The 57,671-nt window shown below is 42.8% G+C and carries 52 protein-coding genes and 1 tRNA gene (1 of these 53 cut by a window edge); 15 read left to right on the forward strand and 38 right to left on the reverse strand.

All coding sequences use genetic code 11. The features are described from left to right. Window positions 1–437: 437 nt before the first annotated feature. From eno to rpoN, 6 genes are all read right to left on the reverse strand, one after another. Window positions 438–1,739, reverse strand: a complete 1,302-nt coding sequence (gene eno / locus A5867_RS14055) for a surface-displayed alpha-enolase (protein WP_005228686.1) — start codon at window positions 1,737–1,739, stop codon at window positions 438–440. Window positions 1,740–1,851: 112 nt separating this feature from the next. Then, window positions 1,852–2,607 (reverse strand): triose-phosphate isomerase, encoded by a 756-nt coding sequence (gene tpiA, locus A5867_RS14060; protein ID WP_010749804.1) that lies wholly within the window; start codon window positions 2,605–2,607, stop codon window positions 1,852–1,854. Window positions 2,608–2,670: 63 nt separating this feature from the next. After that, window positions 2,671–3,861, reverse strand: coding sequence for a phosphoglycerate kinase (locus A5867_RS14065; protein ID WP_005234355.1), 1,191 nt, complete (start codon window positions 3,859–3,861; stop codon window positions 2,671–2,673). A gap of 99 nt (window positions 3,862–3,960) precedes the next feature. Then, window positions 3,961–4,962, reverse strand: coding sequence for a type I glyceraldehyde-3-phosphate dehydrogenase (gene gap / locus A5867_RS14070; protein ID WP_005228677.1), 1,002 nt, complete (start codon window positions 4,960–4,962; stop codon window positions 3,961–3,963). A gap of 40 nt (window positions 4,963–5,002) precedes the next feature. Continuing rightward, a complete protein-coding gene (locus tag A5867_RS14075) occupies window positions 5,003–6,040 on the reverse strand; it encodes a sugar-binding domain-containing protein (RefSeq protein ID WP_005228675.1) in 1,038 nt (345 codons plus the stop codon). Between the two features lie 243 nt (window positions 6,041–6,283). Then, window positions 6,284–7,603: an RNA polymerase factor sigma-54 gene (gene rpoN, locus A5867_RS14080; protein WP_170927543.1), complete on the reverse strand. Its 1,320-nt coding sequence runs from the start codon at window positions 7,601–7,603 to the stop codon at window positions 6,284–6,286. A 51-nt stretch (window positions 7,604–7,654) separates the two neighbouring features. Between rpoN and A5867_RS14085 the strand changes: the two genes are divergently transcribed. After that, window positions 7,655–7,726, forward strand: a tRNA-Arg gene (locus A5867_RS14085). 164 nt (window positions 7,727–7,890) lie between these two features. Here A5867_RS14085 and rpoE read toward each other — a convergent pair. Next, window positions 7,891–8,499 carry a DNA-directed RNA polymerase subunit delta gene (gene rpoE / locus A5867_RS14090; RefSeq protein WP_005234347.1) on the reverse strand — a complete coding sequence of 203 codons (609 nt, stop codon included), beginning with the start codon at window positions 8,497–8,499 and terminating at the stop codon, window positions 7,891–7,893. An 84-nt stretch (window positions 8,500–8,583) separates the two neighbouring features. After that, window positions 8,584–9,021, reverse strand: a complete 438-nt coding sequence (locus A5867_RS14095; RefSeq protein WP_005228669.1) for a DUF1934 domain-containing protein — start codon at window positions 9,019–9,021, stop codon at window positions 8,584–8,586. Window positions 9,022–9,229: 208 nt separating this feature from the next. Here A5867_RS14095 and A5867_RS14100 point away from each other — a divergent pair, with 208 nt between their 5' ends. From A5867_RS14100 to yidA, 3 genes are read left to right on the forward strand one after another with little or no spacing between them, the layout of a single operon-like run. Then, window positions 9,230–10,066, forward strand: coding sequence for a lipoate--protein ligase family protein (locus A5867_RS14100; RefSeq protein ID WP_081357366.1), 837 nt, complete (start codon window positions 9,230–9,232; stop codon window positions 10,064–10,066). Next, window positions 10,050–11,420 carry an HD domain-containing protein gene (locus A5867_RS14105; protein ID WP_087627842.1) on the forward strand — a complete coding sequence of 457 codons (1,371 nt, stop codon included), beginning with the start codon at window positions 10,050–10,052 and terminating at the stop codon, window positions 11,418–11,420. The genes A5867_RS14100 and A5867_RS14105 overlap by 17 nt, the downstream gene beginning before the upstream one ends. 9 nt (window positions 11,421–11,429) lie before the next feature. Next, window positions 11,430–12,248 carry a sugar-phosphatase gene (gene yidA / locus A5867_RS14110; RefSeq protein WP_005228663.1) on the forward strand — a complete coding sequence of 273 codons (819 nt, stop codon included), beginning with the start codon at window positions 11,430–11,432 and terminating at the stop codon, window positions 12,246–12,248. A 44-nt stretch (window positions 12,249–12,292) separates the two neighbouring features. Here yidA and A5867_RS14115 read toward each other — a convergent pair whose 3' ends face one another. After that, on the reverse strand, window positions 12,293–12,736 hold the full coding sequence (locus A5867_RS14115; RefSeq protein ID WP_005228661.1) for an NUDIX hydrolase: 444 nt from the start codon (window positions 12,734–12,736) through the stop codon (window positions 12,293–12,295). A gap of 147 nt (window positions 12,737–12,883) precedes the next feature. On the opposite strand from A5867_RS14115, the gene A5867_RS14120 reads away from it, so the two are divergent. After that, on the forward strand, window positions 12,884–13,258 hold the full coding sequence (locus tag A5867_RS14120) for a VOC family protein (RefSeq protein WP_005228659.1): 375 nt from the start codon (window positions 12,884–12,886) through the stop codon (window positions 13,256–13,258). Between the two features lie 77 nt (window positions 13,259–13,335). Continuing rightward, on the forward strand, window positions 13,336–14,049 hold the full coding sequence (locus tag A5867_RS14125) for a gamma-glutamyl-gamma-aminobutyrate hydrolase family protein (protein ID WP_015510190.1): 714 nt from the start codon (window positions 13,336–13,338) through the stop codon (window positions 14,047–14,049). A gap of 72 nt (window positions 14,050–14,121) precedes the next feature. Here A5867_RS14125 and A5867_RS14130 read toward each other — a convergent pair whose 3' ends face one another. The 9 genes from A5867_RS14130 to zapA all read right to left on the reverse strand — a co-directional run bounded on the left by A5867_RS14130 (window position 14,122) and on the right by zapA (window position 23,685). Next, on the reverse strand, window positions 14,122–15,375 hold the full coding sequence (locus A5867_RS14130) for an ABC transporter permease (protein ID WP_005228656.1): 1,254 nt from the start codon (window positions 15,373–15,375) through the stop codon (window positions 14,122–14,124). Beyond that, window positions 15,368–16,267 (reverse strand): ABC transporter ATP-binding protein, encoded by a 900-nt coding sequence (locus tag A5867_RS14135; protein ID WP_005228654.1) that lies wholly within the window; start codon window positions 16,265–16,267, stop codon window positions 15,368–15,370. The genes A5867_RS14130 and A5867_RS14135 overlap by 8 nt, the downstream gene beginning before the upstream one ends. Window positions 16,268–16,284: 17 nt before the next feature. Next, window positions 16,285–16,965: a DUF2812 domain-containing protein gene (locus A5867_RS14140; protein ID WP_005228651.1), complete on the reverse strand. Its 681-nt coding sequence runs from the start codon at window positions 16,963–16,965 to the stop codon at window positions 16,285–16,287. Continuing rightward, window positions 16,952–17,278: a PadR family transcriptional regulator gene (locus A5867_RS14145; protein WP_087627843.1), complete on the reverse strand. Its 327-nt coding sequence runs from the start codon at window positions 17,276–17,278 to the stop codon at window positions 16,952–16,954. The genes A5867_RS14140 and A5867_RS14145 overlap by 14 nt, the downstream gene beginning before the upstream one ends. A gap of 121 nt (window positions 17,279–17,399) precedes the next feature. Next, window positions 17,400–19,634: a L,D-transpeptidase gene (locus tag A5867_RS14150; protein ID WP_087627844.1), complete on the reverse strand. Its 2,235-nt coding sequence runs from the start codon at window positions 19,632–19,634 to the stop codon at window positions 17,400–17,402. A gap of 179 nt (window positions 19,635–19,813) precedes the next feature. Next, entirely contained in the window at window positions 19,814–20,128 is a 315-nt protein-coding gene (gene trxA, locus A5867_RS14155) for a thioredoxin (protein ID WP_005228645.1), read from the reverse strand. A gap of 96 nt (window positions 20,129–20,224) precedes the next feature. Beyond that, on the reverse strand, window positions 20,225–22,588 hold the full coding sequence (locus A5867_RS14160; RefSeq protein ID WP_087627845.1) for an endonuclease MutS2: 2,364 nt from the start codon (window positions 22,586–22,588) through the stop codon (window positions 20,225–20,227). A gap of 78 nt (window positions 22,589–22,666) precedes the next feature. Continuing rightward, the gene (locus tag A5867_RS14165) at window positions 22,667–23,221 is read right to left on the reverse strand and encodes a CvpA family protein (protein ID WP_010749817.1); all 555 of its coding nucleotides are present in this window, start codon (window positions 23,219–23,221) and stop codon (window positions 22,667–22,669) included. A 23-nt stretch (window positions 23,222–23,244) separates the two neighbouring features. Further along, complete coding sequence (zapA, locus tag A5867_RS14170) at window positions 23,245–23,685, reverse strand: cell division protein ZapA (RefSeq protein ID WP_005228634.1); 441 nt, start codon at window positions 23,683–23,685, stop codon at window positions 23,245–23,247. Between the two features lie 216 nt (window positions 23,686–23,901). On the opposite strand from zapA, the gene rnhC reads away from it, so the two are divergent. After that, the gene (rnhC, locus tag A5867_RS14175) at window positions 23,902–24,828 is read left to right on the forward strand and encodes a ribonuclease HIII (RefSeq protein WP_087627846.1); all 927 of its coding nucleotides are present in this window, start codon (window positions 23,902–23,904) and stop codon (window positions 24,826–24,828) included. An 89-nt stretch (window positions 24,829–24,917) separates the two neighbouring features. Here rnhC and A5867_RS14180 read toward each other — a convergent pair whose 3' ends face one another. After that, window positions 24,918–25,898 carry an ROK family protein gene (locus tag A5867_RS14180; protein WP_016608796.1) on the reverse strand — a complete coding sequence of 327 codons (981 nt, stop codon included), beginning with the start codon at window positions 25,896–25,898 and terminating at the stop codon, window positions 24,918–24,920. Window positions 25,899–26,058: 160 nt separating this feature from the next. Here A5867_RS14180 and A5867_RS14185 point away from each other — a divergent pair, with 160 nt between their 5' ends. The 3 genes from A5867_RS14185 to A5867_RS14195 are packed head-to-tail and all read left to right on the forward strand — an operon-like array spanning window position 26,059 to window position 27,962. Then, entirely contained in the window at window positions 26,059–26,451 is a 393-nt protein-coding gene (locus A5867_RS14185) for a VOC family protein (protein WP_087627847.1), read from the forward strand. A 13-nt stretch (window positions 26,452–26,464) separates the two neighbouring features. Beyond that, window positions 26,465–27,106, forward strand: a complete 642-nt coding sequence (locus A5867_RS14190) for a sugar O-acetyltransferase (RefSeq protein WP_087627848.1) — start codon at window positions 26,465–26,467, stop codon at window positions 27,104–27,106. A gap of 19 nt (window positions 27,107–27,125) precedes the next feature. Further along, the gene (locus A5867_RS14195; RefSeq protein ID WP_087627849.1) at window positions 27,126–27,962 is read left to right on the forward strand and encodes a histidinol-phosphatase HisJ family protein; all 837 of its coding nucleotides are present in this window, start codon (window positions 27,126–27,128) and stop codon (window positions 27,960–27,962) included. Between the two features lie 102 nt (window positions 27,963–28,064). On the opposite strand, the gene A5867_RS14200 is transcribed toward A5867_RS14195, so the two are convergent. The 6 genes from A5867_RS14200 to A5867_RS14225 all read right to left on the reverse strand — a co-directional run bounded on the left by A5867_RS14200 (window position 28,065) and on the right by A5867_RS14225 (window position 35,889). Next, the gene (locus A5867_RS14200; RefSeq protein ID WP_087627850.1) at window positions 28,065–28,763 is read right to left on the reverse strand and encodes a DUF624 domain-containing protein; all 699 of its coding nucleotides are present in this window, start codon (window positions 28,761–28,763) and stop codon (window positions 28,065–28,067) included. A 65-nt stretch (window positions 28,764–28,828) separates the two neighbouring features. Continuing rightward, window positions 28,829–29,698, reverse strand: a complete 870-nt coding sequence (locus A5867_RS14205) for a carbohydrate ABC transporter permease (protein WP_087627851.1) — start codon at window positions 29,696–29,698, stop codon at window positions 28,829–28,831. Further along, window positions 29,699–30,616: a sugar ABC transporter permease gene (locus tag A5867_RS14210; protein ID WP_223597543.1), complete on the reverse strand. Its 918-nt coding sequence runs from the start codon at window positions 30,614–30,616 to the stop codon at window positions 29,699–29,701. Between the two features lie 70 nt (window positions 30,617–30,686). After that, the gene (locus tag A5867_RS14215; protein ID WP_223597542.1) at window positions 30,687–31,973 is read right to left on the reverse strand and encodes a sugar ABC transporter substrate-binding protein; all 1,287 of its coding nucleotides are present in this window, start codon (window positions 31,971–31,973) and stop codon (window positions 30,687–30,689) included. A gap of 17 nt (window positions 31,974–31,990) precedes the next feature. Beyond that, a complete protein-coding gene (locus A5867_RS14220; protein WP_087627853.1) occupies window positions 31,991–33,478 on the reverse strand; it encodes a glycoside hydrolase in 1,488 nt (495 codons plus the stop codon). Then, window positions 33,475–35,889 (reverse strand): glycoside hydrolase family 2 TIM barrel-domain containing protein, encoded by a 2,415-nt coding sequence (locus A5867_RS14225; RefSeq protein WP_087627854.1) that lies wholly within the window; start codon window positions 35,887–35,889, stop codon window positions 33,475–33,477. The genes A5867_RS14220 and A5867_RS14225 overlap by 4 nt, the downstream gene beginning before the upstream one ends. A 169-nt stretch (window positions 35,890–36,058) precedes the next feature. On the opposite strand from A5867_RS14225, the gene A5867_RS14230 reads away from it, so the two are divergent. Continuing rightward, window positions 36,059–36,889, forward strand: a complete 831-nt coding sequence (locus A5867_RS14230) for an AraC family transcriptional regulator (protein ID WP_087627855.1) — start codon at window positions 36,059–36,061, stop codon at window positions 36,887–36,889. 44 nt (window positions 36,890–36,933) lie between these two features. Here the strand turns inward: A5867_RS14230 and A5867_RS14235 are convergent, their stop codons facing one another. The 5 genes from A5867_RS14235 to A5867_RS14255 form a co-directional block, all read right to left on the reverse strand. Beyond that, on the reverse strand, window positions 36,934–38,694 hold the full coding sequence (locus A5867_RS14235) for a family 43 glycosylhydrolase (RefSeq protein ID WP_087627856.1): 1,761 nt from the start codon (window positions 38,692–38,694) through the stop codon (window positions 36,934–36,936). A gap of 327 nt (window positions 38,695–39,021) precedes the next feature. Further along, complete coding sequence (locus A5867_RS14240; protein WP_005228611.1) at window positions 39,022–40,746, reverse strand: ABC transporter permease/substrate binding protein; 1,725 nt, start codon at window positions 40,744–40,746, stop codon at window positions 39,022–39,024. After that, window positions 40,739–41,953 (reverse strand): glycine betaine/L-proline ABC transporter ATP-binding protein, encoded by a 1,215-nt coding sequence (locus A5867_RS14245; protein ID WP_087627857.1) that lies wholly within the window; start codon window positions 41,951–41,953, stop codon window positions 40,739–40,741. Before A5867_RS14245 ends, A5867_RS14240 begins: the two co-directional genes overlap by 8 nt. 135 nt (window positions 41,954–42,088) lie before the next feature. Further along, a complete protein-coding gene (locus tag A5867_RS14250; RefSeq protein ID WP_074535519.1) occupies window positions 42,089–42,742 on the reverse strand; it encodes a GntR family transcriptional regulator in 654 nt (217 codons plus the stop codon). A 54-nt stretch (window positions 42,743–42,796) separates the two neighbouring features. After that, complete coding sequence (locus A5867_RS14255) at window positions 42,797–43,990, reverse strand: NAD(P)-dependent oxidoreductase (RefSeq protein ID WP_087627858.1); 1,194 nt, start codon at window positions 43,988–43,990, stop codon at window positions 42,797–42,799. Window positions 43,991–44,084: 94 nt separating this feature from the next. Here A5867_RS14255 and A5867_RS14260 point away from each other — a divergent pair, with 94 nt between their 5' ends. Both A5867_RS14260 and A5867_RS14265 read left to right on the forward strand, forming a co-directional pair. Then, window positions 44,085–44,708 (forward strand): DapH/DapD/GlmU-related protein, encoded by a 624-nt coding sequence (locus A5867_RS14260; protein WP_005228606.1) that lies wholly within the window; start codon window positions 44,085–44,087, stop codon window positions 44,706–44,708. 194 nt (window positions 44,709–44,902) lie between these two features. Beyond that, window positions 44,903–46,441, forward strand: a complete 1,539-nt coding sequence (locus A5867_RS14265; protein WP_087627859.1) for an AMP-binding protein — start codon at window positions 44,903–44,905, stop codon at window positions 46,439–46,441. A 72-nt stretch (window positions 46,442–46,513) separates the two neighbouring features. On the opposite strand, the gene menC is transcribed toward A5867_RS14265, so the two are convergent. Genes menC through menB form a run of 6 tightly spaced genes read right to left on the reverse strand, consistent with a single transcriptional unit; the run spans window position 46,514 to window position 53,854 of the window. Further along, on the reverse strand, window positions 46,514–47,641 hold the full coding sequence (gene menC, locus A5867_RS14270; protein ID WP_087627860.1) for an o-succinylbenzoate synthase: 1,128 nt from the start codon (window positions 47,639–47,641) through the stop codon (window positions 46,514–46,516). 15 nt (window positions 47,642–47,656) lie between these two features. Further along, window positions 47,657–48,496 carry a 2-succinyl-6-hydroxy-2,4-cyclohexadiene-1-carboxylate synthase gene (gene menH, locus A5867_RS14275; protein WP_087627861.1) on the reverse strand — a complete coding sequence of 280 codons (840 nt, stop codon included), beginning with the start codon at window positions 48,494–48,496 and terminating at the stop codon, window positions 47,657–47,659. Then, window positions 48,493–50,205 (reverse strand): 2-succinyl-5-enolpyruvyl-6-hydroxy-3-cyclohexene-1-carboxylic-acid synthase, encoded by a 1,713-nt coding sequence (menD, locus tag A5867_RS14280; protein ID WP_087627862.1) that lies wholly within the window; start codon window positions 50,203–50,205, stop codon window positions 48,493–48,495. Before menD ends, menH begins: the two co-directional genes overlap by 4 nt. After that, entirely contained in the window at window positions 50,198–51,562 is a 1,365-nt protein-coding gene (locus A5867_RS14285; RefSeq protein ID WP_087627863.1) for an isochorismate synthase, read from the reverse strand. Before A5867_RS14285 ends, menD begins: the two co-directional genes overlap by 8 nt. Beyond that, window positions 51,540–53,039: an o-succinylbenzoate--CoA ligase gene (gene menE, locus A5867_RS14290; protein WP_087627864.1), complete on the reverse strand. Its 1,500-nt coding sequence runs from the start codon at window positions 53,037–53,039 to the stop codon at window positions 51,540–51,542. The genes A5867_RS14285 and menE overlap by 23 nt, the downstream gene beginning before the upstream one ends. Next, window positions 53,039–53,854, reverse strand: a complete 816-nt coding sequence (gene menB / locus A5867_RS14295; protein WP_005228595.1) for a 1,4-dihydroxy-2-naphthoyl-CoA synthase — start codon at window positions 53,852–53,854, stop codon at window positions 53,039–53,041. Before menB ends, menE begins: the two co-directional genes overlap by 1 nt. 188 nt (window positions 53,855–54,042) lie before the next feature. Here menB and A5867_RS14300 point away from each other — a divergent pair, with 188 nt between their 5' ends. Further along, window positions 54,043–54,411 (forward strand): PaaI family thioesterase, encoded by a 369-nt coding sequence (locus A5867_RS14300; protein ID WP_005228593.1) that lies wholly within the window; start codon window positions 54,043–54,045, stop codon window positions 54,409–54,411. Between the two features lie 202 nt (window positions 54,412–54,613). Continuing rightward, complete coding sequence (locus A5867_RS14305) at window positions 54,614–55,813, forward strand: AI-2E family transporter (protein ID WP_087627865.1); 1,200 nt, start codon at window positions 54,614–54,616, stop codon at window positions 55,811–55,813. A gap of 45 nt (window positions 55,814–55,858) precedes the next feature. Here A5867_RS14305 and A5867_RS14310 read toward each other — a convergent pair whose 3' ends face one another. Next, a complete protein-coding gene (locus tag A5867_RS14310; RefSeq protein WP_087627866.1) occupies window positions 55,859–56,803 on the reverse strand; it encodes an ROK family protein in 945 nt (314 codons plus the stop codon). 5 nt (window positions 56,804–56,808) lie between these two features. After that, on the reverse strand, window positions 56,809–57,671 hold the 3' portion of the coding sequence (locus A5867_RS14315) for a helix-turn-helix transcriptional regulator (RefSeq protein ID WP_087627867.1). It continues 292 nt past the right edge of the window; 863 of the gene's 1,155 nt are visible here — the last part of the coding sequence; its start codon lies beyond the right edge, outside the window — the gene reads right to left on this strand; it ends in the stop codon at window positions 56,809–56,811.

Raw genomic sequence — 57,671 nt, forward strand, 5'->3', positions numbered from 1 at the left:
GTATTAATATAAGTTTCCTTCTTCCCTTCTTCTTGCCAGCTTAAAAGGAATTTTTTTTATATGAACTTTCTTCACTGCTGTCACATCATTTAAACACAAATCATCCTTTAAATATCTACCAAACGCTGTCAGTTGAAATTTATATGATTCTATTGTTCTTTTTGACAAATTCCTAATTCTACAATCCAATGAATATTCTTCTAACAACTCTTTTAACAGCAGAAAAAACACTACCTCTCCTCTATGTTTATAGAGAAAAGATAGTGTTTTGTGTTTGTAGTTTACCATTCGTTATATAACCAGTATTGCTAACTTGAAACCCAAAACCAGCTAAAATCACCTTTACGTAATAATTGGTATAAGTGAGTTTCACAGTTAGCAGCCTGAATCATCGAATTGAATCAAACTATCAAAAACCATTTTTACCAAGTAATTACTTATTTATTTTTCAAGTTGTAGAATGCTTGCAAGCCTTTGTATTCAGCAACTTCACCAAGTTGGTCTTCGATACGTAGCAATTGGTTGTATTTTGCAATACGGTCAGTACGTGAAAGAGAACCAGTTTTGATTTGGCCAGCGTTTGTTGCAACTGCGATATCAGAGATTGTTGAATCTTCTGTTTCACCTGAACGGTGAGAAACGACTGCAGTGTAACCAGCTTCTTTCGCCATTTCGATAGCATTGAATGTTTCAGTCAATGTACCGATTTGGTTAACTTTGATCAGGATTGAGTTACCGATACCGTTTTTGATTCCTTTTTCAAGGATTTCAGTATTTGTAACGAACAAGTCATCCCCTACTAATTGAACTTTGTCGCCTAAGCGTTCAGTTAATAGTTTCCAACCATCCCAGTCGTTTTCATCCATACCGTCTTCGATAGTGATGATTGGGTATTTGTTAACTAATTCTTCTAAGTAGTCAACTTGTTCAGCAGCAGTACGTTTTACGCCGTTTTCGCCTTCAAATTTAGAGTAGTCGTAAACACCGTTTTCGTAGAATTCTGATGATGCACAGTCAAATCCTAGGTATACGTCTTTACCTGGTTCTAAACCAGCAGCTTTGATTGCTTCTAAGATTGTTTCAACACCGTCTTCAGTTCCTTCAAAACGAGGAGCGAAACCACCTTCGTCACCTACTGAAGTTTCTAAACCACGTTTAGACAAGATTGATTTCAAAGCGTGGAATACTTCAGTACCCCAACGTAAGCCTTCTTTGAATGTAGGTGCGCCTACAGGCAAGATCATGAATTCTTGGAAAGCGATTGGTGCGTCAGAGTGAGAACCACCGTTGACGATGTTCATCATAGGAGTTGGCAATACTTTTGTATTGAATCCGCCTAAGTAGTGGTATAAAGGTACTTCTAGGTAATCAGCAGCTGCACGAGCAACAGCGATAGAAACACCAAGAATCGCGTTTGCGCCTAATTTGCCTTTGTTAGGAGTTCCGTCTAAAGCGATCATTGCTTTATCGATAGCCATTTGGTCACGTACATCGTAGCCGATGATAGCTTCTGCAATGATGTTATTTACATTGTCAACTGCTTTCGTTACACCTTTACCGCCATAACGAGCTTTGTCGCCATCACGTAATTCAACTGCTTCGTGTTCACCTGTTGAAGCTCCTGAAGGAACCATTCCGCGGCCGAAAGCACCTGATTCTGTGTAGACTTCTACTTCGATAGTTGGGTTACCACGTGAGTCTAAGACTTCGCGTGCGTAAACATCAGTAATAATTGACATGTTTTGTCTCTCCTTTGAGTTTGTTTTATCTTAAGGGGAAAGCCCCTTGCGAACAACTTAATTGTAGTGAAAAAATCACGATTCTGCAAATGTTATTTTCATGAAAATGAAATTATTTTACAGCATCTAATAATGCTAGGAATGAATCAGCTTGCAAGCTTGCGCCGCCAACTAATGCTCCGTCAACATTTTCTTTTGCCATGTATTCAGCAATGTTTTCAGGTTTTACAGAACCGCCGTATTGGATACGCACGCTATCTGAAACTTCTTTGCCGTATAATTTTTCAACGGTTTTGCGGACAACGCCACAAATTTCGTCTGCGATGTTTGCATCCGCTGATTTACCAGTACCGATCGCCCAGATTGGTTCGTACGCAATCACAAGATTACTTACTTGACCGTCTGTTAAACCGTCTAAGCCAGCAGTGATTTGTCCTTCGATCCACTCCGCTGTTTTGCCAGCTTCATAGGTTTCTAAAGATTCACCACAGCATAGGATTGGGATCATGCCGTTTGAAAAGATTGCTTTGGCTTTTTTGTTGATGTCTTCATCTGTCTCATGGAAGTATTCACGACGTTCTGAATGACCAATGATGACATAGTCAACACCTAAATCTGCTAAAGCTGCTGGTGAAGTTTCACCAGTAAAGGCACCTTCATTTTCCCAGTAGCTGTTTTGAGCAGCAATTTTTAATTCTGTTCCTTCAGCAGCATTCACTAATGTTTCTAAGAATAGAGCTGGCGAACCGATCACAGAGTCAACTGTATCGTTGCTAGGAATTTTTGTTTTGACTGCTTCAGCAAATTCTTTTGCTTCTTTCGCAGTTTTGTTCATTTTCCAGTTTCCGGCAATAATTGGTTTGCGCATGTTCTGGCACTCCTTTTCGTTATCAAGCGTGCAAAGGAGATCCCTTGCACGGCTTGTCATTGATTATTTATCGTTGATCGCAGCTAGGCCAGGAAGTGTTTTTCCTTCTAGCAATTCAAGGCTGGCACCGCCACCTGTTGAGATGTGGGTAAATTTGTCAGCAAAACCTAATTGTTCTGCTGCAGCTGCAGAGTCACCGCCACCGATGATCGTTGTTGCATCTTCAAGGTTGGCAATTGCTTCACAAACACCGATCGTACCGTTTGCGAAGTTAGACATTTCAAACACACCCATAGGTCCGTTCCAAACGACTGTTTTTGCGCCTTTTAATGTTTCAGCAAACAAAGCGATAGTTTCAGGTCCGATATCTAAGCCCATTTGTCCTTCAGGAACATCACCAGTATGTTCTTCTGTTGGGACATCATTTGAAAATTCAGCAGCAGTGATTGAATCAACTGGTAATACTAATTTATCGCCAGCTTTTTCGATCAATTCTTTTGCTAATTCTACTTTGTCTGCTTCCACAAGAGAATTACCGATTTCCATACCTTTTGCTTTGTAGAACGTATACGTCATTCCGCCGCCGATCAAGATTTTGTCTGCTTTAGGGATCAAGTTTTCGATTACGCCGATTTTGTCAGATACTTTTGCTCCACCAAGAATCGCGATCATTGGACGTTTTGGTTCTTCGACTGCTTCACCGATGAATTTGATTTCTTTTTCCATTAAGAAACCAGCAACTGTTGGGATACCTGTTGAAGCGATCCCTACGTTTGACGCGTGTGCGCGGTGTGCGGTACCAAAGGCATCATTTACAAAAACATCGCCTAAAGAAGCCCAGTATTTACCTAGTTCAGGATCGTTTTTGCTTTCTTTTTTGCCATCGATGTCTTCGAAACGAGTGTTTTCAAAAACAACGACATCGCCATCTTGCATGTTGTTGATCGCTGCTTCTAATTTTTCGCCGCGGGTTTCATCCACGAAAGTTACTTCTTTGCCTAACAATTCGCCTAGACGTTTCGCAACTGGCGCTAAAGATTTTCCAGCTTTATCTGCTTCTTCTTTCACACGACCTAAGTGTGAGAAAAGAATTGCTTTTCCGCCGTTTTCGATCACATAATTGATTGTTGGTAATGCTGCTTTGATCCGTGTATCGTCTCCGATCACTCCATCTTTCAATGGAACGTTGAAGTCCACACGTACAAGAACTTTTTTATCTTTTAAATCGATATCTTGAACTGTCATTTTCGCCATGAACAGATTCCTCCTAGCATAATTGTTAAAAAAAGCGGAGAAGCGCGATGCTTCCCCGCTTTCTCTTGCGATGGTTTAAATTAAAGTCGTTCGCAACTCTTATAGGTTAGCGAAGTATTCTAAAGTACGTACTAATTGTGCAGTGTATGACATTTCATTGTCGTACCAAGCAACAGTTTTAACTAATTGTTTGTCGCCAACAGTCATAACTTTTGTTTGAGTTGCATCAAATAATGAACCGTAAGTCATACCAACGATATCAGAAGAAACGATTTCGTCTGTGTTGTAACCGTAAGATTCGTTTGAAGCTTCTTTCATTGCTGCATTGATTTCATCAACAGTTACTTCTTTGTCAAGAACAGTAACTAATTCAGTTAATGAACCAGTTGCAACAGGAACACGTTGAGCAGCACCATCTAATTTGCCGTTCAATTCTGGGATTACTAAGCCGATCGCTTTAGCAGCACCAGTTGAGTTAGGCACGATGTTTGCAGCAGCAGCACGGGCACGGCGGAAGTCACCTTTAGGGTGTGGTCCGTCTAGAGTCATTTGGTCACCTGTGTAAGCGTGGATTGTAGTCATTAATCCTTCAACTACACCAAATTTGTCGTTCAATGTTTTCGCCATAGGAGCTAAACAGTTTGTTGTACATGAAGCACCAGAGATAACTGTTTCTTCACCTGTTAAAGTTTCATGGTTTGTGTTGTAAACGATTGTTGGAACATCGTTTCCACCAGGAGCTGAGATAACTACACGTTTTGCACCAGCTGTTAAATGTTTTTCAGCAGCTGCTTTAGAAGTGAAGAATCCAGTACATTCTAACACGATTTCAACACCTAGTTCGCCCCAAGGCAATTCTTCAGGGTTGCGGTTAGCTAAAACTTTGATTTCGTTTCCGTTCACATTGAATGAACCTTCGTGAACTTCAACTGTACCGTTGAAACGTCCTTGTGTTGTATCATATTTTAACAAGTGAGCTAACATTTTAGCATCTGTTAAGTCATTGATAGCCACAACTTCGATTCCTTCTACTTCTTGGATACGACGAAATGCTAAGCGTCCGATACGTCCAAATCCATTAATACCTACTTTAACTGTCATTTAAGATTTCCTCCTTATGAAAATCATAAAAATATTTATTTTAAAGGGTTGCCCCTTTTAAAATCTCATTTGCGCAAGCTTCATCGGTGATGAGCCAGGTTTGTTTTGGTGCATTTTTCATGTATGCATTGACCGCTTTGGCTTTTGATTGTCCGCCAGCGACCGCAAAAATGATTGGGACTTTTTGCAAATCTTTTAATTGAAGTCCGATGCGAGGAACTTTGTAGACGACCTCGCCAGCTTCGTTAAAGAAATACCCAAAGGATTCTGCAACTGCATTTTTTTGTTTTAACATCAGAATTTCTTGTTCTGACATTTTTCGTCGAGCCGCCATATGCAACGCCCGTCCAATACTATGAATAACACAATTCGCTTGACTTATCAAGTTTAAGACATCAACGATGGCGGGTTCTTTCAAGAGAAACTCGTAGGTGTTCATGCTTAATTGTTCTGGTACAAACAAGGAGCGATAATCACCGTTTGTCTGCATCGCCATTACTGAGCTGACTGAGTTTGCTTGCACGTTGACTGATTCTCCGATACCGCCACGGGCTGGAACAAACAAGTTATGACGTTTGGCGGTTTCCAAATTGCCCAATTCCTCGGCAACTTTCGCCATTGTCGTCCCTCCCATCACTGCGATGGTGTTTTTGCCTTCTGGCAATAAGAGATCCAACGATTCATTCAGCAACTGGCCAAATTCAGCAATCACTTTCGGTTGTCGATCACCATCGCCGCTCGCAATCAAACAACGTTCGATGCCAAAGGTCTCTGATAATCGTTTTTCGATTTGGTGCATTCCGAACAGCTGATCCATCAGTGCACCGATCTTCGTGTACACTTCTTCTCCATAGGCGGTCAATTGCATGCCGCTTTTTGAAGAGTCGATCAGTTTTAGCTTTTTAAGGATATCTGTTTCCGTCCTCAACACGCGTTCCGTCATTGATAAACTTTCCGAAAGTGTCCGGCGGCCAACGGGCTGCATCCAATAAATATTTCTTAAGATACGGTAACGTTCCTGGAGTACAGCGAGAATATCCGGGGTGATTGCCTCAATCAATTTTAATTCATCGAGCATTTTATATCCTCCCGTTGGACAATTTTCGTCCTACAATGACTTAAAATGACCCATCGATTGCAAAAAAAATTTAAATCTGTTTCCTACACCAATAATAGTAGCACTTATCGCCTTGATACGCAACTATTTCAGTCACAAAATCTTGCTTTTCATAAAATCGTCATAAATTGAAAATGAGGAAAGGATCGATAAAAAAAGGAAAGGCTTTGCTGCCTTTCCTACTCGTTAATAGTACGTTTTGCTTTACTCGAATCGTTTCCGCTTGGAAGAACCTGGGATATTCATAGCTTCACGATACTTTGCCACCGTTCGTCTGGAAATATCGATGCCCTGGGCTTTGAGGGCATCTGTCAACTTCTGATCTGACAATGGTTTATTTTTGTTTTCTTCATCGATCAGTGCTTTTAGCTGCTGTTTGATCGATGCCGTCGTCAGGTCATCACCGCTTTCTTGTGTCGAAACTTTCTGTCCAAAAAATAGTTTTAATTCAAACACCCCAAAGGAGGTTTCCAAGTATTTCCCGTTGACCGCTCGGCTGACCGTTGATTCATGAATCCCTAATTCTTCGGCAACTTCTCTTAAAACCAATGGCTTTAATGGGCGATCTGGTTGAGTGAAAAACTCCTTTTGCCGTGCAACGATCTGCACCCCGACACGATAGATGGTATCCCCTCGTTGCAGCAAGGTCTTTTTCAGCCACTCGAACTCTTGGGCTTTATTGTCTAAATAACTTAATACCTCTGGATCACCGCTTTGCTTCAATTGATCAAAATATTGCTGCTGAAAGCGAACCTCTGGCAAGGCGCGTTTGTTTGATTTCACGATTGGCTGTCCTTTTTCAACCGTCACCCGCAGGTCAGGAACGATGTAAAGCCCATCGGTTGACCCAAACGCAGCCCCTGGTGTGGGGGTCAATGTTTGAACATAATCAAAGACCTTTTGGATCTCAGTTAATGGAATCTGCAGCGCTTTGCTGATTTTGTCCCACTTGCGCTCTGCCATTTCCGTAAAAAATTCTTCTAAAATGAGATAGGCCATTGGCGGCGCATAGTCATCTCTTTCCGTTTGCAGCATCAAACACTCTCTTAGATTACGAGCACCGACGCCTGCTGGATCTAGCTGCTGGATCAAGGTCAAGGCATCGAGCATTTGGATTGGAGTCCCACCAACAAGTTTTCCAGCTTCTTCCAGATCAATCGTCAAAAAGCCGTTTAAATCAATGTACTCGACTAAAAATAAAACGATCGTCCGCAAGAAGGTATCTCGGTAGTTTAAATGCACTTGATCAATGAGGTATTCGAATAAAGACGTATGCTGATCAGGGATCTGGCTTAAATAATCCATCAATTGTTCTGATGAGCCATTGCTTTTGTTTGGTGTGATGGGCGAATCATATTCCCCCAGATCAATCAATGGATTTTCTAATGCTTGGTTATCTATGAAGGACAATAATTCGTCTGCAGAAAATTGCAGCACTTGGATCGATTGCTGTAATTTCTGCGTCATAGCAAGCTTTTGCGTCTGTTTTTGTTGTTGTGAAAATTGCTGTTGAAATTTCATCATTCTACCTCTTGTTTTTTTCACTGAAATTGGTTAAACTAATATTTGTGCTTCGCGCCTTTAGTGTAGTGGATATCACGTAAGATTCCGGTTCTTGAGACGGGGGTTCGATTCCCTCAAGGCGCGTTTTTTCTTTTCGTTACAAGTATACTCGATTCAAATCAATAATTCAAAAGCACTTAGGGACCGCTGATGCGGTTCCTTTTTTATTTGTATCTATGTAAGAAGGCGAACTCGTCCTTCAACGATTAAAAGCTGCTTGCAGCCATAAGGCGAAAAAAAGAAGAGGATTACTCCTCTTCTTCCTCTTCATCCGCAAAATCATCTTCATCATCGTCATCGATAATGGTTAGATCTTCCTCAATGCTGTCAGGTAATTCTTCTTCATCATCGGTGCTATTGTCGGCGCCGATTTCTTGCAAGTCTGAATTGTATGCCGAGATTTCTTCATCCTCGTCATCATCATCATCAAAGAGATCATCTTCTTCGTCATCTGACAAATCAGTATCCTCAGGATCATCATCGTTATAATCGATTGCGTCTTCATCATCGTTGATAAAGGCATTGACTTTTTTACGTTTGCGACGACGTGGTGTATCTTCATCCTCGTCTTCGATGCCATGGTTGACTTCTTCATCGATCGAATCAATGGCGTACCATGAACGTAAGCCCCAACGATTGTCGCCTAAAGAAATAAAACTACCGTCGATATTCAAGTCTGTATAAAACTGCGCCAATGAATCACGAATCTCGCTGTCTGAAGTTTCAAGATAGTTTTGAATTTGGTTGACCAAATCAGAAAAATCCATCACGTCACCGCGCTGCTCTAAAATCGCATGGGCAACTTCAATCATCGACAATTCGTTTTTATTTACACCTTCAAATACATTAATTTCCAAACGGGACACGTCCTTTCACAGTCTACTCCTAATCATACAAAATTACGCCTCAAATTGCAATTTTTTCTTTCAATTTCCCTTTGATCAAGCGGTAAATTCTAAAGATAGTTTGTATTCGCCGACTTTGTCAGCAGCCATGAACAAGTCATAATCGATATCGATCTTTCCCGAATATGGACGGTCTTTCAAGCTAACGTGCAGGTGATTGGTGAAGGTGTGGAACATCATCAAGCCATACGGGGTTTGGTAGCTCGTCTCTAAACGTTCCTTATAAGAAAATTTCAAGCGCATGCGCATTTCCCCTGAGCGAATCAATTGAATCAATCCGTCTGGCATGATTTTCATCGTGACGGGAACGTCGGTACCGTCTGGCTGGATCTCTTTGTAACGGATATATAAGGTATCACCGATCTTGACTGCTTGTCCTTGCAGATCAAACAGAAAGTTCTCTGTTTCCCCTGCTTGACGTACATTGGTTGTTAAATGAATTGAGATTGGGATTCCTTTTGATAATTCTTGCATGTACGTGTGCCTCCTTTGAAGATTTCAGTTTCATTCTTGCTTTTTTTCATTCGTTTGTCAATCATTTCAGTTGATTCTCCTTGGTCTATTTCTTCATTGAAAATAAAAAAGCGAAAACAAAAGCAAGTTTTCATTCTTTTCTCCAAGTAATTTTCCAAGAATCGTATATAATAAGGATAACAGGTAATTTTAAAGGAGTTTAACCGATTTGACTATCTATATAATGGATCAAACCTTACCACGTATCCACAATCCTTATGAGCCGTTTGCTTTTACCGATGTTGCCACCGAAGCTGCTGGCAAACTGGAACAAGTTTATTGTCATTTTTGGCAGTTGTCCGATACGATGATTTTAGGAATGAAAGATACCCGGCTGCCTTTTTTGATAGATGGTCTGCAGGTTTTGAAAGAAGCTGGCTATGCCTCGATCATCCGCAACTCAGGCGGGCTTGGGGTCATCAATGATGCCGGTATTTTGAATGTCTCCCTCATTTTCCCTAAACATTTGGCTGCCACTACGGATGCAGCCTATGAAATGATGGCGACATTGCTACAAGCAGCCTTTCCTGAGCGGACAATTTTGGCTTATGAAATTGCTGACTCGTACTGCCCAGGCACCTATGACCTGAGTATTGACGGAAAAAAAATTGCTGGCACAGCACAACGACGGATCAAAGACGGCGTGGCTGTCATGATGTATCTGAGCATCAATGGCGACCAACCAGCCCGCGGCTCTCTCGTTCGTCGTTTTTACCAAGCAGGTTTAAAAGAGCGCTTTGGTACGGATGGCTATCCAGCCGTCAATCCTGCGAGCATGACCACTTTAGAAGCGGCTCTCGGCCGTAAGTTTACCACACAAGAGGTGATTGACCGCTTGCAAAAAGCCCTGCTTTTCTTGATCACAGACCAATCCCTATATCCGCTTGAGTCACTGGATCAATGGCTTTCAGAAAATGACCTTAGCGAACAAATGCAGCAACGCTTAGCTGGCATGGAAAAGCGAAATCACCCAATAAAGGAGTTTAGCGATGAGCCTACCATATAAATATCAAACCTTAGCGATAGAAAAAGTGTTTCGTGACCCTGTTCATAACTATGTCCATGTGCAGCACCAAGTGATTTTAGACTTGATCAATTCCAAAGAAGTGCAGCGTTTGCGACGAATCAAACAACTAGGGACTGCTTCTTTCACCTTTCACGGAGCAGAACACAGCCGCTTTTCTCACTCCTTGGGGGTTTATGAAATCAGCCGCCGCATTTGCGATATTTTCCAACGCAATTATTCGATTGAAAAAGTCGGACCGAACGGCTGGGATGATAAGGAGCGTTTAGTGACCTTGTGTGCAGCATTGCTTCATGATGTGGGCCATGGACCATACTCCCACACCTTTGAGCATATTTTCCATACAGACCATGAAGCCATCACAGTGGCGATCATCACTTCTCCTCAAACGGAAGTTCATCAGATATTGAACCGAGTGGAAGCTGGATTTCCTGAGAAAGTGGCAAGTGTTATCACTAAAACCTATCCAAATCCCCAAGTCGTTCAAATGATTTCCAGTCAAATCGATGCTGATCGGATGGACTACTTGCTGCGCGATGCTTATTTTACCGGCACTGAATATGGCACGTTTGATCTGACCAGAATTTTACGAGTGATTCGTCCGTACGAAGGCGGTATTGCTTTTTCTATGAATGGCATGCACGCTGTGGAGGACTACATCGTCAGTCGTTACCAAATGTATGTGCAAGTTTATTTCCATGCGAGTTCTCGAGGGATGGAAGTGATCTTAGCCCATTTGCTGGATCGTGCTGCAGAACTTTATCAAGTGGATCAGGAAATGTTTCAAAGCCATTCGCAACTGCTTCTCCCGTTTTTAAAACAAGAATTCACTTTAGATGAATACTTGAAACTCGACGATGGCGTGTTGAATACCTACTTTACCCAATGGACGGAAGAGAATGATCCGATCCTCAGCGATTTAGCCAAGCGGTTCTTAAATCGTAAACCGCTAAAATCCGCTCGTTTTGACGATGAGACACAGTTGCCGATGATTGAAGAAATGCAGGGACTGGTGGAAAAAGTCGGCTTCAATCCCCGCTACTATACTGCCATCAATTCAAGCTTCGATCTGCCTTATGATTTTTATCGACCAACTTCTGGTAAGCATCGGACACAGATCGAATTACAGGAAAAAGATGGTTCCCTTGTAGAATTATCCCAAGCCAGTCAACTTGTTGCAGCCTTAGCAGGACAAACCCAAGGTGACCAACGCTTTTATTTTCCAAAAGAAATGATTGACCCCAACATCCAAAATCACTATGATTTATTTGGAGAGACGTATCAAGAGTTTGCCAAGCACATTCGCAATGGTGCTTTGATCAAACCAAGCCACTAGGAGGAACTTATGAGTATCAAACTGATCGCCATCGATATCGATGGTACCCTGCTGAACAACGACCGCAAGATCACTCCAGCAGTTTACAAAGCATTAAAAGACGCAGAAGCACAAGGCGTGCGCATCGTTTTGTGTACGGGACGCCCCTTAACTGGTGTCCAAGATTTATTGAAGGAACTAGACTTATTTACGGACAATGATTTCGTGATTACCTACAATGGCTCTTTGGTTCAAAAAACCAAAAATCAAGAGATCATCTCTGAATTCGGCTTGTCCCAAGATGACTATCTCTTTGTTGAGATGACTGCGAGAAAATTAGGGGTTCACCTTCATGTAGAAACTGAGGATACCATGTATACCGCTAACCGCGATATCAGTCCTTACACGATTTATGAAGCCTTCTTAGTCAACATGCCATTGAAATATCGGACACCAGAAGAAATGACTGCTGACTTGAATATCATCAAAATGATGATGATCGATGATCCCGCAATACTGGATCAGATCATCCCACAATTGCCGAGCAGTTTGACCGACAACTACAATGTGGTTAAAAGTGCTCCATACTTCTTGGAAGTCCTAAATAAACAAGCCCATAAAGGAGCTGCTGTCAAAAAATTGGCGGAGCACTTAGGCATCAAACAAGAAGAAGTCATGGCGATCGGCGATAATGAAAATGATTTAACCATGGTGGAATATGCTGGTATCGGTGTGGCGATGGCCAATGCTACTGAAAACGTGAAAAATGCCGCAGATGTCCTAACCGCTTCAAATGAAGAAGACGGTGTAGCAGAAGTGATCAACAAGTATGTTTTAACAAATAACTAAGTGCAAAAAAGTCAGGTTTCCTTTTTATCGGAAACCTGACTTTTTTATTTTGCCAACCACTGTTCAACTGCCCATTTATGGCTGCCGCGTTTCAATCGTTGGATCGCTTCTTCTGGCGTGTGCCAAGACAATTGATTGGTTTCTTCTGTCGGTTCGCAAACTTTTTTCCACTGTGTCATTAAATAGAAATAGCCCGGGTGATGGTAAAATGTATCGCGATGGCGCGAATAGAAGTATTCAACTGCCTCCCCTAGATACTCAGCGATCTCCCCTTCAAATCCAAGTTCTTCAATCAATTCTCGTTGGATCGCTTCTTCTTTGCTCTCATTTGGCTCAATTTCACCACCGGGCAAAAAGTATGCGCCGTTGGGTGCTTGCACCAAGATCACTTCATTTTTTTCGTTTGGAAGAACGACATACGCCCCATATCTTGATTTGTATGGTTTCCCCGCTTCTTTTTCCCCGAACACAATTTCCTTTTCTGGCATGATTCCCTCCACCAACACTTTCTTTCCATTTTACCTTATGCCAATAGTCTGGACAAGCTGGAAATAACGCTCGGTTGTCTTTTATTCGTTACAAAAAGAGAAAATATGTTATCATACAACTATCAAGATCGAAAGGATGATTTACCCATGAAAATGGCTCACACATGTGTCCGTGTCAAAGACTTAACGGCTTCTCTAGATTTTTATCAAACTGCCTTTGGTTTTGAAGAATCTCGCCGTCGTGATTTTCCTGAACATAAATTTACTTTGGTTTACTTAACTTTGCCTGGTGATGATTACGAGCTAGAGTTGACGTATAACTATGACCATCCTGGCTATGAGTTAGGCGACGGCTATGGCCATATCGCCATCAGTACCGATGATCTAGAAGCGCTTCATGAGAAGCACCAAGCGGCTGGATTTGATGTCACTGACCTGAAAGGACTCCCAGGAACTTCTCCTTCTTACTATTTTGTGAAAGATCCTGATGGCTACAAAATCGAAGTTATTCGCGAAAAATAAAGCGAAGGTGATCGAAAAAAGGACCTCGTGTCCTTTTTTCTTTTTCGATTCATTTACTAGTAGAAAGGTTTGATCAAATGAAGCCCATTATCGGCATCGCTGCTAATGAACGACCAATGATTGAAGAAGCAGAACATTGGTTGTCCTATACACCCAAAAATTTTGTGACCCATATCCAACAAGCCCAAGGCATCCCCCTATTATTACCAATGGGTGTCGTGGAAGATGCTGCGACTTACATCAGCAAAATCGATAAACTCTTGTTAGCCGGTGGTCATGATGTCTCCCCTGTTCACTATGGCGAAGACCCTCATCCCTTGATTCAAGGCATTCATCCTGATCGTGATGTCTTTGAATTGGCATTGATCAAAGAAGCAGTGGCTCAAAACAAACCGATCTTTGGAATCTGCCGCGGCATGCAGTTACTCAATGTCGCATTTGGCGGGAGTTTGTACCAAGATCTCTCTTTGATCGATCACCCAACGATCAAACACGTGCAATTGCCGACGTTCTTTCAATTCCCTACACATCGGGTAAAAATCAAGGCAGACAGTCGTTTGGCTGCTCTTTTAGGCACAACCTATCACGTCAATTCTTTTCATCACCAAGCAGTCAAAACCGTTGCGGATGATTTCAACGTGATTGCCACCGCTCCTGATGGTGTCGTTGAAGCCATTGAATCCACTGCCTATGGCGCACCGATCTTAGGCATTCAGTGGCATCCTGAGCTAGCCGCTCACAAGCTGCCTTCTGAGCAATCGATCTTCAACTTTTTTGTGCAGGAATTCTAAAGTCTTGCCCCTTGTTTTCTAGATTTTAGCGAATAAAAAACGCCCGATCACGAAAAGGATCGGGCGTTTTGCTTATTTTTCGTTTTTCATTAACACTAATGATTGTTTCAACGTTGCTAAAATGCCATTGTCGTTATAGATCAAGACATTTGATTTGTACATTTTTGCAGAAACCAGCATCAGGACGATCGTGGTAACAGCAAGAATTCCTACTGAAATTAATGCACCGCCGATACCCACTGTATCATTAGCAAGCCGTACTGGCATAATGAAGGAAGATAAAAATGGTACATAGGAAGTTACTCGTAAGACCACGTTATGAGGATCCATACCGCCTAGCACGATTCCAAGCATATACCCGCCCAATGAAAGATACGTCACTGGAATGATGGCCTTCGCCGTATCTTCTGCTTTGTTCACTAACGACCCGCAAAGGGCTGATAAGACCGAGTAGATCAAAATTCCTAAGAAGACGAAAACGATAGCAAACACCAGGAAGGGACCAAAAATGCCATCTGTCGAAAAGTTTGCCAACAAGTCTTTTACCATTGGGTTATCCTTGATCCAGAAATAGCTCCCGCCAAAAATCGCAACATAAGCAACTAGCTGGGTCGCTGCAACCATGATTACACCAGTCAATTTGGCATAGTAATGGATTTGCGCCCGTGTACTAGACAAAATGACTTCCATGATGCGTGTGCCTTTTTCAGAGGCAATCTCTTGTGCAATGATCTGTGCGTAAGTAATGATAAAGAAAAAGAGGATGATTGTTGCGATCATACTTACTAGTGATTGCATCGCGGTATTGTCTTCCCCATAAGTCATTTCGCCATCTTCACCGAAGGAAACTTTTTGACGATCAAGCGGTGCGACTTCACTAAGGACTGCCACTTGCTCAGCAGTCAAGCCAAGCTCACTAGCTCTATAGGAAGACTGCAAACCCGTCAATAACTGTTGGATCGTCAGCTCTAAAGCTTGCCCCATCGAGGACTCGCTTAATAATTCCCCTTGCAGCGTATCCCCAGAAGCAGTAATAAGTAACAAAGCATCAGCATCTTTGTCTGCCATCTGTTGCTGCCCTTGTTCTTCGCTGTCAACAATTTCAAATTCAAAATCATCGCCGCTTTGGTCCACAAAGGTCTGCGCAATGGCTGGTTCATTCGCATAAACGGCAATTTTGTCGACACTGTTCATACCATCAGCAAAATAACCAATGAGATAAAATGCCCCCGTTGCAATAAATGGCACGAGAATCATAATCAAAAACGAAATTGATTTGATATTTTTTTTATAAACATCTAATGCGATTACCCAAAACTTACTCATTTATTTTTCCCGCCTTCCGCTTAAAGATTTCTTCTAACGTTGGCGGTTGTTGATTGAACATAGGGATATAACCATCCGCCGTTGCTAAATCAAATAAGGTTTTTCCTACTGCAGGATCAGCAATCGTAATATCATAGCTGCCATCTTCTCTGGCAAGAACTTCCTCGACACCTGCCACTGCCAAGAGCTGTTCTTTCGTCAAGTTGGATTCTAAATAGACTTTCGTCCGCCCAAAGGATTCACGAATTTCATGAACTTTTCCGTTTAAGACGGTTTGACCATCCCGCAGCATAATCAAGTGATCGCAGATTTTTTCCACATTATCCATATTATGACTGGAGAAAATGACACATGAGCCATTTTTTTTCAGTTCAATGATCCCATTTTTCAACAGTTCTGCATTGACGGGGTCTAACCCACTAAATGGCTCATCTAAAATCACCAATTTTGGTTCATGGATCAACGTTGAGATCAGCTGAACTTTTTGCTGATTTCCTTTTGATAGCGATTTGACTTTATCGGTTTTCTTGCCTTTGACTTTAAATTTGTCCATCCAATAGTCGATTTTTGGTACGATGTCTTCTTTCTTCTTGCCTCGTAACCGCGCGAAATAGATCAATTGATCTTCAATCGTTACTTTTGGAAACAAGCCGCGTTCTTCTGGCAGATAGCCGATAATATTGTATTCTTTTTCACTTATTTTATGGCCATCCCATAATACTTCCCCTTGATCAGCTTTCAAGAAATCCAAGATCAATCGGAATGTCGTCGTTTTACCAGCACCATTTTGACCAATCAAGCCCATGATCTGTCCATCATTGATGGTAAAGGACAATTGATCGACTGCTGTATAATCGCCAAATGTTTTTACTAATTGTTTTGCTTCTAACACATGCTCACCTTCCCTGTCTAATAAAATATATCACTAAAGAAAAAGCCGATAACGGCGCCAATGATCGCTCCGACAAACATCAAGATGACGGTATCGCGGATCACTCGTTGACGCTTCGCCAGTTTCTCTGGTTCATTGTAATAGCTTGCTCGATTTTTATATAAGAATTTCATCAGGATCGTGGTCAATCCTACCCCAATCGGGATAAACACCAGCCCCGTAATCAATCCTAGTCCAAAGGACCAAAATGGATTTGTGCGAATATTGAAATAACGGATCAAAAAGTAAATTGCTGCTAATATCACTAAACTGATCACCGAAAGTAGAATCGATTTTTTCATTAAATACCGTGTTTCATTATCGATCCGTTCTTGATAGCTTTCTTGGTCACTGAAAATCGCTGGTGTGTCAGGAGACGCTTTAAAATAAAAATAGCGATCTTTATAATTGCTGATATAAGTCCAGCCTCCTGCTTGATACATCGCTAAGTAATCAACGATCTCAGAGGGCTCTCCTTCGAAAAAGTCTACTGCATATTTGATCGTTTCTGGGTCTCCTTTGATAAACTTCAAAAACCCTAACCGATTCATCTTCACAAAGTGCCACCCTAACGACGCTTGTTTTTGCAGACGAACCATTTCCTTTTCTGGGTAATAGGCTACACCAAGTGAAAGAAGGTATTTCTTATTGATGCCCATCTTGCTCTCCCCCTAACGCTTTGAAAACCTGTTCTCCGATTTGATAAAATAATTTGCGCCGTTGAATATCTTTCTCCAGAACTTGTCTTCCTTCTGGTGTAATCTGATAGATTTTTTTTCGGTCAACGCTTTCCTCTAAATCGATCCACCCCTTTTTCGTCAGCTTCTTTAAAATCGTATACATCGTTGCGGGACCAATCTCAAACGTCCCTTGGCTTAGCTCATGGATCTGTTTCATGATGAGATATCCATGTTTCGGCTTTAAAAGCGCTAATAAAATCAAATAGGTTGAATCTGTCAATGCCTCATCCATTTGATTCCTCCGTCCCACTAGCTATATCACTTAATGATATATTATCGAATGATATAACCAGCGTCAATCTTTTTTTGAAAAATAAAAGCCGTCTCCACTAGGGGAAACGACTTTTTGAACATTAGTTAGCAATTTTGACAGGCGTATTATAAGGGATGTTATAGTAAAACCATTTGGCATCTGGGACTGCTAAACGAATGCAGCCATGAGAAGCCCGAGTGCCTAATTTTCGTCCTTCAACAGAACTAAAAGCATTAGTGGACCAAGCAATGCTCGTTGGGATCGTATGGAATAAATAGACGCCGTGATCTTTAAAGGAACGGTAGTAAGCGGCTCCTGAAAAAGCTAAGCCTTTTTCTGCTTGGATACGGAAATTCCCTAAAGGTGTTGGCGTATTGAAGGCACCGGTCGAGCAAAGCATCGTATAAATCACTTTATTTCCTGATTTGATGTAGACCCGCTGTTTGCTGATAGATACTTCAATGTTTAAGTTTTTAACGTTTAATGAAGGATATTTCCCTCCTGTAGTATACATCCAAAAGTTGCTATTTACATTTGTGGTTTGATTTTCCTTGACCCAACCGATTCGACCAGCTGGCGAAACGAGATACAAGTAATTGCCATCACTCGTTTTTGCTAGTTTGGTCGCTTGTGCCATATAGCCTTTGTAGGCACTCTTTTTCCCAAGTTTCGCACTATTTGGATCGGCTTTTTCAAAGAAATTGCCATCCCCATTCTTGATGACCACGTAGCGGCTAATGTTGCTTTGAGAAGTGATCGTATGGGCATTGGTCACCCCACTTGCATTGATGTAGCCTAACCATTTGTTGTTGAGATAGAGGGAGTAGTACGTGGAGCCGTTGAAATGTAAAAATTTTCCTTTAACTTGTATATTTTTATTCACATATTGTTCAGCAGTACCCAATTTTTTTGTGAAATTCAAATTTTGCCAAAGAGTATCTTTCTTGTTTTTTATACGCATAGTTTTCTTTTCGCTTTGCCAAACACCACCTTTATTATTAGCAACTGTCACAGCTTTTTCATCAATATAACCGATCCATTTATTGGATGAATCATAAAGAGTAAGGTAAGTTGTTCCGTTAAAATGAACATATTTACCCTTAGCTAAATATGTTTTATAGTATAACGCATTAGTATTATTCTTTTGGCTTTTTAAGTTAAAACTTCCCCATATAACAGTGTTTTTCTTTGTCAGAGAAATATATCTATTGAAGGTTGAATATGCACCATTGGCACCAGCGGTGATTTTTACACCAGTTTCTTTAATGTAACCTAGCCAATTATTCTTATTATCATATAATGAATAATATATAAAACCGTCAAAATGATGAAAACGTCCTTTAACTCTGTATGTTTTACCCTCTAACCCCGCTGTTGTACCTCTCTTTTTTAAAGTTAAAAAGTTATGCCATAATGTAGAGTTACTATTAGTAATAGTCGCATATTTTGACTCCGCACTCCATATCCCACCAGGTGATGTCGTTAATTCAAGCCCGGTGGCTTTTATCCAACCGATGAGAACATTTTTATTTGAATACAATGCGTAATAGATCACGTTATTATTCGTCGTGAATACTTCTTTGATTTCAAAGGTTTGACCAGCAATACTTGAAGAAGTGCTCGTTTTTTTATCTAAAAACACATCTTGCCAAAGCGGTTCTTTCGCACTTGTAACGGTTGCATATTTTTTCTCGGTTTTGAAGGTTCCGCTGGCAACTTTCACTGCTGCTTCTGCTACGACACCGACAACTTTTTGATCGTCACGAATTTCAAGATAGGTCCGCTTATCGACACCTTGATACCGTTTGACACTACGGTATACCTTGCCAGCTAATTCATTGATCGTTCCTTGCTCGATCAATTGATCCTTCTCTAAACGGTAAAGGATGTTTTGCGTTTCAGGATTGGCTGCTGCAACCGGATTGATTTTTATATATTGGTTATTATCTGCAACTGATTCAACATCAATGATCCCTAAGTCTGGTTCTTCAGAAGATTCTTCCGTCGATTGAGTAGATGAATCTTGTGTGGTCTCGGTCTGACTGGTCTCAGTCGCAGCCGTGCTAGTACTTGACGTTGTTTCTGATGAAGAGGTAGACGTTGATGAAGACTCAGTTGCCGTGCTTGACTCTGTACTCTCTGTACTTGCCTCTTGAGATGATGCTGCGCTCGCTTCTGAAAAACTTTCTGACGTCGTCTCTTGCGCAGAGACAGACGCTGCAGTCGGATCCCCTTCATTTGCTGCATAAACTTGTGTGATCGTTCCTGCGATGGGTGCGACCAGTACCCCAACAATCGCAACGCCTTGAAGCAACCCACGTTTCAACTTCTTCATTTTTATTCCCCCTTTAATCCTATTTTGGTATCACTTTCTTACTATATTAACAAGATATTTTTTAGTGCCACTACCCACTTTAAGTATACCACTGCCTAATAGAAAATTTGAAAAAAACGTCCCCAAAATAAAAAAAGCAATAGCCACTTTCGGCTATTGCTTCAAAAACGTTTCTTCTATTACATATGTTCCGCAACTAAAGCTTTCAATTGATCTTTTGTATGCACCCCAATTGCTTTATCAACGACTTGGCCGTCTTTTTTCAACAACAAAGTTGGAATAGACATGATCCCGAATGAAGCTGGTGTTTCAGGATTTTCATCCACATCCATTTTCACGATCTTCAATTCGTCTTCCTCATATTCATTCGCTAATTGTTCCAAGATCGGCGCTTGCATCCGACATGGACCACACCAAGTTGCCCAAAAATCAATAAGGACTAAGCCTTTATCGGTTTCTTCTGAAAAAGTTTTATCAGTAATTTCTTTTGCCATCGTACTTCCCCTCCATTTTTAAAACTAAAAAAAGTATACCACGTATCGGAAGTTTTTTAAAATCGTCTGCTTACAAAAGGTAAGGGTTCTTAAAGGTTAGTTAAACTTCACAATGGTCGCCCCATTGCCCCCTTGATTTGCTGGCGCAAATTCAAAACTTTTCACCGAGCGATGATTTTTTAGGTAGTCAGTGATCCCTTGACGCAATGCGCCGGTTCCTTTTCCGTGGACGATCGTCACTTGCGGATAGCCTGCCAAAATCGCTGCATCTAAATACTGATCCACTTCATTGAGGGCTTCTTCGTACCGCTTGCCGCGTAAATCCAACTGATTGACCACTGGACTGCTGTCAGCAGAACGAATCGTATTGACGATACGCTGTGTAGGCTCCTTCACTGGCGCTGCTGGTTGGAGATCTGTTTCTGGCAAATTCATTTTCAAAATACCGATTTGGACTTGCCATTGATTTTTGCCTGCTTTTTTCAATAAGACCCCGCGCTGCCCATAAGATGTTACAAGCACTTCGTCTCCTTCTTTCAGCGTCTTGGCTGCTTTGGCTTTTTGCAGAACCTTGTTTTTTTGCAGATGTTCTTCTTGTTGCAGTCCTGATAACTTGGTGCGCGCGTCGATCAGCTCGTGTTCTTTGACCTTCGTTTGACCGCCGGCTAACTGCATTTTACGAATATCGGCAATGATTTTTTCAGATTCTTCTTTGGCTTCTTCAACGATCTGATTGGCTTTTTGCCGAGCTTTCGCCAATTCTTTTTCACGTTCTTCAAAGAAATAACTATAGGCTGCTTCTAGCTCTTGGTGCAAGCGGGCCGCTTCTTTTACATGATGACGGACTTCAAGATACTCGGTTTCCGTCATTTTTCTTCGATTTTCTAAATCAGCGATCATTTCATTCAGGTCTTGGCTTTCTCCATCCATGATCTCTTTGGCTTGATCAATGATCGTATCTGGCAAGCCAAGTCTTTTCGAAATCTCAAACGCATTGCTTCGTCCTGGAACCCCGATCAACAAGCGATAGGTCGGACTTAAGGTATCAACATCAAATTCCATAGAGGCATTGATTGTATTGGATCGGTTATAGCCATAAACCTTCAATTCAGGATAATGGGTCGTCGCCATGACATAAGCCGACTTAGCCCCAAGTTCGTCCAAAATCGCAATCGCTAGTGCCGCCCCTTCTTGAGGATCGGTTCCTGCGCCTAATTCATCAAAGAGAACTAAGCTTGTCTCGTCGACTTTTTTCAACACTTCAACGATCGTTGTCATATGAGAAGAAAAGGTCGATAGACTTTGCTCAATGGATTGTTCATCCCCAATGTCCGCAAAAATCTCATTGAAGACACCCATTTGGCTTTCTTCTTCTGCCAGAATTGGTAAACCAGCTTGGCCCATGATCTGCAATAGCCCTAATGTTTTTAAGGTGATGGTTTTCCCACCGGTATTCGGCCCAGTAATGACAACGGCTTGATAGTCTTTTCCAATCGTAATATCGTTAGGAACGACTTTTTCTTGATCGATCAATGGATGACGTGCTTGCTTAAAAAAGACATGGTTGTCTTGATTGATCGCTGGTACGATTGCCTTCATCTCTTTTCCAAAACGAGCCTTGGCATTCATGAAATCCATGATCCCGATCACATACGCATTATGGAGAATCTCTCTTTGATATGGGGCTAACTCTGCTGACAATTCTGCTAGAATACGTGTAATTTCATCCCGTTCCGCAATTTGATGCTGGCGCAAACGGTTATTTTGTTCCACTACTTGTTTCGGTTCGATAAACAAGGTTTGACCAGAGGAACTTTGGTCGTGGACTACCCCGCCGAAAACACCTCGGTACTCTTGTTTGACTGGAATCACATAACGCTCATTTCGCATGGTTACGATCGTATCACTTAGATACTTTGCATTGCCACCTCGGACGATGCCATCCAATGTCTCGCGAATCGTCCGTTCTGCTCGTCGGATCGATTGGCGAATTCCACGTAGTGCTGGAGAGGCATCATCTGTGACTCGGCCATCCTCATCGATAGCTTCTTTCAAGCGTCGATTCAAGGTTGGCAAAGACACCAACTGTTCTTCCCAGTGATACAAGCGGGAAAATTCAATCTCGCTTTCAGACAAATCAGCAAAAAAGCGTTTCAATTCCTGCGTAGTTGATAAGACACGGGCAACTTGTGCCAACTCAATGCCGTTTAAATCGGCGCCAATTTCGATCCGTTTCATTTGGGGACGAATATTCTCAATCTTTGGTACAGGGATTCCGCCTCTTAAACGTTGGATCTTGATCGCGTCTTCTGTTTCTGCCAGCCAAGAGGAAATGACTTGCATATCACTTGATGGCACAAGCTTTGCTAAGGCTTCTTTCCCTTGGGCTGTTACAATATACTGACCGATTTGACTCTTTACTTGTTCAAATCCTAAAACATCAAGGATCTTAGTATTCATTCTTTTCTCACCTGCTTTGTTTTAACTTTTTGTTCCTAAGAAAAAGGCAGAATGGCTCTGCAACCATCTGCCTGCTTTTTACCCAATCACATCTGTGATCCACAATCGATAGAAGTAATCTGAGAGAATCGGCGACCGATCAACGATGAAATTCGCAGTTCCGCTCGTTTCAAACAGATTTTGAATCGTGGCAAACGGGATCATTGAGAGAATCATGAAAAACATGTACAAATTGATATACATCAAGATAACATTCAAAACACCCGCAACTGCCCAGTCATAACCACCTAAAAAACTTAGGCGTTTGTAACGCAAACTGTCTGCAAAAATCACCACTAGTTTTGTGATCAGCCATCCAGCAAAGAGCACCATCACAAAAGCGATGGCTGCATAATAGGCTTTGTCTAAATCTAAAGCCAGTTCCATATCGTAGTATTTTAACTTTGAGTCCGCCGTTACTGACATATAAGGAACATAGAGCTCAATTTTCTTCGCAATTTCTTGGTAATTTGCTACTGCAAAGAAAAAAGAGATCAAATAGCCCAAAACTGAGACCAATTGTAAACTGGTTCCGCGCCGTGCGCCGCCGTAAAAGGCTGCCAACAACAAAACCAAGACAAATAATCCAATCATTTAGGTATCCTTTCTACGCCGCACTACCCATGGGCTGTCTTTTCTTGAATTTTTCGTTTCCTTTGTTCATTTAAGATCTGTTGTGCTTCCACATGATTATGGATCTCCACATCACTGCGACCTGTCTCATCGAGAACTTTCCGTGCTTCGGATTCAATCGCTTCGATCCGCTTAATGCGATTCTCAAGCTCCGTTGCTTTAATGGCTTGTCCTCGCAGCTCGTCCACCTTTTTTTGTAGGACCAAAAGCTGTTCTTGTTTTTTCAGCTGGTCGGAAACAGCGTTGATCGCTAATAAGATCGACGCTTGTTCTTGATCGGTTTGTGGCGATAATTGCATGATCTCAAGCAGTTGGTCATTGACCAATCTTGTCACCATATCCATGTGTTCTTTGCTTTCGCGTCCAATAATCGTGTAACTTTGATTCGCGATAACTGCTTTATAACGTTTCTTTTGCTCCGTCATAGGAATATTTCCTCCCATTGCTTACATTCTGCTCTATTCTATCACTTATTGAACATGTGTCGCAAACTCTTAACTATTATACGTGATTTTCTTATGAATTTCCATGCCAATTGTTTGTTTGCTGATCGTCTTAGTAAAAAAGAATAAGAAGTATGGTAAAATCTTAAAGTATCCTTTTGTCTACCTAAAAAAAGACAAAAAATCAGGAGGAATCAAATGAGTACGATCGTTATCAAAGTACCAACTTCAACTATCCAAAAGATGCAGCAATTTTACCAACGAGATTTGCTAGCTAAGAAAGTTCCTTATACAGTGTTTGTCGCCAAAAAAGGGCCAACGACGATCACTGCTTATACGTCAGGAAAAGTCATGTTCCAAGGAGCGACTGCTGAAAAAGAAGCTTCCTTATGGGGCGATACGGCAAGTGCTGTACCAGATAAGAAAAAAGCGACTGTTTCATCCACTGCGTTGCCAGCAGGATTTAGCAAAAAAAGCGTCGTCGGCAGTGACGAGGTCGGTAATGGCAGTTATTTCGGTCCTTTGGTGGTCTGTGCCGTCTATGCAAAAAAAGAGCAATTACCACAGCTGAAAGCTTTAGGAGTCAAGGACTCAAAAATGCTGACAGATCCAGAGATCCGTAAGATGGCGCCGAAAATCAAAGAATTGGTTCCTTACCAATTGCTCACCGTCACGCCCAGCAAATACAACGAGATCCAACCAAAATACAACACAGTCCGAATGAAAGTTGCTTTGCATAATCAAGCCATTCGTTTGCTTTTGCAAAAGATTGCTCCTGAGACACCAGATGCCATTTTGATCGATCAGTTCACGAGCGAAAAAAATTATCGCACCTATTTAAAGTCGGAACAAGGAGCGGTCACTGAAAAGCTCTATTTTGCGACGAAAGGTGAACAATATCATTTAGCAGTAGCGGCAGCCTCTATTTTATGTCGTACAGTCTTTTTGGATGAATTAGATGCAGCCTCTAAAGAAGTCGGTTTGCGCTTGCCTTCTGGCGCCCACGCAGCTGCTGATCAAGTTGCAGCAAAATTACTGCAGCAAGGTGGCATAGCACTATTAGGCCAATATGCCAAACTGCATTTTGCGAATACCGAAAAAGCACAGAAACTCGCCAAGCTGTGAGTTCTCGTATTTTCAAAAAAACTGCCGCTACTTCTGAATAAAGGAAGCAGCGGTAGTTTTTGTCCTCAGTACCAGTTGAATGCTGGGAATCAAAGCCCTAAGCCAGCTGCTTCGATTCCCATCGTGATCAACCCAGCCAAATAATTTTCTGAAAATCGATCGGAAAAGTGTAATTTTGGCAAGACGCCATATTGAAACACTGCTGCCAGCTGCTTTTCCAAAAAGGAGCGCGACACGAGCGCCTGCCATTCAGAGGGCAAAAACAAAATGACTTGATGCGGGTCCGTCACTGCCACGATCGCTTGAAGAGTGGCAGTCACTTGTTCTGGGATCGCCTCTGTTGCCAAAGGGTAAGAAGCCGTGTAGAGATGCGGCAAATGCTTGATTTCGCCACTTAAATGGTTGGCTCCTTTAAAGAGCTGTTGGTCGATGACCAGTCCCGCACCTGGCGGATAATTTTTCGGAAAATAAATGCCAGCCACGATTTTTTTCTCTTCTTTGAAATGAAATACCGCAGCATTCACGTCATTCTCAATAAGCGTTTTTACAGCGATCTCCTTTTCAATCAATTCCCCTAGCGCCATGTCCTTAAATGCTGGAGCATCCATGATCTTCAGTCTTCCAGCAATTTCCACACCAGGAATTCCCACGACTGCCAAGCTGATTTTCGGGTATTCCTGTTTTATCTGACGAATCACTTGCAAGAACTGCGGCAATCGGCCCTCTGCTGACTGCTCATGATGCAAAATGTTCCCGACGAGATCGACGACTGAAAAACGAATCACGATCTGCTGGTCTTCTTCGATAAACTGAATGATCAACAACAGTGTCCGTTGCGCATTGTACTGGTAAGCCGCAGCTTGACGGCCTCCCGTTCGTTGCGGTTGATCCGTCGTCAAAAGCAACTGCTTTTCAATCAATTCAGGAAGTAGCTTGTTGATCGTTACCACGCTTAATTGAGAGGCATCTGCCAGTTGGCGCTTGGTCATAGGCGCTTGCTGCTGTTTTAGCAAATCCAGCAATACTGCCTGATTATGTAATTTAATGGTCGTTGGCTGATAAGCTTTCATTTTTCTCCCCCTCAACGCTCCTATTTTAACAGATAAAAAGCTGGGAATATACCTTTATTAATTTTGTTAACAAAGGTATAATAGAAGCAACTTATTAAACAAAGTTTACTAAGTTCAAAAAAAAAACGATCTATGTTGCTTATTAAAGGAGTTGTCGATAATGAAAATTGAACACATCGCACTATATGTCAATGATTTGGAAAAAATGAGGACATTTTATGAAACCTACTTTCAGGCGGTCAGCAAGCCAAAATACCATAATCCGAAAACAGGCTTTCAGTCCTATTTTTTGACCTTTGATTCTGGAAGTCGGTTAGAATTAACGACCAAGAAATTTTTAAGCCCTCGTATCAGCGAAAGCTTAGGCTACACTCACCTTGCGATTGCAGTTGGTGATCAAGCTGACGTCGATCGATACGCTCAACGGTTTGTTGAAGATGGCTACCCTCTTTTAAATGGTCCTCGTACAACAGGCGATGGCTATTATGAAGCAGTTGTCCAAGACCCCGAAGGCAATTTGATTGAATTAACCACCGACGATTTACCGTCTTAGAAAGGATTTTGCAATGAAAGAAGACTTTGATTATCAAGCGATGTTGGCTGGTCAATTGTATCAAGCTGCTGGCATTCTCCCTGAGAATGGTTCAGCGGAGGGAAAAAAACGTGCCCAGGAAATCAACCATTTACCAGTCAATGACCGAGAACGAATCATCGCCAAAGAAAAAGCACTCTTTGGCAAATTTGGGCAGCATTGCTTTGTCCAACCACCCCTTTATGTTGATTATGGTCGCCATGTTGAGATTGGTGATCACTTTTATGCCAATATGGATTGCATTTTTTTAGATGTCAATAAGATTCTGATTGGTGATCATGTGATGGTGGGACCACGGGTCAGCTTCTATACCGCCGGTCATCCAATCGATTCTGTGGTCCGCAGTCAAGATTTGGAATTTGGCCTACCGATCACCGTCGAAGATTACGTTTGGATCGGGGGCAATAGTACGATTTTACCAGGTGTCACGATCGGCAAACATGCCATCGTCGCTGCTGGTTCCGTCGTCACAAAAGATGTGCCGCCGAATACGATCGTCGGCGGCAATCCAGCCCGTGTGATCCGTGAGATTCAGCCGGCTGACAAAGAACATTGGGAAACTGCCGCCCAGCTCTATCATCAAAAACGAGCAGACTGGCAGAAGCAGCAAAAATAACGAAACAAAAGGAGACGCCATGATTTTTACAGACTATCACGTCCATAGTGATTACAGCGATGATTCTTGGTATTTGATGGAAGATGTAGTCAAAGACGCCATTAAACTAGGCTTAGCAGAAATCTGCTTTACCGATCATGTGGATTATGGAGTCAAAGAAGACTGGCAAGCGACGGATACGTACCTCGTCGGGGCCAATAAAGTTGTAAAAAATGTCTACTACGACTTGTATTTTAACGAACTGGCACGCTTAAAGGAGACCTACAGTGACCAAATCAAGCTAAAAACTGGGCTGGAATTTGGGATACAAATGCACACGATCCCACAATTTACCCGTCTTTATCATTCGCATCCCTTTGACTTCATTTTACTTTCCGTTCATCAGGTACACGATCAAGAATTTTGGACTGGAGAATTTCAAAAAGGACGCAGCCAACAGGAATGCTACGAGCGCTATTATGATGAAATGTATCAGCTAGTCACGACATATAAAGAGTATTCCGTCTTAGCCCATATGGATTTGATTCGTCGTTATTTAGATAAAGAGAAGGACGCTTTTGAACAAACGAAAGAACAAATCGCAGAGATCTTGAAAGTCGTAATCAAAAATGGCAAAGGCATTGAACTGAATACCTCTTCCCACCGTTACGGAATCAACGGGTATACGCCATCGATCGAGATCCTCAAGCTTTATCGTGACTTGGGGGGAAGCGTGATAACCATCGGCAGCGACAGTCATAAACCAGAGCACCTCGGGTTTCAAATCAAAGAGGGACAAGATCTTTTACGGTCATTAGGATTTACTAAGCTCTGTACGTTTGAACAGATGCAGCCGATTTTTCATCGTTTTGCTTAACCTAAAAACACCTGATAAAACACACACTGAAGCGACCTCGACTTGTTAGAATTTTGGTCTAACTGTTCGAGGTTGCTCCATGATCAGGTGATTTTTTGTTGCTCAACGAACCGAATGCTTTCGCGCAAACTCCATGACTGGCGCAAAGTTCAGTAATAATAAGATCCCAATCAGCCCTACGCCAAATAATGCCAGATAAATTGGAACCAAGGCTAACAGCAGCCAACTACTAATGATGATCATAAAACTTAGCATATATCGGCTGGATTTCAAAATAAATAATTGGAGATTAAGCAAAAGAGCTTCCTTGATTGAAAGAGAGGGTGCCGTTGCGACCACTAAAAAATAGTTGATCGCAAACGTCAAGGCGACGATCAGCAGAAACAGATTTAACCATTTCAATTCAGTGATTTGGATCGTGACCCTCAGTAACAATAAATTTGCACTACATAACCCAATAACGACTAAAACAGGAAGCCACCCTAGAAGACTATGCTTAAATTTCCTGCGATAGGCCAATAAAAACACTTTTGGGGTACCATCTTTCTCCTTTGCTTCTTTCAAATAGATGAGTAACGCTGTAAAAGCTGGTGCTACTGGCAAGAAGGACAGGAGAAACAATGGTAAGGTGCTAAGTTTGATTTCCATTGTTAGCAATAAAAAAAGAAGGGGTACATTGAACAACCAAAATAGCAGCGTCCCTAGAAAAGTATAGATAATATAGTTTAAATAAGATAGATGATGAAACAGTTTGTAGCTATCTTTTTGATTAATCTCCGATTGTCCAACATTTTTTTTCATCTGTCGCTCCTTATAACCCTATTTTTCTATATGAGATCGTCAGTTTTTTCCATAAGCTCTTCACCTTATTTTGTCCCGCTATTGCCAATCCCCAAATTGATTTGGAATAAATATTTTTGTCCTAAGAAATAGATAATGATCTGTGGAAGTGTCAGCAGCAATGACATTACCATCAACATTGACATATTGACGGTACCCGCTGGATTAGAGGTGGCGGACATTGATTGTGCGCCTAAAGCTAAGGTCATTTTGCTCGTATCTGATACATAGATCAAAGGACCCATGATGTCGCTCCAAGCAAAGTTAAAGGTAAAAATAGCAATAGCAGCCATCGCTGGTTTGATCAACGGTAAGACTATTTTGGTAAAGGATCTAAATGGTCCTAAACCATCCATTTCTGCTGCTTCAAATAAGTTTCCCGGAATCGCCGTAATAAATTGGCGAGTAAAAAAGATATTATAGGCAGAGCCAAAGAATTGCGGGATGATCAGTGGCCAAAGAGTGTTATAAAGACCTAAGTTTCTAAAAATCAAAAACACAGGAATCAAGGTGATTTGGCCTGGTAACATCATTGTTCCTAATACCAATAGAAACAATTTGTTTTTATGTTTATACTTCATTCGGGCAAAGCCAAAAGCAACCAGTGTCGAAGAAATAATTTGTCCAACAATGCTGAGAACGACGATCAGCATCGTGTTGAAAAACCACAACAAGATTGGTCGCTCTCCTGAAAAGGAATCTCTAAACAAATTGGTGAAATTGGACAAATAGAATTCCGTTGGCAGTAAAGTAAACTGTTCTTTGATATTTGACTCTGGCGAAGCTAGTGCAATCGAAATCATATAAACGAATGGAATGATCAAAATTCCCGCAAACAAAACCAAGGTCAGATAGATCAATAATTTAGATACTTTGGATAGATTTTTATCTAACACTTACTTCACCTCCTCTTCATAAAATACCCATAAGCTTGAGCTCTTCAGCACGATCAAGGATAAGACCATCACGATCATAAACAACACCCATGCCATTGCCGAGGCATAGCCCATCCGATAGAATGAAAAGGCATTTCGATAAAGGTAGGGAACGATCATTTCGCTGGCATAATCAGGACCACCACCGGTCATCATATACACTTGAGTAAAGGTCTGAAGGGACCCGATAACTCCGGTAATCAGGTTGAAAAATAAAATCGGCGAAATTTGGGGAATGGTTATACTAATAAACATTCTGAATCTGGATGCACCATCAAGAAGTGCCGATTCATACATTTCTTCCCCCACACTATTGATGGCAGACAGCATCAAGATCATTGTTCCACCGACGCCCCATAGAGAAAGGAATACGAAGCTCCAAAGCACATGGTCCTTACTCAACAGCCAAACTGGTCCGTCGATACCAAATAAGGCTAATGCCTGGTTGACTAATCCTTTGGAAGAAAGCAAACGGGTAAACAGCATCGTGCTCGCAACGATTGGTACAATGGAGGGTAAGTAATAGATGGTACGAAAAACACGCATCCCTTTCAAATGAAAGCTCAATAAATAAGCCATACCTAATGAAAGTAATAAATTGATTGGCACACTGATCAAGGTATATTGAAACGTATTTGCTAAAGCTTTTAAAAAAATATCATCCTTAAAAAGACGCAGGTAGTTATCAAACCCGATAAAATTAAATTCCGAAAACATATCCCAATCAGTAAAACTCATGATGATCGAAAAAATCATTGGTCCAATGGTAAAACAAACAAACCCAATGATCCAAGGTGAAACAAAGGCAAAAAACCAGCGGGACTGAGTCCGCTTACGCTTTTTTTGATTTAGTTGAAGTTGTGTCGCTGAACGATCCAATAGGAAACCCTCCTTAACTAAGGTGCTTAAGGAAGAAAATTTTTCTTCCCTAAGCTATCCTTTTTCTGAATTAATATTGTTCCATGATTTTTTCGCCAGATTCTTGCATTTTCTCAAGCGCTTCTTCTGGTGTTAAACGGCCAAGGAGCATTTCTTTTACTTGATTGCTGAACTCTCCGGTCAGTTCTCCGTAGTAAGGACCTTCGAAAATACCATCGATCACAACACGTTCTGTCGAGATTCCTACGACGTCCAAGCGAAGATCTTTCCCATTTACTTGTCTATTGGTAAATTCTTCAGAGTTCAATACTTTGATATTGGCAGGAGAATCCACTAAACTTTCACCAAGAATTTTTTGTGCTTCTTCGCTCGTCATATATTCAATGAATCGAAAGGCGGCATCTTGTTTGGTCGATTGCTTAGAAATCGCTAAGGCACTTCCGAAAGGCCACGTAACTTTTTCATTGAAAAAAGGCATCGGTGCAATATCAAAATTTAAATCATCCAGTTGTGTGAAGTTGCCAATATTCCAAAATCCTGTCGTCAACATACCAATTCTACCTTGTGAGAACATTGAATCCGCACCAGACTGCGCAACAGACTCATAAAATTCATATGTGCCAACATAACCGTCTTGGTATAGATTATTAAACCAAGTAAGAACTTCTAAGTTTTCGGGAGAATTGATCACAACCTCGTTATCTTCCACAAGGGAACCGCCATTGGACTTGATAAATACTCCCCAGTTTGGCACCCAATCCATTCCACTAGCACCATACTGAACCGTTTCGCCGTTTTCTATTTTTGTTAATTTTTCGGCAGCAGCTGTGTATTCTTCAATCGTCCAATCATTCGTCGGGTATTCGATCCCTGCTTCATCAAATAAGTCTTTATTGTAGTAAAGAATTTCTGGGCCCCCTCTATCCGGCAAACCAAATGGTTGGCCATCATAGGTATATTGGGTCATTGCATCCCCCCAATTGCTTTCTACGTCAATCGATGATTCCGCAATATAGTCTGAAAGATCAATAAATAATCCCTTAGAAGCAAAGTTTTGCCCATTTTCTGCCACTTGGACAACGTCAGGTGCTTCATTTCCGGCATACATTGTTTGCAGTTTGGTGTCATAATCACTTGGCACTTGAACGAAGTCTACTTTTATGTCAGGATTCGCTTCCTCAAAGGCTTTGATACGTGGCTCATAGATGGGAAGGTCACCTTCACCTCCCCACGTATAAAACTGGATCGTCGTGATTTCTCCATCCGAATCATTATTGTTGTTTTCTTGCCCACAAGCAGCAAATAAGACTACTGAAGACGCCAATAAAGATGTTTTAGCAATTTTCCCAAAGTTCATAGCCATTTCCCCTTTTCTTATTCATTCGTTGTAACGCTCTTCAAGGTAACGATCGATTGCCGAGGGATTGTCAGAGCCTGAGAAGCGATGCTCTGCTCTTTTAAATCAGACTCACTATCTGTCGTATAGCTGATGATTTCGTCAAATCCGACGCCTTGAAGATCAATCTCTTTTTCCTGAAAACTATTATTGATAAGCACTGTAATAAGTTCTTCTTCGTTTGCTTCATTTTTCCCCAAAAAGCTTACAACATTCACCTCTTTGTCGTCGCTGATTGCGGAAACTCTCGTGTACCCTGGTCGAATAAACTTGCTGAAATTTCCCATCCCCCAAAGTCTTTTTGTCGGAATAATTTCTTTTGAACCCAAATTTACATAAATCAGACCATCTCGATAATCGTAACTACTGACTGCGATCCAATATTGCCAAGTAACCACATCAAGGATCGTTAAATCATCGTGCATCTCGTTGGCTAAGTTTAGGGCAGAGTCCATAGTGTAGTCGCGACCATTGATCATTTCTGTCCACTCAGACATTTTTAAGGTAACATCGATTTCCTTTTCGTCTAACCACTCTTTAAAATTCATTTTCTCGACGTAAGTTGTCCAATATGAATGGACTTCCCACGTGTCAAAGTAATTCATCAATGTATCATTTTCGATGATTGCTTCGAAATATTCCTTGCTGGTGTTTGCCCATTCTCCTAATTCAGGCATCGATAGCGCTATTTGTTTCAACTCTGGTCTTTTTTGTTTTTCTTCAATAAATACCTCTAAGAGTGCGACTACTTCAGCTGGATCGTAGTAGGTTCCCTCCTGGCCACCAGTCCAATCCCATTGTGGTTCATTGATTGGCGACACATGCGTGACGGGAATGCCTTCTTTTAAGAAGTGTTCCGTTACATCATAGACGTAGTTGGCAAATGCTTGATAATTCTCAGGAGCTAGATTACTGCGTTTTTCTTCCAGCTGATCACCATATGCAGAACCATTTTTCGTTAACCTCGTCAATGGGCTATTGACGAATAAATAGATATCATCAATTCCATAATCAACCGCTGTTTTCAGCATCCATCGTGCATTTTCATCCTTCGACCAATCATAGACTTCGGGTCCTTCTTCAAAACTTTCTGCTCGTCGCCAGGGATCTTCAATGCGAGGACTATTTTGTAACGTACTTCCGGCGCCTAAGTTGTAGCGATAAGACGTCAAGCCAATCCCTTCAAGCGGATCAAATAATAATTCTGCGATATATTCTCGCTTCGAAAGTTCTGCTGTTTCTTCTTCGATCCAGCCACCGACATCTTGACTCCACCAAGCTCCACTTGCGCCAAAGCTTTCAATTGTCTGATAGGTTTCTGCCGTATTTAAGGTGATCGTCGCCGTTTCAATGACTTCATCTGTCTCTGGCTCTTTTTCTTTCTGTGTATTTTCCTCGACCGTTCCACACGCTGTCAGTATACTCAATAAGACCAAAGGAATAAGGAGTGTCCGCTTTTTTATCATGTACTTCCCTCTCTATTCTTTAGAATCAATCGTGTATCTGGTAGTCCAGGTGAGCGCAGCGTCACAACTGTCTCTTTCTTGTGCGCTCCTGCTACAAAGCAAAGCAACTTTCCTTGCATCGTTCGACGGAATGACTCTGTATAAGCGGTAGTATCTGCTAGATCACCATTCTCCAAACCTAGTAATGTCCCATTTTCGACTTCTAAATAGACCATTACTTCTGCTGCTATCGGATTTTCGGCATAATCCAAGACTTGGCATTCAATTTGATGAAGGTTCTTATTTAGTGTTAAATCGGTAGCAGCCAATTTCTCCCGCCATCTTTGAGGAATTTCATAGTTCATAGCTACCAAAGCAGTTGGCGCTGCTTCGGGTCTTATTTCATCATGCAGAATCGTTTCTTCAAATACCGCTTCCACCGACAAGGTTTTTGGCTGATAGTTGATCCGTGCAACATAATAACCAAAGGTATCATCATAACGAACATCGGGTACTTCCAAGTTGCCAACCTTCAATCGAATCTCTTTTGCATTTGTATAACACCTTACTTCAATTTCTTGCTCAGCTGGGTAAGACCATTTTCGATAGGTGGGTTCCCATTCTGCTCTTCGTTTGTTTTTCTCGTAAGGAATTGTTGTCAAATAAACAGTCGGTTCTTGACTCCACCAGCTCTTTCTCTTGTAATAACTAGGCTTTTCAATACCAGCCAATGTCAATAAGCCTGCCCCAGATCCGTGAATAGGCCAGCCATGGGCTTCCCCTAAATAATCAATGCCCGTCCATAAAAATTGTCCAGCGATATACGGAAGAGTGTTTGCCGTTTGCCATTCTTTAAACCCGTGACTGTTCTCACTCCCAATAAAAGGTTTATCTGGGAATTTGCGATGATCCTCTTCGTATAGATGTTCTTTGTAGTTATAGCCAACGACATCCAAGTGATCGATCAAGCCAATTTTCGTAGATAATTCTGGAAAAGCTGCTGCCAAGGTAACTGGTCGAGTCGGATCAAGTGTTTTGCTCAAACGGACCAGCTTTTCGGCTATCGTGCGTAACCTTCTCATATCAGGGCGATGTGGATTATAGATACGCTCAGCTTCTGGTTTGCTATTGTCATTATTCCCTGTCATTTCAGCAAACAATGGACTAGCATATGGATCATTGGGATAATCAATCTCATTGCCAATGCTCCAAGCAATGATCGATGGATGGTTTCGATTGCGTAAAATCATGTTTTCCAAATCTTTTTCATACCAAGTTGGAAAATGTTCTGCTGCTCCTTCTAACTTGGGTGGATACACATTATGACCTTGCCACCATTTATTTTTAGGATTTTCCCATTCATCAAATGCTTCATCAAAGACTAAAAATCCCATGGTGTCGCATAAACGATACAAAGCAAACGAATGAGGATTGTGTGCCATTCGTATAGCATTTGCCCCCATCTCTTTTAACTTTATTAAACGCCGTACCCATACCTCCATCGGAACAGCTGTACCGAAAGAGCCCGCATCTTCGTGCAAGCAAACACCTTTGATTTTCAGCTGCTGCCCATTTAAAGAAAAACCCTCATTGGCATCAAATTGAAAGGATCTGATCCCGACATACTCGTTGTATACGCTCTCATTTCCCTTCAAGGATTCTTCTTGATAGCTCAGCTTTGTTCGTAGCTGATAAAGATTCGGCACTTCAGGTGACCATAGCTCTGGCTTTTCAATTTTTGCCTTCAATGTGACTGTGCGGCGTTCCCCTGCGTTAAGTTGGATTTCCTGACTTATGTTCATCACTTTTTCCGTTTGTAAGCTTTCCAGCATTTGTTCGATCCTAACAACACGGTCTTGTTTTAAGGTATTTACTAGCCGATGTTCAATCACTAGCTCTGCTTGCTGGTCTGTAACACACGGGGTTGAAAAACTCGTTCCGTATTCGTCGATATAAATAGAATCATGAATTTCAAGAGAAACAGGACGCGTGATTCCATTTCCGTTATACCATCTTGAATCTGCCAAATCCGTGTGCTCGACACGGACACTAATAAGCAAGCTATCATCCGAATTGTAAGTTAAAATCTCTGTCAAATCATAATAAAATGAAGCATATCCTGAAGGTCTCATCCCCATATGATAGCCATTGATCCAAACCCGAGCGTTTTTATAAACACCTTCAAAATGAATTTTTACGACTTTATTCGTAAGGTCACCCAACGCTTGCAGCGACTGTTTGGTTCGATACCAACCTATCCCTCCGGGTAGATACCCTGTTCCGCTTGAAAAGTGTTTTTCAAAGGGATAAGAGACACCCCAATCATGAGGAATCGTTACCTTTTCCCAAGTAGAATCATCAAAATCTTTTTTCCATGCTTCTTTTTCTTCTTGTTTTGAGAATCGCCATTCATTCAAAAAACGTTTTTCCATTTAATCCCTAACCTCCCTTTTACCAATACTCAAGTAAAGAAATCGCTTTCTTTCACTTAATTTTACTAAAACATTTAATGAAGAACATAGTCTATCCGATTCATTTTCATGTATTATATGATATGAAGAAAAAAAGCGCCTACCTTTTCGTAGGTAATAGGAGGGAACTATGTACCACATCCATTCGAATATATTTAATCCTGAAATTATTTATGTCGTTGACTTTTGGAATAAAAAGAAAAATCTTCGGGGCTACCACCATCATGATTTCATTGAGATCAGCATCGTATTAGAAGGAACCGTTGATTACGAATTTAATGAGACCCGCACAAGGTTATTTACTGGAGATGCCCTCCTTTTTAACCCTGGTCTTCCTCATACTGAAATCCATCCGGCTGGGATGGAATCCCATGAACTTCATATCGGCCTTTCCAATATTCTGATCGAAGGACTTCCTTTTAATACCTTTCCAAATGAAAATCCCCTACTAGACTTGGGAATTTATCAAGAAGCGTTTTTCAAAAAAGCTTGGCAGCTGACCCAGGAGTTCAATAGCCATAACCTTCATCACGATTTGATGGGCAAAGGAATCATTCTCGAAATGCTAGCTTTGATTTTAAGAAGTTTGACGCCCTCCGATCCAAACAATTGCCTGGCAGTGATCTCTGAAAAAGATAAACAAAAACAAACGCTAGTGAACCATACGATTTATTATTTGGAGAATCATCACCAAGAAGACATCACATTGGAAATGCTAGCAGACATGCTTTATATTAGTCCTGCCCAACTTTCAAAAGTTTTTCGGAAAATCACTGGTCGTAGTCCGATTAAATATTTGATCGAGATTCGGCTCAAACATGCCTATGAGCTGTTGCTTCATACCAATTTGACCATCAAAGAAATCGCAGAAAAAGTAGGGTATCATGATCCTTTTTATTTTAGTAAACTATTTAAAAAGCATTATCATCTTGCTCCTTCTAACGTTCGTAAAAGAAACTAACTGAATTTGCAGACAAAAAAGGATGCATCGCTGCACCCTTTTTCTTATACGATTACTTGCTTCATATAGCCTGCTTCGTCAAAATCTAATGGGGAAATGCGAACCTGTCGATGAAATCCGCGGGCTTCTTCTGGATACTTACTAAGTGGAACAGCAAAGCTGTGATAAGCAATATAATACCTATCAGAATACTCTAAAATACTGTGATGACCGGTTCCTAAAATGCCTTTTTCAACATTTTTTTGTAAGACAGGATAATGATAGTGAATCGGTCCATACAATGAAGAGGAGGTACCATAATTCACATGATAGTCTTCGCTGCGGGTATCTTCTCCCGACCAAGTAAAATGATACAAATCATCTTTTTTCAAAACGGTAATGGCTTCTCGAAAATCTTCCAGCCCTTGATATTCTGCTAGTGTATCAAGTTTGACTGTTCGCATGTCATCTCCCAATGCTACGATCGCAGCCGTTCCTCCCGCAGAATTGCCAAACAATAGATAGTACTTTCCAGCTTCTACGTAAACAGATGGATCAATGACTTGACTCATGTTTAACCCATAGTCATCGATAAGGTCAGGACTCAAAAGCGGTCTCTCATCTGCAATAAAGGGACCTGTTGGATGATCCGCATAAGCGACACCGATTCCTGAGCGTCCATCCGCCATTTTTCCAGTAAAGTAAAAATAAAACGTTCCTTCTTTTTCTGCTGTACAGGGTGCCCACGCACCACCGATCGTCCATTTCACTTGCGAGGATGCTAGATCAAGGATCGTTCCTTTATTTGTCCACTGAGTAAGATCTTCTGATTCAAATACCGAAAAGCTTGTCCCAGACCAATCGGTAAAACCATCTGATGTTGGATATAAGTAAAATTTCCCGTTAAATGACACCAAATCAGGGTCTGCATAAAGACCATCTAAAACCGGGTTTTTCTGTTGATAATAGGTCAGTAACCGTTGATACTCATCATCTGTGATCGTGATCACTCCACCATGGCGCTTGATAGATTGACCGAAGTCAAAGGCAGAAACAGGTTCGAAAACGCCTGTTGCGAGATCATCACTTACTGCGATCCCATATCCGGTGCCTTTTTTAAAGTGATCTACGATCAGCGCCCATTTGCCATCAGGTAATTGGTACAATTGCGGTCCTTCAACCCCTTCTAATTGAGCGAGATATTCAGAAGTTACTTCCTGATAGTCTCCTGTCAGCTGTTGACTGCGATCTAAAAAAATGCGACTATTTTCTTCGTTTTTTGTAAAACGATAATAATACCCCTGACTATAAACAATCGTTGTATCGATCACATCCATCGTTTTTTCAATAAATAGCACTGGCTCAGTAAACGTCTGAAAATCCTTGGTAGAAACAGAATAAATCTTATGTTTTCCATTGACATTTGCAGCAAAATAGACAAAAAATGTCTCTTTTTCTGCATCATAAATTGCCTCTGGCGCCCACAAATTCCCCGCATCTTCTGGAGCGATCGTTGCGGTCCATGGGTTTGTCCAATACACAAGATCCGTTGATGACCAGATAACCATCTGGCGGCTACCATTGGTTTGAGCCTTTGCCCAGCCAAGTCCCTTTTCAATACGCAAATCTGTCGCAATGAGATAATACGTGTCCTTTCCCTTAACTAGAAAAGGATCTCTGACTCCTTTTTCCCCAAGATCACTTTTCAAAACGGGATGGCCTTGATTTAAATCTGTAAAAGTCAACCCATCCTTGCTCACACTAAAGTATACTTGCTCACCATTTTTTTGCTCGCCAGTGAAATGACAAAATAAATAAGCCGTCATCCAATCCCTCCTAATTCCTTCTCTATGCACTCGACTTCCTTCTCTCTCATTTTATAGAAGTTCCCGTGAATTTGTATAAGTTGATGAACGAACTTTTATAAGATTTTGAAACACTTGCTTTTCTATTTTCTTACACGAGCGACTCCATTGACTGGCCATTCTTTGCTATTTCTTGTCAAAAATCATCGGTCATTGTTTGCTCATTTTCTTTTTACCTGAAGTTTGTGCAACAAATAAACGATCAAAAAAAGCACACATCCGAAGGTGGATGCGTGCTTTCTCAACATTAAAATCGATTGAAGATTTTATACATTTATTTGAAAGAAGTTAGTTCGTCCAAGCAGCAACTTCTTCTGGGTGATTGGCTACCCAATCTTTGGCTGCATCTTCGGCTGACGTTCCGTCATTGATTGCTAACATGACTTCTTCCATGTCTTCTTGTGTCCAGTTGAAACGATCAAGTACTTCGTAGACTTCTGGCATGTCATCTGCTAATCCTTGGCGTACAACAGTGTTGATGCTTTCTGCTTCACCCATTGTTCCTTCTGGATCATCCAGATATTTCAGATCATATTTCGCAAACATCCAATGTGGAGACCAGCCAGTAATAACGATCTCATCTTGGTTCTTGATGGCTTGGCCTAATGCCACTGTCATCGCTCCTGAAGAAGAGGTAGCGACATTCCAATCGGAAAGGTTGTCATACGTTGCAACCGTATTTTCCGCTGCATTTACGACACCAGCGCCTGGTTCGATACCAGTGATGGTTTTTCCAGCTTCGTCAGAAAGGTCTGCGATGGAATCTACATCCATATAACTTGGTACAACGATCCCCAGTTTTGCCCCCTCTAAGTTAGGACCTAAGTTTTCAACTTGGTCTTGGTACTGTTCATACTGGGATTGATGCGTAGATGGCAGCCAAGCAGCGACCATCCCGTCAACTTCCCCTTTTGCCACCGATTCCCACATGATGGCATTATCCAAAGGCGTCGTATTGACTTCGTAGCCCATTTGCGACAAAACTTCTGCCACCACATGGGTAGATGCAACTTCCGTATCCCATTCGACATACGCCAAGTTCACCGTGCCTTTGCTGTCAGAAACATTTCCAAAGGCAAACGATGCTCCAATCAAAGCAACGACTGCCGCTGCAGCAATCCCGCCAAAAAGACGTTTTTGTTTGCGACTTGTCTTGCTGGCTGCTTTTTGATGTGCCGAACGATTCAAATTCTGGGTAAAGCGATCCATGATGATCGCCAAAATAACTAAGGATACCCCACTGACAAATCCGTTACCGACTTGTGCTCGTTGCAAGGCGGACAAGACGCCGCGCCCTAACCCAGGAGCACCGATCATTGACGCGATCACGACCATTGATAATGCCAGCATCGTGGTTTGGTTGACCCCAGCCAAAATAGTGCTTTTGGCTAGTGGCAATTCTAATTTGATCAGTTTTTGCCAGCCAGTCCCACCGAAGGAATCAGAGGCTTCCACCAATTCACGAGAAATTTGGCGAATCCCTAAGTTCGTCATCCGAACGGTTGGTGGTAGAGCAAAGATCACTGAGGCGAAGACCCCAGGAACCATCCCGATCCCAAAGAAAGCAACCGCAGGAATCAAATAAACGAAACCAGGCATCGTTTGCATAAAGTCTAAGATCGGCGTCACGATACTTTGCGCTTTTTCGCTTTTCGCCATTAAGATTCCTAGTGGAATCCCAATGATGATCGAAACCAAACTCGACAATAAGACCAACGTGACGGTGTTCATCAAGTCTGTCCATAACCCTTGGTTATAGATGAACAGCAACCCGACAAAAGTAAAAGCTGGCAAGCCGAATTTTTTGCGTGAAACGAAAAAGGCAGCAGCAGTCAATAAGACGATCATTAATAACGGTGGTACAAACAGTAATACATTTGTAATAGCGTCCATGATAAATTGTCCGAAAGACTGTAAGGCTGAAAACAATCCACTGAAAGTTCCTGTTAGCCAATCAGTAAAGTTTTCGACCCAATCAGCCACCGGAATCGTATGTTGTAAGAAATTATCCATTTGTCACTACCCCTTCCTCTGCTTGAGCGGCTGAATCAGTCTCAGCCAATGCTTCAATCACACTTCCGCGGATCACGACTCCGATCAAACGATCGTTTTCTACCACGGCTAAAGGTGTAGGCGAATCATAGATCAAATTGAAGATATCCGTTACCAGCATATCTTTATCGATCTTTTTAACATTTTTATCAATAACTTGCTTCAAGGTCAGATTGTTTTTCCGTGCCTCACGAGCAGACTCGGCTGTCAGGCTTCCTTTTAGGTGACGACGTTTGTCGACGGCTAACAGCATGCTGACTTCTTCTTTCCGCATCCGGTTCAATGCTACGCTTGGTCCATCGATCTCGATGTTCGTCGTCAATGCTGGGACCATGATGTTTTGCGCAGTCAAGACTTTGGAACGATCGACATCTTCCACGAAATCACGCACGTATTGGTTGGCAGGATTCGTCAAAATATCTTCTCCTGTACCGATCTGCATGATCTGACCATCTTTCATTAAAGCGATCCGGTCACCGATCCGCAAGGCCTCGTTCAAATCATGGGTGATAAAGATAATCGTTTTTTGAACATTGGCTTGCAATTCTAAAAGTTCATCTTGCATTTCACGGCGAATCAGCGGATCTAATGCTGAAAAGGCCTCATCCATCAAGAGGATCTCTGGATCATTGGCTAACGCACGGGCAAGTCCCACACGCTGTTGCATCCCTCCAGACAGCTGGTCAGGGTATTGGTCTTTAAAAGAAAGCAATCCTGAGTTTTCTAACGCTTTTTCCGCTTTCGCTGTTCGTTCTTCTTTCGAGACCCCACGGACTTCTAGTCCGTATTCTGTGTTCTCTAAAATTGTCCGATGAGGGAAAAGGCCAAAGCTTTGGAAAACCATGTTGATTTTGTGACGGCGAACTTCTCGTAGTTCCTCTTTACTCATTTTGGCAACATCCACGCCATCTATGTAAATATCTCCGCCAGACGGCTCGATCAATCGATTCAATAGTCGAATCAATGTTGACTTCCCGCTTCCAGAAAGGCCCATGATGACGAAAATCTCGCCTTCGTTGACTTCAAAGTTCACATCATAGACCCCGACGGTGGCACCCGTTTTTTCTAAAATCTCGTTTTTGCTGCGTTGTTCTTTGACCATGGCTAGAGCTTGCTGCTTTTTCTTGCCGAAGATTTTGGTTAAGTGTTCCACTTTAACTTTACTCAAATGATTAATACTCCTTTTTCTGAAAAATTTCACGAAAGTGACCATACTATCTTAACAAGATGTGGTCACTTTGTCAAAAAAAAATTCCCCATGCTTTTTCTTTTGCAAAAAAAGCATGGGAATCAGGAAAAAGAATTACGCTGAATGGTCCGTTGGATAGAAGAAATTGGTCATGCGCTGCAACGCCAATTCATTCCCGACAAAATAAATCGTATTGCCTGCACTGAATTTCGCATAAGGTCCTGGTGACAACAGCAATTCTTCGGTTGTTTGGATCGCGATGACCGTCGCCCCTGTGGCCTGCCAAACATTCAATTCGTTGATACTTTTTTCCAAATGCTGCGCCTGTTCCGTCAGCTGAAGCTCAAAGGGCACAAACGGACTCATATGGTGTACCTTTTTGGTTTGCTGCACTAGCGTGTTCAACAAGTCAGAAAAATTATCCAGCTCTTGCTGCTGCCGCTCCACACTGTCTAAAATATCTTGTCTAATTTCTTGGATCGACTGCACATCTTGGTATTGTTCCACAAAGGCCTGTGCTTTTTCCTTTGAAGCAATATAAGCGCCGCTGCCATGACGGACGTCCATGATTTCTAAATCAACTAATACATTGATCGCTTTGCGGGCTGTTTCAGGAGAGACATTGAAATTGCTGGCTAATGTTGAGCGTGCATGGATCTTTTGCCCAACTTGGTAGCGATTTTCAACGATTCGTTCCGCGATCGCTACGGCAATCTGCTGATAACGAGGCAAAGCGACCTTCTTTTTATCTTGAAACTTATTCGTCATGATGAACTTCCTTTACTTTTTTTTCATCATAACAAGAAACATTGTTGGTGGCAACTATTCACTGGTTCGCGAATTTTTGATCAAGCGGGCACGAATGATCGCTGTTTCTTGCTGTATCTGCTGCTGTAGATCTTGCAGCAGTGTTTCATTTGTCTCATCAAGATCAATCAAAGTATAGGCAACTCCGGCTTTTCTCTCACTCGCCAAATTATCGATATCCACGCCTGCTTCAGAAATGATCCGCAATAATGGGGCAAAAGCACCAGGCTTGTCGTGATAAAACAGCGCTAAGCGATACGGTGCCAAAAAAGGCAACTCTGCATGGGGGAAATTGACCGATTCTTGAATCGTCCCAGCGCGTAAATAGGCATGCATGCGATCAAAAACTACGTGGTCCCCCTTTTCCAAGGCATTGGTAGTACTGCCGCCGATATGCGGATAACACAACACTTTCGGTTGTCCGATCAAGCCCGCACTAGGAAAATCAGTGATGTATTGTTTGAGCTGATTTTTGGCTAATGCTTCTAAGACGGCTGCTTCTTCCACGATTTCCCCGCGACCAAAATTCATCAACACTGCATTTTTTTTCATCTGCTGAATCGTTTGTCGATTCAGCATGCCTTTGGTCTCTTGACTTAAAGGGAGCAAGACCACCACAAAATCTGATTCGGTCAACAGCATTTGCAGGTCACTGACTTGCTCGTAATCGTGTGCTGCTTTCTTCGTTCGGGCATAGCCCAAAACCTCCATCCCTAGCTGATGACAGGCTTTTGCCACCCGTTCACCGATCTCTCCTAACCCTAAAATACCGATGGTTTTTCCAGCTAATTCTTCACCAATCACTCCTTTTCGCCGTTCTTCAGCTACCTTCAACACCTCTTCTGCTTCAATTTGACCGGACGCTAGTTCTTCTTGTAAATCGGCTACCGTCTGGATCGCTTTGAATAAGGGGCGAACGCTGAGAAATAAATTGGATAGCACCAACTCTTTGACTGCATTGGCATTGACACCAGGACTATTGAAAACTACTGTGCCATTTTGAGTACACCGTGCCAAATCGATCGTATTGGTGCCTGTTCCTGAGCGAGCGATCACAGCTAATTCTGGAGTGATCAATTCGTTAGGAACCGTTGAACTGCGCACAAACAGCGCCTCTGGGGCCGCTTGATTTTTTAACGAGTATCCTTTTTTGATTGCTCGCTTAGCTATCGTTTCGGTCATCTTATCTAACTGATAAATCGTCTCCATAAAGCAGACCTCCTTTTGTCTTTAGTGCGTATTAGTCAAATAGTACAAAAAAGTGCGGTAAAATGATAGCAATACGCAAGAGAGGATGATTTCTATGCACCTATCGATCACAAATTTTCCAGATGAACAGCCGATCGTTGGCAAAGACTCGCAGCTTCAAGACACAACTTTAGGAGACTACGTCGAAATTGGCGAAGCCAATCACATTGATCATTCTTCCATCGGCAATTATACCTATACGGGGCAATATTGCTTTATTCAGAACAGTCAATTAGGACGTTTTATCAGTATCGCAGCGATGGTCCGCATCGGCCCTACCAATCATCCCTATGAACGCCCTAGTCAGCATCTTTTTGCCTATAATGGCGAAGGCTATGGATTTGCGCCAAAGGACGAGTTCTTCTTAGAAAAACGCAAAGCAAAAACGACCGTCATTGGCAATGATGTCTGGATCGGCCACGGTGCCGTGATCCAATCTGGTTTGACCGTCGGTGATGGTGCCGTGATCGCCTCAAACGCAGTCGTAACCAAAGATGTGCCGCCTTATGCGATCGTCGGCGGGGTTCCAGCAAAAGTGATCAAATACCGCTTTGATCCAGAAACGATCACTGCTTTGCAAGAAATCGCTTGGTGGAATTGGAATCGTGCAGAATTAAAAGCACGCTATTTAGACTTTCGCCTCCCAATCGAAGATTTTGTAGCAAAATACACTCGTTGATTATGCACTTTTTCCGCTTAGTACGAGGAATGAATGATAACACATCACAGTCATTCATTCTTCGAAAGTCTTTGTCCGGATGATTTTTTAGAAATAAATAAAAAACACAAAATATCTATTGTATCGAGGAATTCCTGTGCTAAAATGGAGAAATCAAATGAAGTTTTTCACGAACTTTTAAAGGAGTGTTCTATTTGTCCATTTTAGACTATCGTCCATTGAATCTATACACCAATTATCGCGAAGCTGCTGAGACGTTCCCTGACACCCCCATCATCCATGATGAAGTGTTGCCAGCATTTCCTGAGCTTGGCTATCGTAGTACCTACCGTTCGAGCCATGAAATGATTTTAAAGCGTGCTTATCAACTTGCCTCACTTGGCGTGCAAGCAGGAGATAAAATCATTCTGTATAAATCTTCAAAATTCGATACGTATTTGTTAGCAACGGCTGCTTCTTACCTTGGTGCCGTTCCTGCTATGATCTCCTATCATTTTCCTGCTGAAACCATCGAAGTGTTTGTGGATCGCTTAGAAGATCCTTACATCTTATTTGATGAAGAAACCGAAGGCCGCGTCGCACAAGTGAAAAATAGCAGTACTGACAAACAGATCGCTGTTCGCCATTTGCTGCAGCAGCCAGCGGAACCAGTGGAACAAACTGAATTACCGGTGGATCAAATTTCCTATATGACCCATACTTCTGGAACGACGGGTATTCCAAAATTGATTTGTCATTCAGCAAACTCCATGGGCTGGCGGACAAAATGGCAAAAAACGATCTTCACCAAGATCGATCGCACCAAAGCTGACTCTGATTTAATTGCGTTCCATATTTCACCGGTGCACTCCCGCTTCAATATCGGTATCTCCTCCTTGATGGCGATGGGCTTCCCGATGATGCCATTAGCCAATGCCAACGGCGCTCATGTCGTAGGCATGTTAAAAGAATACCCACCGATTGCTTTGGAAACTCATCCAAACAATTTTGTCCAATGGAGCTTTGTGGCAAAAGAACAACCAGATGCTTTTGCCAATATTCGTTACTATCACTCAACCTTTGATGCCATCAACAATCAAACAATGGCGACTTTTTTAAATACTTCAGCAACAAAAGAAGCACTCTTTTTACAAGTCTATGGCCAAAGTGAATGCGGGCCAATGATCCTAAAAGCACATACCTTAGAAAGCATCGCTACCAACGATGCCCGTGATATGGGTGTCGGTCTGGAGGACTTAACGAGAGCGCGGATCGCCGATGCCGAGGGCAACGAGCTGCCAGCCAATACCGATGGGCACATCCATTTCCTTTCAAAAGGACGCGCGTTGACCTATTATAAAGAAGATCAGCGTTTTGCTGACAATGTCTATGGCGCTTGGTGGGACAGTGGTGATTACGGCATGATGGATGATCAGGGACATCTTTACTTAAAAGACCGTCAAGTGGACTTGATCAAAAATATTGAAAGCAATCTTGCCTTGGAAGACCTTTTGCTGGATCATTTAGACTTCCTTGCCGAAGTCGTGATCGTTCGCGACAAAGAAAACTCACCGCAACCAATCATTGCTTTAGCACCAAATCGTCAAATGGATTGGGATGCTTGGTGGAAAATGGTGGAAGATCTCCCTCACCTCAATCAGCCAATTTTACGCGACTACGAAGATATCCCACGAACAGCAACCATGAAAGTCCAACGACTACAAATTGAAAAAGAATTCAAAAATGTAGAATAACGCAAAAGAAACGGCCAGCAGATTTCCCTGCTGGCCATTTCTTTTGCTTTCGCTGTTTTTTCTTTGATGATGTTATTCTTTCGCTGATCGTTTTCTTGAGTAGATACATTCTTTAAGTTGCCCATATTGACTTAGCTTTGTTTCTGCTAGCGTGATGCCAAAGCCCTTTCCATCAGGTACCAGCAGCTTGCCTTCATGCAAAGTTGCAGGCTGTGTAATGACATCATCATAAAAGTAACGATCAGAAGCGGAAAGATCCCCAGGAAAATGGAAAATATCTTGACTCGCAAATTGCAAATTCATGGCTCGTCCCACACCAGACTCAAACATGCCGCCTAACCAAACGAGTAGTCCATGGGTTTGACATCGATCAAGGATTCGCAAGGCTTCGGTGATCCCACCGACACGGGGGATTTTCAGGTTGATCGCACGGCAGCTGTCCAGGGCTGCGACGGTATCGACGTCTTCTGCCGTTCGAATATCTTCATCCAAACATAGAGGCGTCTTCATCTGCCGCTGTAGCTGACTGTGCCCCACCAGATCTCGTACCTTAAGTGGTTGCTCGATCATCACCAAGCCTAAGTCATCAAGTGCCAAAATGCGTTCTGGCTCACTCTGATAGGCTCCGTTTGCATCTGCCATCAAAAGCAATTCTGGAAAGGCTTGTCGAATCGCTCGCAAGGGTACCAGATCTTGCCCAGGCTTGATTTTTAATTTGATTCGTTGATACCCTTGGGCGACATAATCGGCAACAAGAGCCACTAGTTTTTCGACAGAGTCTTGTATGCCAAGACTAACGCCAACAGCGACACTCGGTCGGGTTGCGGTATAAAGCTCTTTCACACTTTGATGCGTTTGCTTGCCATATAGATCCCAAATCGCTGTTTCCAAAGCCGATTTTGCCATGTAGTTTCCTTGGACCGTTTGAAACAGCTGCCAAACTTCTTGCGGATGCTCGATCTCTTGGTCAATCAATAATGGGATCAGTGCTGTTTCAATCACTTGTCGAGCAGAAAAGAGGGTTTCTTCAATGTAATCTGGCTGCTCAAAAGCGACCAATTCACCGATGCCCACCATTCCCTCCTCTGCCGTCACCAAATAAAGATCAAAAGCTTTTTCTGTTAATTGTCCATAACTTGTCACAAAGGGTTGTTTGAGGGGCAAGCGACAGGCGATGCGTTCAATTTTTTCAATCTTCATTGCGTTCTCTCCTTGTCAATCAGCTGACTGTGGCCCCGATCCTTTTACAAACCATTGATCGATTTCATGACGAACCTGTGTCGGCTGTTCTAAATGGATACAATGTCCAGCATTAGCAACGACTTTGATGGTCATCTCTGGTTGCAGCTGCTTCATTTGGTGGGCGATTTTACGAAACTTTACATCTTTTTCCCCCACTAAATAAAGAATTTCACAAGCTAGCTGCGGAAGTGCCGACCAACAGCTTGGCTGTTTGCCAGTACCACCGTAAACCAAGCTTACTGCCAAGCCAAATTTGTTTTGCTGCAAGCGTCCTTGCCGTACAGCAGCCTGCTGCGCTAAAGGTAGCTCCTTTTGACTAGCAAACAACGGCAGTTCTTGCCAGTAATCGACAAAATCGACCAAAGGCTCCCTTAGTAAGCGCAACGCTAAGCGACGATCGTGCCGCTGACGAGCGAGTCGTTCTGCTGGATCAGCTAACCCGGGTGAACCACTCTCAAGCAAAAGATGGGTCACTGCCGTTGGTTCCATGACCGCCCAGACAAGTGCGATTCGCGCCCCCATCGAGTAGCCATACAGGCCATAACGTTCAATCCCTAACTTCGCTAAAAGGTGTGCGAGATCCTCCACCAGTAAAGGAAGTTCATAACGCATGGGATGGACATAAATCGATGAGCGTCCATGTCCAATCAAATCGATTGCCAATACATTGTAAGAACCTTCCTCTGCAAAAACCGGTCGAAAGCTTTCCGAAGAACCCGTGAAGCCATGCAATGCCACAAGGGTTGGTAAGGATGATCGATACGGCTGCAGCCACTGATAAAAATAACTGACGCCATTTATCGTGTCCTTCATTGCTGCGCTCCTGCCTCGCTAAACTGCTGTTGGAGTGCTTGCCAAGTGTTGACCGGATCTTTTTGCTCACCCTTCACTTCGATTATTTGAAAGCGCGGCTGTTGACTTGTTTCCGTTAAAATCGTTTGAAACTCTAGCAAAGAGGTCGGTGTGTGCCAATCTGCCTCATATAAGGCCGCCACTTTTTGAAACTCAAGATCTAACGGAGTACCAAAGAGCGGGACAAAGTCGTTTGGTTCTAAGGTGTTTTGTGACAAAAAGGAAAAGATCCCACCACCATTATTATTCAGTAAAATGATCGTTACGGGCAATTGATACTGGCGCAGTAGTTGTAGGCCGTTCATATCGTGGTACAACGCTAAATCACCAATCAACAAGTAGGTAGGCTTTTGACTGGCGAAAGCAATCCCAGCCACGGTCGAGACAAGGCCGTCGATCCCATTGACGCCCCGGTTTCCATACACTCGATAAGTGGAGGAAGTTTTGCTGCCGTAGCGATCAAAGAAACGGATCGCATTGCTGTTTGCCAAAAGAATTTGCGCTTCTTCGGGCAAACATTGTTGAAGCAAGCGCACAGCGCTGCTCTCATCCCATTGTTGCAACTGGGGACTTGCAGCAATCACCTGATCTGCCCGCGCTTGAAGTGCTTGCCATTGTTGTTGCCACGCCGTATGTTTGACGATCGGCAACTGGGTGATGGCCGCCACGAAAGTGCTGATCGCTGCTTCGATCAAATAGTTTGCCCGATGCAGCTGATCTTGCCACTGCCCCGATGGATCAACAAAGAGCCACGTCGTCGTATCGGCTGCTTTGTTCAACCATAATAGGACATTTTTAGTGACTGGTAAGCGACCAAAACGCACGACCACTTCTGGTTGGAAGGCAGAAGTCAATTGTGGGAAAACAAGATCGGCTTGACTGATAAATGTTCCTACTTTGGTACCGGCTGTCGCCAGATTGGTCAATGGATCGCCGACGATCGGCCAGCCTAATTTCTCCGAAAAAGCCAGCAACTGCTGCGCTTCTTCGATCGTAAGGCTTTCTCCAGCAATCAGAATACCTTTTTTATCAAAGTAAGGGGCTAGCTGGGTGATCATCTCTGCTGACAGCTCTTGTTGTGGTGCCAGATAGCTCACGTCTTGCTGCATACTGCATTGGCGACTAAAGTCAGGCAACAGCGGCTCCCGTAATGGAAAGTTGATTTGGACAGGGCCTTTCGGCTGTTTTTGCGCTTCGATCGTGCAAGTTGTAGCTTGCCAAAAACTATAACGCAACAAAGCAGGATCGTTTTCTGGCACCGTCATCTCTACCATCTTTTTGACATGAGAGGCATACAAATTCTGTTGATCCATTGCCTGTGGCGCCCCAACGCCCCGCAGTTCTGGTGGACGATCAGCCGTTAAGACGATCAGTGGCAAGTTGGTAGCTTCTGCTTCACAAACAGCTGGATAATAATTGGCTGCTGCAGTTCCAGAAGTACACAGTAAGATCGTTGGCTGGAGATCAACTTTGGACATCCCTAAAGCAAAAAAAGCAGCCGAACGTTCATCGACAGCCACCGTACAGGTGATCTCAGGATCACGATGCAATAGTAGCGCCAATGGCGTGGAGCGTGAACCGGGACTAATGACTGCTCGCTTCGCACCCGCTGCTTTTAATCCTTGGATCGCCGCTAGTAAATAGTCTGTCATGACTGTCTGGTTATTCATCTCCTAAGATCCCTCTCCTCATCGGTTGAAATTTTAACCGTGTTTCTTGACGTTCGGATTCCGCATCTGAATCGGCAACGATCCCACAGCCCGCATACAGCGTTGCTTGATTGCCGCTAAAGAATCCTGAGCGGATCGCCACAGCAAACTCGCCAATATCTTCTTGAATACCCAACCAACCGATCGGTCCACCGTACATCCCTCTGCTGGCTGGTTCATGGGTACGAATCCATGAGACGGCTGCTTCTTTCGGTTCTCCCCCCAATGCTGGGGTCGGGTGTAGTTTTTGCACGGCGGTCAGAAAGTTGACTCCTGCCTTTCTTTGCCCTGCTAAAGGAACAAACAAATGCTGAATGTCACGATTTTTGATCACGGAACGGGCTTCTGATTGAAAGCCGTCAGCTAACAAAGTGGCCAATGCCGTTTCTAAGCGATCGACAACTACTTGATGTTCATGGGTATTTTTTGCGTCCGCTAAAAGGGCTTGTGCCAGTGCCTCATCTTCTTCTTTGGTTTTGCCTCTTGGTGCGGAACCTGCGATACTCACCGTTTCAAACTGATCGACAGTCGCTTTTAGCAAGCGTTCTGGCGTCGCACCAGCAAAAACATGGCCCCCATGTTCGATGGCAAAAAGATAGGTTTTCGGCTGCTGTTGCGCCAACCGTTGCAACACCGCTGCACTAATGATCGACTGCTTCGTTTCTACCTTCATTCGTCTTGCCAGAACCACTTTTTTCAACGGTGTTTCAGTTGAGCGAATGGCTGCCACTGTCTCTTCGACCGCTTGCAGCCATTGGGGCACATCTAGTTCCTCTTGTGCCTGAAAAGCAGGCGTTTCTGCTACAAGACTCTTGTCCGAATTGGCCTTCAACCAGCTTGCGACTTTTTCCTGTAAGGCAGCGACTTTTTGTTGTCGTTGTTCCTCGGAAGAAGCGGCTACTGTATAAACGACGCCACACTGATCTCCAGTTTTGCTGACCAGTATTTCTGGCAACGCAAAGAGACCAGCACCTAGCTCAGCCCAATCCTGACTGACTTCTGCCTGTTCATCAAAAGCAAAGCCGCCAACTAACTGCGCCTGAAAAGGTGCCTCTGGTTGATAGTGGGCTTGCTTTAAGAGAGAGCGGACTTCTGAAAAGTCTGCAAGTTTGGGTTGCGAAAAAGTGGCTAACCAACCCAACCCTACTATACTGGTCGTTTCATCAGGGGTACGCCAGAAGTAGCGTTCCCCTCGATATTCTTGTGCCGCTGCATAAAGAGCCAGTAAGTCACACCTTTCTATAGGTTGATACTCACTCAAATAGGTTTTCCCGGCAGCGATCGCTGCCTCATAATTACTTGTTGATTTGCTGTTCAATGTAGTTCACTCTTTCTTCACTCAGCAATAGCCTTTTTAAAACTTTACCGCTTGCTGTGCGCGGCATTTCTCGCACGTGATAAAAGCGGCGCGGAAATTTATAATGGGCGATCTGCCCTTCTAACGTATCCAATAAAGCTTGGAAGTGGATCGGTTGATTTAACGTTAAATAAGCCGCGACAGATTGTCCCCACTCCTCGTCTGGTTCCCCCACCACAGCTGCCTCTTTGACCGCTGGATGCTGCAACAAGGCTTGCTCCACTTCTGCGGGATAGATGTTTTCTCCACCAGATATGATCAGTTCGCTTGCACGACTGACTACATACAAAAAGCCCTCTTGATCAAGATAACCTAGATCTCCTGTGGCAAACCAGCCCTCTTGGTCCCACTGCTGTGGACTGCGATCGTTCAAGTAACGAGTCGTGATCGCAGGTCCTTGCAGTTGGATCTCTCCGATCGGCTGGGTATTTTCAGCAGTCTGGTGGTCTGCCATTTTCCCATCAGTCGCAATTCGTAAATGGACACCTTGTAGGGGAACCCCAGAGGCGCCGATTTTTTCAGAAGCTTTTTCTGGCGGCAATGCCACCACTTGTGAACAGGTTTCTGTCATCCCATAGGATTGAATCACAGAAAGCTGATTTTGCTGGCATTTTTCCAATACACTTTTGGCAATCGGACCGCCGCCTAGCAGGATATAACGCAACGAATCAAAGCCTTGTTGGGGCACCAAGGGCAGCAAATCTGTCAACATTTTTGCCACCAAAGAAACGATCGTCCCTTTCCCTGCTTCAAGGTCTTTTGCCATTTCTTCAGCATCAAAGCGCTCATATAAACGAACACTCATCCCAAGTCGCAAGGACCGTAAGAGAATTGATAACCCACTGATATGATACAGCGGAACTGCACAAAGCCAACAATCCTCGCTAGCGATGGCTAAGTTTTTTTGAGTCGCTTCGGCACTTGCTAGATGATTCCCAAAGGTTTGGGGCACACCCTTGGGATTGCCAGTCGTACCAGATGTATACATAATTGAAGCCACTTGCTCTGCTTGATAGATTGCTTCATTAGGAACAAACGAAGGAACAACAGAACCAACAAAAGCCTCCGCCTGTTTGATCGCTTGTCCAAAGGTCAAGCTGCGAACACCCGAAATCGCAGCCTGATCCGCCGTGATCACCCAGTCGCAGTGGGCATCTTGCAATTGGAAGGAGATTTCAGCGGCTGTCAATCGCGTATTCAGCAGCTGAACTTCGATCCCCAACTCCCATAACGCAAGGATCGTAAAGACCATTTCAGGGGAGTTATTGCTAAAAAGAGCTACCCGGTTTGGCTGATCAACGAATTGGGCTTGATAATAAGCAGCGTAAGCATAAACCTCTTTTTGCAAGGCAGCAAACGACCAGCTTTTTTCATGCCAATAAAAAGCTGGTCGTTCTGGATGAAGTTGTGCTTGCCTTTGCAGCCAACTCCCAGTCATTATGGGAATTTAGGGAATTGGTCGAAGTCTGGTTGACGTTTTTCTTTAAACGCGTCACGACCTTCTTTGGCTTCATCCATCGTGTAATACAATAAGGTCGCATCGCCAGCTAATTGCTGAATGCCAGCTAATCCGTCCGTATCGGCGTTCATTGATGCTTTGATCATGCGTAACGCCAACGGGCTCTTTTGCAGCATCGTTTCTGCCCATTCCATCGTTTCATCTTCTACTCGATCAAGAGGAACGACTGTATTGATCCAGTTCATCGCCAATGCTTCTTCGGCGGTATATTGTTTTGTCATGAACCAAACTTCCTTGGCTTTTTTATGACCGATTGTCCGTGCAAGATAGCCCGAACCATAGCCACCATCAAAACTACCGACATTTGGTCCAGTTTGACCAAATTTAGCGTTGTCAGCGGCGATCGTTAAATCACAAACCAATTGTAAAACATTTCCGCCGCCGATCGACCAGCCTTTGACCATGGCGATCACCGGTTTTGGTAACGTGCGAATCAAGCGTTGCAGATCCAATACGTTTAAGCGAGGAACCTGATCTTCCCCAACATAGCCACCGTGTCCACGGACTTTTTGGTCTCCGCCTGAACAAAAGGCTTTATCGCCGGCGCCTGTCAAGATAATCACGCCGATGCCTGGTTCATCGCGACTGATCGAAAATGCATCAATCATTTCAAACACCGTTTTTGGTGTAAACGCATTGTGGACTTCTGGGCGGTTAATCGTGATTTTCGCCACTTTTCCATGTTGTTCAAACAAAATTTCATCGTACTCTTTTAAGGTTTTCCATTCTCTCATTACTTGTTCCTCCTCAATTCACATAGCTCTATTATACACATATCTGGTCGCTTTTCGTTAGAAATTGCTTTGGTTAAGGGAATTTCTTAAGACTTCTCCCCCTGTTGCCGACTTTCTGAGATCTTCGGCTATTTCTACCAAAACTCGTGCTATAATCATGGTAACTTTCTTAGAAAAAGGAGCAAAAAATGAATTTACTGGAAGCCTTAGAAATCGAAGTAGAAGCAGCAACAGCCGATTTTGTTCGTTTACGGATGCCGATCAAAGCGCAGCACAAACAGCCTTTTGGTCTCGTTCACGGTGGCATTAACGGTGTTTTGATCGAGACCGCCTGCAGCATCGGTGCCAATCAAGCTTTGGCTCAAGAAGAGGCCTTTGCCGCCGGCGTTGACCTGCAAGTCAACCATCTAGCCGCCGCCCAAGAAGGAACCCTGATTGTAGAAGCTAGTCCTGATCGCATCGGCGCTCGTATCCAAACTTGGCAAGCCACTATTTGGTTAGCTAGCGGGTTAAAAACTGCCGTTGGGCGCTGCACTTTAACGACTGTGCGCAAATAATCCTTTACGCTCCTGCATTGTGCTCACGGGAGCGTTTTTTGGTCTGTTTTGAAGAAAGAGGTCACCAGTCAACGCCTTATTAAAGATATTCTTTCATTATAAAGATATTGAGAATGTGAGCGTGGTTTTTTCGAAAGGTACGTTGTTTTTTTACAGAATAGGGGTCTTTCGTTATAATGTAGCTAAGAAAGCGAGGCTTATTATGAAAAATAACCGATTGATCCACTTTTTAGGCGGCAAAACAAGCTATTATGTCTTAGGACTGATTATCTTGTCGGCAGTTGCTGTCTTTTTGCTAAATCAGATTTCTTTTTTATTTACACCCTTTTCAGCCATTCTTACAGCTATTATCCCACCCTTTTTATTTGGGCTGATCCTTTACTATCTGTTTAATCCGGTGGTCGATAAATTGGAAACGAAAAAAATTCCCCGCAGTGCTTCGATTGCTGGGATCTATCTGTTGATTCTTTTGTTGATCGTCTTTGCTGGTTTCCAGCTTTATCCGATTTTGGAGCAGCAAACCACCGATCTGATCAATAGCTTACCAAGTTTGGTCAGTGACTTTGAGAAAAACGCGACCGCCTTTTTAGAAAATACCCCATTTCAAGATGAGATGGCACAAATTACAGACACACTACAAAATATCACCAGTAATATCATGAGTTTTATTGGAGACTATTGGCAAACTGGTGCCGCTGGGCTCAGCAGTTTGTTTTCAACCATTTCGACCTTGTTCATTGCTTTGTTTACTGGACCGATCATTGCCTTTTTCTTATTGCGTAACCCAAACAAGTTTTATTTTTCGGTCCTCTCATTAGTGCCACCACGTTTTCGCAAAGACTTTAATGAAATCGTCAAGATCTCTGACTTACAAGTCGGTGCCTTTTTGAAAGGACAAATCATTTCATCCTTGATTTTAGGGGCGATCTATTGGGTCGTTTTTCTCTTGATCGGCCTAGAGTATGCCAGTATTCTGGCGATCGCTGCTGGTCTGCTTTGCATCATCCCCTATATCGGACCTTTTATCGTCTTTTTCCCGGGGCTTTTCATTGCCGCACAAGACTCCACTGGGATGTTGGTTAAGTTTTTGATTGCTTGGTTTGCTGTACAGCTGCTTCATGGCGATTTAGTCGTGCCCCGTGTGATGGGTGACCGATTGAAAATCCATCCTATTACGATTCTGGTTGTTTTATTAGTGATGGGTGATTTGATGGGGATCGTTGGGGTGATTTTCGGAATCCCGATTTATTGTCTGCTAAAAGTTCTTGTCGTTTACGTGTTCCGCAAATTCAAGCAGCGCTACAACCGCTATTACGGTCAAGAGGGCAAATACTTCCACAGTGCCTTCACTAGCAAAGATTACCTAGGTGACGAAGACAAAGACACCAAGAAAAAAGCCTAAAAAACTGCCGCGAATCGTTGGTTCGCGGCAGTTTTTTTGTCTATTTTATTTCATCTCATGTTCCAAAAAGAAATGATAGAGCGCCCCTAATAAATTGGCGTCATTTTGAAATTTGCAGGCTTGGATATCCGGCTTCGTCAAGGTCTGCTGCAAAATCGGTAAACTAGCCAGCAGTTGCTGATACTGACGGTCGATTTCTTCCACCACGATCGCTTGGGCACTGATGCCACCACCAATCACGAAGCGCTCTAAGTCAATCACGGCTTGAACATTGAGTATGACACACGCGATTTCTCGGCAATACGCTGTAAACAGTGCCCAGACCTGTGGCTCTTTTTGATTGATAGCGTCAAAAACTGCTTCACCATCAGCAAGATCAGCTAAGCCTAGCAGTTGGGCGCTGCGACGGATCATGGCGACCGCTGAACCGCTAAAACCTGCCAATTGCTGCAGGGTCAATCCCTGATTATTTGGTTGCTCAGCGTTTTCTGGAGCATCGCTTCTCTTAGTGGCATTTAGTAGAAAACTTAATTCCCCTGCTTGAAAATGTGCACCTTGGATCAGTTTTCCTTCAACGATCACACCACCGCCCAAACCAGTACCTAATGTTATGGCAGCCCCATTTTGAATCCCTTTAAGGTTTCCTAGCCACCATTCAGCTAATGCGGCTGCTTTGCCATCGTTGGTCACAGCAAGCGGCACTTGATACTTTGCCAGCAGCTGTTTTAAGGAGACTCCATCTAAAAAAGGCAATGCCCCGCCAAACGAGATCGTCCCTGTCTCTGGGTTGACTTTTCCTGGAGTACTAACAGCAATGCCCCGAATGCTTCCATGAACGTCTTCAACGATCGTTTCAATCCCTGTCAGAAATTCCGTAAGATTTTTCGGCGTATCCATCCGTCCTCGTGTCACAATATTCCCCGAGCGATCAACGACAGCCGATTTGATTTTCGTGCCGCCGATGTCGATGCTTAAATAGTTGGTTATCATAAATTTTATCCTTCCTGCGCCCCATATTTTAAACGATATTGATTTGGGGTCATCTGAAAATGAAGTTTGAACAAATGGCCAAAGTGACTTTGGCTAGAAAAAGATAAATAATTCGCGATTTCATGAATCTCATATTGAGAGTAACATAGCAGATTAGCCGCTACAAGAAGCTTTTCTTTTACAATAAACTGATGGACCGTAATCCCTGTCTCTTTTTTAAAAACAGTTGAAAGATAGGACGCCGTAGTATTTAGTTCCCTTGCTATGCTGCCTAGCGTTACCTTTTCATGCATTCTTTTGAAGATACTATTTTTTGCTCTTAAAACAAGAGGATTTTCGCTTTTATTCTGTTTATTCTCAGCCACTAATTCAGTAAAGTGAATTTCTGCATTTCGAACGATCGAATATATCTCATTTTCTGTCGCAGCTTCATCGATACTTAAAATATAGCTATCACTTAGTAAAAAAGCTTTTTCTGGGTGTAAGCCTCCTTCAATTGCTGACCTTGTGGATATAGCAAGAACAACAATCCCCAAATTCTTAAGAGAGCGAAGCTTGTTTTTAGATAGCCTGGCTAATTTTCCTGCATAATTTTCTTTGAAACTCATCATCAAACGATCCACATTGCCTTCTCGAATACTGCCTTGTTCACGCAGTTCTTGTGCATATGGATTGTGCAGTGTTTGCTCCTCGTGATAGCGAAAATGAGTATCAATTACTTTCTTTCCTTGATGACTCAAAAACTGACTGTCTGTTTTCATACTCATTAAAAAATCATGTTTCGTCAATTTGACACCAGTTAATACGGTGTAAACTAAAAGCCCAGAATCTAACAAAAGAGACCAATCAGATTCTATATAAACTTTTC

Origin of the sequence: Enterococcus sp. 6D12_DIV0197 (genome assembly GCF_002174385.1) — a bacterium.
Classification (GTDB): Bacteria; Bacillota; Bacilli; order Lactobacillales; family Enterococcaceae; genus Enterococcus_D; species Enterococcus_D casseliflavus.

Coding starts and splice junctions, on each gene's coding strand:
- tpiA (WP_010749804.1), bottom strand. CDS start 2,607: ATGCGCAAACCAATTATTGCCGGAAACTGGAAAATGAACAAAACTGCG.
- A5867_RS14215 (WP_223597542.1), bottom strand. CDS start 31,973: ATGAACTTTGGGAAAATTGCTAAAACATCTTTATTGGCGTCTTCAGTA.
- zapA (WP_005228634.1), bottom strand. CDS start 23,685: ATGACGGAGCAAAAGAAACGTTATAAAGCAGTTATCGCGAATCAAAGT.
- A5867_RS14235 (WP_087627856.1), bottom strand. CDS start 38,694: ATGACGGCTTATTTATTTTGTCATTTCACTGGCGAGCAAAAAAATGGT.
- A5867_RS14255 (WP_087627858.1), bottom strand. CDS start 43,990: ATGGAGACGATTTATCAGTTAGATAAGATGACCGAAACGATAGCTAAG.
- A5867_RS14120 (WP_005228659.1), top strand. CDS start 12,884: ATGAAAATGGCTCACACATGTGTCCGTGTCAAAGACTTAACGGCTTCT.
- A5867_RS14065 (WP_005234355.1), bottom strand. CDS start 3,861: ATGGCGAAAATGACAGTTCAAGATATCGATTTAAAAGATAAAAAAGTT.
- A5867_RS14240 (WP_005228611.1), bottom strand. CDS start 40,746: ATGGATAATTTCTTACAACATACGATTCCGGTGGCTGATTGGGTCGAA.
- A5867_RS14220 (WP_087627853.1), bottom strand. CDS start 33,478: ATGATAAAAAAGCGGACACTCCTTATTCCTTTGGTCTTATTGAGTATA.
- A5867_RS14305 (WP_087627865.1), top strand. CDS start 54,614: ATGAAAAATAACCGATTGATCCACTTTTTAGGCGGCAAAACAAGCTAT.
- A5867_RS14150 (WP_087627844.1), bottom strand. CDS start 19,634: ATGAAGAAGTTGAAACGTGGGTTGCTTCAAGGCGTTGCGATTGTTGGG.
- A5867_RS14130 (WP_005228656.1), bottom strand. CDS start 15,375: ATGAGTAAGTTTTGGGTAATCGCATTAGATGTTTATAAAAAAAATATC.
- menH (WP_087627861.1), bottom strand. CDS start 48,496: ATGAAGGACACGATAAATGGCGTCAGTTATTTTTATCAGTGGCTGCAG.
- A5867_RS14095 (WP_005228669.1), bottom strand. CDS start 9,021: ATGCAAGAATTATCAAAAGGAATCCCAATCTCAATTCATTTAACAACC.
- rpoN (WP_170927543.1), bottom strand. CDS start 7,603: ATGATGAAATTTCAACAGCAATTTTCACAACAACAAAAACAGACGCAA.
- menC (WP_087627860.1), bottom strand. CDS start 47,641: ATGAAGATTGAAAAAATTGAACGCATCGCCTGTCGCTTGCCCCTCAAA.
- A5867_RS14125 (WP_015510190.1), top strand. CDS start 13,336: ATGAAGCCCATTATCGGCATCGCTGCTAATGAACGACCAATGATTGAA.
- menB (WP_005228595.1), bottom strand. CDS start 53,854: ATGAGAGAATGGAAAACCTTAAAAGAGTACGATGAAATTTTGTTTGAA.
- A5867_RS14185 (WP_087627847.1), top strand. CDS start 26,059: ATGAAAATTGAACACATCGCACTATATGTCAATGATTTGGAAAAAATG.
- A5867_RS14115 (WP_005228661.1), bottom strand. CDS start 12,736: ATGCCAGAAAAGGAAATTGTGTTCGGGGAAAAAGAAGCGGGGAAACCA.
- menD (WP_087627862.1), bottom strand. CDS start 50,205: ATGAATAACCAGACAGTCATGACAGACTATTTACTAGCGGCGATCCAA.
- A5867_RS14075 (WP_005228675.1), bottom strand. CDS start 6,040: ATGCTCGATGAATTAAAATTGATTGAGGCAATCACCCCGGATATTCTC.
- yidA (WP_005228663.1), top strand. CDS start 11,430: ATGAGTATCAAACTGATCGCCATCGATATCGATGGTACCCTGCTGAAC.
- A5867_RS14230 (WP_087627855.1), top strand. CDS start 36,059: ATGTACCACATCCATTCGAATATATTTAATCCTGAAATTATTTATGTC.
- A5867_RS14200 (WP_087627850.1), bottom strand. CDS start 28,763: ATGAAAAAAAATGTTGGACAATCGGAGATTAATCAAAAAGATAGCTAC.
- A5867_RS14300 (WP_005228593.1), top strand. CDS start 54,043: ATGAATTTACTGGAAGCCTTAGAAATCGAAGTAGAAGCAGCAACAGCC.
- A5867_RS14190 (WP_087627848.1), top strand. CDS start 26,465: ATGAAAGAAGACTTTGATTATCAAGCGATGTTGGCTGGTCAATTGTAT.
- A5867_RS14140 (WP_005228651.1), bottom strand. CDS start 16,965: ATGGGCATCAATAAGAAATACCTTCTTTCACTTGGTGTAGCCTATTAC.
- trxA (WP_005228645.1), bottom strand. CDS start 20,128: ATGGCAAAAGAAATTACTGATAAAACTTTTTCAGAAGAAACCGATAAA.
- A5867_RS14225 (WP_087627854.1), bottom strand. CDS start 35,889: ATGGAAAAACGTTTTTTGAATGAATGGCGATTCTCAAAACAAGAAGAA.
- rnhC (WP_087627846.1), top strand. CDS start 23,902: ATGAGTACGATCGTTATCAAAGTACCAACTTCAACTATCCAAAAGATG.
- gap (WP_005228677.1), bottom strand. CDS start 4,962: ATGACAGTTAAAGTAGGTATTAATGGATTTGGACGTATCGGACGCTTA.
- A5867_RS14160 (WP_087627845.1), bottom strand. CDS start 22,588: ATGAATACTAAGATCCTTGATGTTTTAGGATTTGAACAAGTAAAGAGT.
- A5867_RS14145 (WP_087627843.1), bottom strand. CDS start 17,278: ATGGATGAGGCATTGACAGATTCAACCTATTTGATTTTATTAGCGCTT.
- A5867_RS14165 (WP_010749817.1), bottom strand. CDS start 23,221: ATGATTGGATTATTTGTCTTGGTTTTGTTGTTGGCAGCCTTTTACGGC.
- A5867_RS14250 (WP_074535519.1), bottom strand. CDS start 42,742: ATGACGAATAAGTTTCAAGATAAAAAGAAGGTCGCTTTGCCTCGTTAT.
- A5867_RS14105 (WP_087627842.1), top strand. CDS start 10,050: ATGAGCCTACCATATAAATATCAAACCTTAGCGATAGAAAAAGTGTTT.
- A5867_RS14310 (WP_087627866.1), bottom strand. CDS start 56,803: ATGATAACCAACTATTTAAGCATCGACATCGGCGGCACGAAAATCAAA.
- eno (WP_005228686.1), bottom strand. CDS start 1,739: ATGTCAATTATTACTGATGTTTACGCACGCGAAGTCTTAGACTCACGT.
- A5867_RS14195 (WP_087627849.1), top strand. CDS start 27,126: ATGATTTTTACAGACTATCACGTCCATAGTGATTACAGCGATGATTCT.
- A5867_RS14260 (WP_005228606.1), top strand. CDS start 44,085: ATGCACCTATCGATCACAAATTTTCCAGATGAACAGCCGATCGTTGGC.
- menE (WP_087627864.1), bottom strand. CDS start 53,039: ATGACTGGGAGTTGGCTGCAAAGGCAAGCACAACTTCATCCAGAACGA.
- A5867_RS14180 (WP_016608796.1), bottom strand. CDS start 25,898: ATGAAAGCTTATCAGCCAACGACCATTAAATTACATAATCAGGCAGTA.